The organism is Bacillus cereus group sp. BceL220, from assembly GCF_051776965.1.
GTDB classification, from domain to species: domain Bacteria; phylum Bacillota; class Bacilli; order Bacillales; family Bacillaceae_G; genus Bacillus_A; species Bacillus_A cereus.
In genome coordinates, this window is record NZ_JBPWBC010000003.1 from 1 (window position 1) to 57671 (window position 57671).

Below are 57671 nucleotides of genomic sequence, written 5' to 3' on the forward strand. Positions count from 1 at the left end.
TATTAGGCACGCCGCCAGCGTTCATCCTGAGCCAGGATCAAACTCTCCAATAAAGTTAGTTTGTCTAGCATCTAAAAATAAAAATTGACGTTTCACGTTGTTTGTTTCGTTTAGTTTTCAAAGTTCAATATCGCGTTTCAGCGACTTTTATAATATATCATAGTATATTATTTTCGTCAACAAGTTTTTCAAGATAATTTGTATCTCTCATTTACTGACTCTGCCTATTATATAGACTTTTCTATTACTATGCAAGTATTATTATAAAAAAATAAGAGGGGGAAAATCCCCCCTCTTATTCTTCAGAAGAAACCTCTTCATTAGATTCTTCTTCATCTTTCTGTGCTTTTGCTACTGTCGCTACCTCTTGCTCATCCTCTAAACGAATTAGACGAACACCTTGTGTATTACGTCCCATTTGAGAGATTTGATCAACTGGCATACGAATAATAACGCCTGCGGCTGTAATTAGCATGATGTCTTCTTCACCTGTTACAGACTTAACCGCTACTAACTTACCGTTTTTATCTGTAATGTTACAAGTCTTAAGACCTTTACCACCACGACTTTGTAGTCGATACTCTTCAACTGGAGTACGCTTACCATACCCGTTTTTCGTTACAATTAAAACATTCGTATCTTCTTCAACAATTTCCATACCTACTACTTGGTCCTCTTCGCCTAATGTAATAGCTTTTACACCAGCTGCATTACGGCCCATAGAACGTACATCTTGTTCATTGAAGCGAATTAACATACCGTTGCTTGTCCCTACGATAATATCTTTATCGCCAGATGTTAAACGTACAGAAATCACTTCATCTTCTTCACGAAGCGAAATTGCAATTAAACCGTTTGTACGTATATTTGCAAATGATGAAAGTGGCGTTCTCTTAGAAATACCTTGTTTCGTTGTAAAGAATAAGAACTGGTCGTCACCAAATTCACGAATTGGAATAATGGCATTGATCCACTCACCCTTATCTACCCCTAATAGGTTAATAATTGGTAGCCCTTTTGCAGTACGACTATACTCTGGGATTTCATATCCTTTCGTACGGTATACTTTACCCTTGTTTGTAAAGAATAAAATATGATCATGAGTAGACGTTGTTAATAAGTGTTCAACAAAGTCATCATCATTCGTACCCATTCCTTGTACACCACGTCCCCCACGGTTCTGTGTTTTGTACGTAGAAGCTGGTAACCTCTTAATATAACCGTTATGAGTTAACGTAATCGCAATGTTTTGCTCAGGAATTAAATCTTCATCTTCAATAAATTCCATACCGCCAATTGTAATTTCTGTTCGTCTCTTATCATTGAAACGCTCTTTTACTTCTGTTAATTCTTCACGAATAATCTCAAGAACTTTCTCTTCATCTGCTAAAATCGCTTTTAATTCAGCAATTAATTTCATTAAGTCTTGATATTCTTGCTCGATTTTTTCACGTTCTAATCCAGTTAAGCGTTGCAGACGCATATCTAAAATCGCTTGCGCTTGTTTCTCACTTAAACCGAAACGTTCCATTAAGCCTTGCTTTGCAATATCAGCCGTTTTTGAACTACGAATTAACGTAATAACTTCATCAAGATGATCTAAAGCAATTCGTAATCCTTCTAAAATATGGGCACGTGCCTCTGCTTTTTCTAATTCATAAGCAGTACGTCTACGGATTACTACCTTCTGGTGCTCCAAATAATGATATAAGTTTTGTTTTAAGTTTAGTACTTGAGGCTCTCCATTTACAAGAGACAACATATTAATACCGAAACTTGTTTGAAGTGCTGTATGTTTATATAGATTGTTTAATAGTACATTTGCATTAGCGTCACGACGTACTTCCATGACAATACGCATACCATTTCGGTCTGATTCATCACGTAAATCTGTAATACCTTCAATTTTCTTATCGCGAACCAATTCTGCGATTTTTTCAATTAATCGTGCCTTATTAACTTGATAAGGTAGTTCCGTTACGATAATAGATTGTTTACCATTTGATTTCTCTTCAATTTCAACTTTGGCACGAAGCATAATAGAACCTCGTCCTGTTTCATAAGCTCTACGGATGCCACTTCGCCCTAAGATTAAACCTGATGTCGGGAAGTCTGGACCAGGAATATATTCCATTAATTCCGCGATAGTGATATCTGGATTATGGCTTAATGCCAACACACCATCAATTACTTCGCCAAGTTGATGCGGCGGAATATTTGTTGCCATACCAACTGCAATACCTGTCGTACCGTTTACTAATAAATTAGGGAAACGCGCTGGTAATACAATCGGCTCTCTTTCCGAACCATCGTAGTTATCTTGGTAATCAATTGTATTTTTTGAAATATCACGTATTAATTCCATAGAAATCTTAGACATTCTTGCCTCTGTATAACGCATTGCCGCCGCTGAATCTCCATCTACAGAACCGAAGTTACCATGCCCATCTACAAGCATATAACGTTGACTGAAATCTTGCGCCATACGTACCATTGTTTCATAAACGGCTGAATCTCCATGAGGGTGATACTTACCGATTACTTCACCGACAATACGTGCTGATTTCTTATACGCTTTATCAGCTGTAATTCCTAAATCATTCATCGCATATAAAACCCTACGATGCACAGGTTTTAATCCATCACGAACATCTGGTAATGCACGAGATACGATAACACTCATTGCGTAATCTAAAAATGAGGTACGCATTTCATGACTAATATTAATTTCTCGAATTCGTGCTTGTTGTTGATTGTCTGACATCAACGAGCACCTCCTCTTACATTTCCGTTACACATACATTGATTTATATGTAGAAGACAGGAATACTTAGATTCCTGTCATTACTCATTTAAATATCAAGGTTTTTCACGTATTTTGCATTCTCTTGGATAAAGTTACGACGCGGTTCCACTTTATCACCCATTAAAATTTCAAATGTTTCATCTGCTTCTATTGCATCTTGAAGGGAAACTTGAAGTAACGAACGTACTTCTGGATCCATTGTCGTCTCCCATAGCTGAGTTGGATTCATCTCTCCAAGACCTTTATAACGTTGAATTCCTGGTTTCGGCTGGGCTGGTAACTCAGCTAATATTTTTTCAAGTTCTTTATCATTATAAGCATATTGAATTTTTTTACCTTGTTGCACTTTAAACAAAGGTGGCTGTGCGATATATATATATCCACACTCAATTATTTGACGCATATAACGATAGAAGAACGTTAATAATAGGGTACGAATATGCGCACCATCAACATCAGCATCGGTCATAATAATAACTTTATGATAGCGTGCTTTTTCGATATCGAAGTCCCCACCAATATTTGTACCAATCGCCGTAATAATTGTACGAACTTCATCATTTGATAAAATCTTATCTAAGCGTGCCTTTTCAACATTAATAATTTTACCCTTCAGCGGTAAAATTGCTTGAAAATGACGATCGCGTCCTTGTTTTGCAGATCCACCCGCAGAGTCACCCTCTACGATATAAATTTCACTAATTGCTGGATCTTTAGAAGAACAATCTGCCAATTTCCCTGGTAAACTTGAAACTTCTAAAGCACTCTTTCGGCGAGTTAGCTCACGAGCCTTTTTAGCTGCTACACGCGCACGTGCTGCCATCGTCCCTTTATCTACAACCTTACGTGCAACATTGGGATTTTCCAGTAAGAATTTTTCAAAAGCCTCAGAGAATACTGACTCCGTAATCGTTCTCGCTTCACTATTTCCAAGTTTCGTCTTCGTTTGCCCTTCAAATTGTGGATTTGGATGTTTAATTGACACGATTGCTGTTAAACCTTCACGAACATCTTCACCAGTCAAATTACTATCCGCATCTTTTAAAATGTTATTTTTACGACCATAATCGTTAATCACACGTGTTAAGGCAGTTTTAAATCCTACCTCATGTGTACCACCTTCATACGTATGAATATTATTTGTAAATGAGTAAATATGATTTGTATATCCTTCGTTATATTGAAGCGCAACTTCAACTTGAATACCATCTTTTGAACCTTCTACATATACAGGCTCTTCATGAATTGGTTGTTTTGAACGATTTAAATGTTCAACATATGATTTAATTCCACCTTCATAGTGGAACTCTTTCTTTTGCTTATGTTCACGTTTATCTTCAATTGTTAATTTAATATTACGATTTAAAAACGCCAACTCACGCATACGAGTCGCTAGCGTATCGAATTCATATTCTGTCGTCTCTTTAAAAATTTCTGGATCCGGTTTAAAGCGAGTTATTGTTCCAGTCTTATCTGTATCACCGATGACTTTTAAATCTGCAACCGGAATACCTCTTTCGTATTTTTGGTAATGGATTTTGCCATCACGATGTACAAATACTTCTAATTCTGTTGATAAGGCATTTACAACAGATGCACCAACACCGTGCAAACCACCAGAAACTTTATAACCGCCACCGCCAAATTTACCACCAGCGTGGAGGACAGTCATAATAACCTCTACTGCAGGACGTCCCATTTTTTCTTGTATACCAACTGGAATACCACGTCCATTATCCGTTACAAGAATACTATTATCTTCTTCGATACTAACGTTAATTTCATCGCAATATCCTGCTAACGCTTCATCGATACTATTATCGACAATCTCCCATACAAGGTGGTGAAGTCCCTTCCCACTCGTAGATCCAATATACATACCCGGACGTTTCCGAACTGCCTCTAGTCCTTCAAGTACCTGTATCTGACTTTCATCATATGCATTTTCTTGCATTTGCTTTTGTTCCATTGACACAAAGATCACCTACTTTTCCATTTAAACAGGGGTTTATGCCCTATCTATTTCACAATCTACCGTGCCGTTCGTTACATGAATTGTTTTCGCATCTTTTAATGTTTCGTGTTCAATTCCGTCGACACTCGTCGTTGTAACAAATGTTTGCACCTTTCCTTGAATTGTATTTAACAGATGTGATTGACGATAATCGTCTAATTCTGATAAAACATCATCCAGTAAAAGGATTGGATATTCTTTAACCTCTGAATAAATTAATTCAATTTCAGCTAATTTTAGGGATAGTGCGGTCGTTCGTTGTTGTCCTTGCGAACCAAAGACTTGAACATTTTTACTATTAACGAAGAATTGTAAATCATCACGATGAGGACCAATTAAAGTCGTACCACGGAAAATTTCACGTTGTTTCACAGATTGAAAACTTTCATAGTATACTTCTTTTATTTTCGACAAATCCATTGATTCTGATACATCTACACTTGGTTTATAGACAATTTCTAACTCTTCTAATCCACGGCTTATACCGCGATGAATTGGAGCTGCCCATTCCTGTAGCAAATGCAAAAATTCAAAACGTTTTTGCAGTATTTTTGCACCATGCTCAATTAGTTGAAGTGTAAATACATCCAACATCGTTTCCTCATTCTTACTATTCCCTTGCATTTTTTTCAACAAGTGATTTCGTTGCGTGAGCACCTTTTGATATTGACTTAATTCATACAAATATACAGGAGCTATTTGTCCTAATTCCATATCTAAAAAGCGTCTTCTTACTTGAGGGCTTCCTTTTACAAGATTTAAATCTTCTGGGGCAAACATGACAACGTTCATCACGCCAATATATTGACTTAACTTTTGTTGTTCAAGTTGATTTAATTTTGCCTTTTTACCTTTTTTCGAAATATTTAATTCCAAAGACAAAGAACTGTTTCTTTTTTGTAATTTACCTTTTATTTGACCAAACTCTTCATCCCAGCGGATAAGTTCGCGATCATTAGAGGTTCTATGAGATTTCGCCATCGCTAAAACATAAATAGCTTCCATCAAGTTTGTTTTCCCTTGTGCATTTTCGCCGATAATTACATTTACCTTATCTTCAAAGGAAAGCTCTAATTTTTCATAATTACGATAGTTTTTTAATTGTATTTCTGAAATAAACAAAGGGCTCCCCCTTTATGCTTGAACTTGGAAAGTTCCGCTTCCTGGAATTTCAATAACATCATTCGCATATAGTTTGCGACCTCTTCTATTTTCAAGTTCGTTGTTCACGTACACTTCATATTCTTGTAAAAACCATTTTACAGCGCCACCTGTATCAATTACATCAGCTAACTTTAAAAATTGTCCTAGTGTAATATACTCTGTTGAAATTTTAATATGTTTCATAAAATCGCTCACTTTCTGAAAGTGTTCATTCTTTCATTGTACTAAATAAACTAACATTAGGAAAGTAATACCCAAAAATCAAATAAGGGCCACTAGCATCTTTAAACTAGCAACCCTTATTCCTTACCTAGTAAGTACGAACTGGTAAAATTAATTGAATAATTGAATCATCATTTACTGTACGAATTAAGAACGGTCTCATCGCCCCAGTAAAACTAACTTTAATCTCTGTACTATCCAAGGCTTTCAATGCATCCATCATATATTTTGCACTAAAAGATATTTTTAACTCTTCTCCATCTACTTTTTCACATTGTACTTCTTCGACAACTTTTCCAATTTCTGGTGAATTCGAAGAAATCTCTAGCATTTCTTGCTCTAAAGTTGATAATTTGACAACGTTATTGCGGCCATCTCTCGCTAATAGTGAAGCACGATCAATTGCTTGTAGGAATTCTTTTGTATTCACAAAAATATCCGTTTTACTCTCTGCTGGAATTAAACGTGTTGTATCTGGATAATTTCCTTCTAACAATCTTGAGAAGAATAATAAATGTTTTGTACGGAATAATACTTGATACTCCGTAATAACGATATCCACCATTTCTTCAGACTCATCTAGAATCTTACTTAATTCATTTAAGCTCTTACCTGGGATAACAACATTAGCTTGAAATTCATCTGCAATATTATGTCCTTCGATTTTCGCTTTTCGAAGTGCTAGTCTATGACTATCTGTTGCAATACAAGTTAACTCGCTGTTATATACCTTCCAGTTTACACCTGTCAAGATTGGTCTTGTTTCAGAAGTAGAAACTGCAAATACAGTTTGTCTGATCATATGCTTAAGTAAATCTGTTGGTATCTTAAATACATGATGTTCTTCAATCTGTGGTAATAACGGATATTCTGCGGAATCTAAACCATTTAAGTTAAATTCTGATTTTCCAGATTTTATTTTTGTCATAAAATGATTTTCCACAGAAATTTCGACAGTATCTTTAGGTAGTTTTTTTACAATCTCACTAAAATATTTTGCTTGTAAAACAATGCTTCCTGATTGAGCTATTTCTACGATTTCTTTTCCATTTTCTTCGACTGGAATAAACGATTCAATAGAAATATCAGCATCGCTTCCTGTTAATGTAACCCCTTCTTCAGTAGCTACAACTTTAATTCCCGTAAGGATAGGGATTGTTGTACGAGAAGAAACTGCCTTCATTACATCTTGTACACCTCTTACAAGATAGTCTTTTTGTATTGTAAAACGCATAAAGAAAAACCTCCGGTAAGTATAAGATTTTATTTAATTAATAAAGATAAAAAAATAGTAGTAATAGTAATAGGGCCTGTGGATATGTGGATAACCCCTTTGAAGGATGTAAAAACAGTCTATCTACATGTGGATAGACTGTGCGTAAAACAAGGTAAGTTATTCACACTATTCAGCTACTACTTTAAAATACCATTAATTTCTTCAACTTGCTTTTGTAATTGCGTATCGGTTTTTAGTAGTTTAGAAATTTTTTCATGGGCATGGATAACTGTTGTATGATCACGTCCACCAAATTCTTCACCTATTTTTGGTAAAGAGGAATCCGTAAGTTCGCGTGATAAATACATTGCAATTTGGCGAGGAAACGCAACTGATTTTGTGCGTTTTTTCGCTTTAAAATCTTCTAATTTTACTTGATAAACGTCTCCGACAGCTTTTTGAATATCATAAATAGAGATAATTTTCGGCTTAGAATTTGGAATAATATCTTTAAGTGCTTCAGCTGCTAAATCAGCATTAATATCTTTATTAATTAAAGATGAATAAGCTACAACTCGAATAAGTGCACCTTCTAATTCACGAATATTTGAATCAATTTGATTTGCGATATAAAGCATAACTTCATTTGGTATATCAAGCCCTTCAGCTTTTGCCTTTTTGCGTAAAATTGCAATTCGTGTCTCTAAATCTGGCGGCGTAATATCTGTAATAAGTCCCCATTCAAAGCGAGAACGAAGACGATCTTCTAAAGTTGGAATTTCTTTTGGTGGTCGATCACTAGAAATTACAATTTGTTTACTTTCTTCGTGTAATGCATTAAATGTATGGAAAAACTCTTCTTGAGTTTGTTCTTTTCCAGCAAGAAATTGAATATCATCTATCAATAAAACATCTACGTTGCGATATTTATTACGAAAATCAACAGCTTTATTATCACGAATAGAGTTAATAAATTCATTCGTAAATTTTTCTGATGATAAATATACAACTTTTGCATTTGGATTATGTTCAATTACATAATGACCAATTGCGTGCATTAAATGCGTCTTTCCAAGCCCAACTCCCCCGTAAATAAAGAGTGGATTATACGCTTTAGCTGGCGCCTCGGCTACAGCTAATGAAGCTGCATGGGCAAAACGGTTACCAGAGCCGATAACAAATGTATCAAATGTATATTTTGGATTTAACATGCTCTGTGGTAAATGAGCTGAATCATCTTGTGCTGGATTCCGCTTAACTGGAGGAAGATCAATGTCCTCTTCCGATTGACTTTGGGGAATAATAAAGCGAATTGCTAATTTTGCCCCTGTTAAATCGTATAGTGTTTCCGAAATTAGTTCTGAGTAATGAGATTCTAGCCAGTCACGAGCAAATTCATTTGGAGCTGTAATCGTTAATACGTCTTTCTTCAAGTTATGAGCCGTTGTTGATTTTAACCATGTTTCATAACTAGGCTTGCTTACCTTTTTTTCTAATTCTTTTAAGGCACTATTCCATAAATCAGAGATATTTTCCAAAGGTGTCCCTCCTTTACTAAGATGGTAAAAGAATAAGGTTGCGCAACAAATGTACAACCTAATAAATATAAAATGTATATTTATACGAAACGTATTTTAAAACCTAAAAACGTCGTTTGTATATGAGATAGGGTTTTCGACAAAAAAAGCAAATGTGGACAACTATTTACCCACATGTGATTAAAACTGTCCACATGTTATACACAAATTGTGGATAAGATAAAGGTGTGGAAAACTTATTCAAAGTGAAAACACAACTATAATATCAAAAAAAAGTGGCTATAGCAATGAATTTAAGAAAGTTATCCACAAAATCAATACCTTGTGGAATAAACTTGTCCACAACACGATATACTGTGTAAAAGTGGGAAAAAAGTTTGTGGATATAAAAAACGTGAAAAAACATTTATCCACAATGAAATATAGATGCTGTGAAAAAGTATGTGAATAGGTTCAAAATGAATATTTGATGAAAATTTCTAGAACCATTGACATTTTCCTAGTTAATTAACTATAATTTATAGGACTGTCTTTAACAGATATTCCTCAGGGAGGTGTCATATAATGAAAAGAACTTACCAACCAAATAAACGTAAGCGCAGCAAAGTACATGGTTTCCGCAGCCGTATGAGCACAGCGAACGGACGTAAAGTGCTAGCAGCTCGTCGTCGTAAAGGAAGAAAAGTATTATCTGCGTAGACCACTGATCGTTCAGTGGTCTTTTTTTCTAATAATAGTGAATTTCCGCTGATGAAATACAGGAGTGTCAATTGATATGAAGAAAAAACATCGTATAAAGAAGAATGATGAATTCCAGGCGGTTTTTCAAAAAGGAAAATCAAATGCGAATCGTCAGTTTGTTGTATACCAATTAGATAAAGAAGAACAGCCAAACTTTCGCATCGGCCTTTCTGTTAGCAAGAAAATAGGAAATGCAGTAGTTCGTAATCGAATTAAGCGCATGGTCCGTCAGGCTATTACAGAGTTAAAAGATGAGATAGATTCTGGAAAAGATTTTGTTATAATAGCAAGGAAGCCTTGTGCAGAGATGACATATGAAGAAGTAAAGAAAAGCTTAATTCATGTCTTTAAACGCTCTGGTATGAAAAGAATAAAAAAGTAGCGTAAGGAAATGAATTACACTATATACATACCGATACAAGGAGGAGTAGGCTTTGAAAAAGAAATTAGGTTTACTAGCCATGGTCGTTGCATTAATGGCGATTGCCACCGGTTGTAGTGAAACGGGTCAGCCGATTACATCGAAAAGTACTGGGATTTGGAATGAATATTTCGTATATCCACTTTCTCAGTTAATCACGTATTTTGCCGACTTATTTAACAGTAATTACGGTTTAGCAATTGTTATTACAACTCTTATCATTCGTTTTGCATTATTACCATTAATGATTAAACAAACGAAGAGTACAAAGGCAATGCAAGCGTTACAACCAGAAATGGTGAAGTTAAAAGAGAAATATAGTTCTAAAGATCAAGCAACGCAGCAAAAACTACAACAAGAAATGATGCAGTTATATCAAAAGAATGGTGTAAATCCATTGGCAGGATGTTTACCGATATTTGTTCAGATGCCTATTTTATTCGCGTTTTATCATGCGATTATGAGAACAACAGCAATTAGTGAACATACATTTTTATGGTTTGATTTAGGACAGGCAGATCCGTTCTATATCTTACCAGTTGTTGCGGCAATTACGACATTTATTCAGCAAAAGCTTGCAATGGCAGGAACAGCTGGTCAAAATCCGCAAATGGCAATGATGCTTTGGCTTATGCCGATTATGATTTTAATCTTTGCAATTAACTTCCCAGCTGCATTATCACTTTACTGGGTTGTTGGTAATATCTTTGGTATTGCTCAAATGTACTTTATCAAAGGGCCAGAGATTAAGGCTAACAAAGCTGGAGGCTCAAGCAAGTGAGTATAATTACTGCTAAAGGACAAACAGTCGAGCTGGCAGTAGAGGATGCTTTAAGGCAATTAAACACATCAAAAGATCGAGTAGATATAAATATTGTCGATGAGGGTAAAAGAGGGTTCTTAGGTTTATTTGGGAATCGTCCTGCAGTAGTAGAAGTTGTATTGAAGAAAGATCCAATTCAGGAATGTGAAGAATATTTAAGAAATGTTATTCACAATATGGGTGCGGAAGTTGAAATTAGTAAAATTGTAAAAGGACGCGAGATCGAATTTACAATTTCTGGTAATGATGTAGGAGTTTTAATTGGAAAAAGAGGTAATACATTGAACTCCTTACAGTATTTAACAAAACTTGTCGCAAATCGTAACACGAAGCAGTATATCGGTATTACACTAGATGCTGAAAATTATCGTAGTAAAAGAAAAAGTACGTTAGAATCACTTTCTTATCGATTAGCGAAACAAGTATCTAATACGAAAAAAAGAGTTATTTTAGAACCGATGCCATCTTTTGAACGAAAAATTATTCATCAGGCATTATCAAATCATCAAGGTATCAAAACAACTTCTGAAGGAAATGAACCACATCGGCATGTTGTAATATCTCCTAAATGACCGGTTGCTCAAATGAGTGCCGGTTTTTTTGAGCGAAAAATAGATGTGGATAACTAAAAAACACTAAACTTATCCACTGTGAATAAGTTTAGTGTTTTTTACATGGGGATATAATAAAATGAGTTATTCTTCTTTTGTAGATAGGTTCGTTATGGTATCCTAATAATTTAGTGAAAGAAATAATCATGTTGAAATAGAGATAAATAAGCAAGTGAGGTGAAAGGACATGGAATTTGATACAATTGCTGCGATTTCCACAGCGCTTGGAGAGGGTGCAATTGCCATTGTTCGAGTAAGTGGGGATGATGCGGTTGAGAAAGTTGACCGTATTTTTAAAGGGAAGGATTTAACAGAGGTTTCTTCTCATACTATTCATTATGGTCATATCGTTGATTTAGATACAAATCAAGTTATTGAAGAAGTTATGGTGTCTATTATGCGCGCACCGAGGACTTTTACACGTGAAAATATAGTGGAAATTAACTGTCATGGCGGACTTGTTTCAGTAAATAAAGTATTGCAACTTATTCTAGCGCAAGGAGTACGATTGGCAGAACCGGGCGAATTTACAAAACGTGCTTTTTTAAATGGACGTATCGATTTATCACAAGCAGAAGCTGTTATGGATTTGATTCGAGCAAAAACAGATCGTGCGATGAATGTAGCAATTAATCAAATGGAAGGGCGATTATCTAAATTAATTGGTCGCTTACGTCAAGAAATATTAGAAACATTAGCTCATGTTGAGGTAAATATAGATTATCCAGAATACGATGATGTAGAAGAGATGACACATAATATTTTAATTGAGAAAGCAACGCATGTTCGTTCGGAAATCGAAAAAATATTAGAAACATCAAAACAAGGGAAAATCTTACGTGAAGGTATTGCTACAGCAATTATCGGTAGACCTAATGTTGGGAAATCATCGTTATTAAATAGCCTTGTTCAGGAGAAAAAAGCAATTGTAACTGATATTGCAGGAACAACTCGTGATGTTATTGAAGAGTACGTTAATGTGCGTGGCGTACCTCTTAAACTTATAGATACAGCCGGTATTCGTGAGACAGAAGATGTTGTTGAACGAATTGGTGTGGAGCGTTCAAAAGAAATGATGAGCCAAGCAGATTTAGTATTAGTTGTTGTCAACTATAGCGAGGCTTTAACAAATGAGGATGAAGATCTATTCCATGCGGTACAAGGAAAAGACTTTATTGTTATTGTGAATAAGACTGATTTACCGCAAGCGATTGATATGGAACGTGTTACAGAGTTAGCCGAGGGAAATCGTGTTATTACAACATCCTTAATTGAGGAACAAGGAATAGATGAACTCGAAAAGGCAATAGCTGATTTATTCTTTGAAGGAACAATCGATTCTGCAGATATGACATATGTTTCTAATGCGAGACATATTGGATTATTAACACAAGCGGGACAAACAATCGGTGATGCAATTGAGGCAATAGAAAATGGTGTACCAATTGATATGGTGCAAATTGATTTAACAAGAACGTGGGAAATACTTGGTGAAATTACTGGTGACACAGTCCATGAAAGCCTAATTGACCAGTTGTTCTCTCAATTTTGTTTAGGAAAATAATATAGTGATGTTTTAGAAAGATAGAGATTATTAGGAGGAATAAACAATGGGATACAATGCCGGTTCATACGATGTCATAGTAATCGGTGCAGGTCATGCAGGATGTGAAGCTGGTCTTGCGGCAGCACGAATGGGCTCAAAAACATTAATGTTAACAATTAACTTAGATATGGTAGCATTCATGCCATGTAACCCTTCTGTTGGTGGACCAGCAAAAGGGATTGTTGTTCGTGAAATTGATGCATTAGGCGGAGAAATGGGACGTAATATTGATAAAACTCATATTCAAATGCGTATGCTAAATACAGGTAAGGGGCCAGCTGTACGTGCGCTTCGAGCGCAAGCTGATAAGTTCTCTTACCAACATGAATTGAAGAAAACAATTGAAGAAACACCAAACTTAACGTTGTTCCAAGGAATGGTAGAGCGTTTAATCATTGAAGAAGGTATATGTAAAGGGGTAGTTACACAAGCCGGTGCAGAATATACAGCAAAAACCGTTGTAATTACGACTGGAACATTTTTACGTGGCGAGATTATCATGGGCGACTTAAAATATTCAAGCGGTCCAAATAATCAACAACCGTCTATTACATTATCTGAGCATTTAGAGGAGCTTGGATTTGATCTTGTTAGATTTAAAACAGGGACACCTCCGCGTGTAAACAGTAATACAATTGACTACAGTAAAACAGAAATTCAACCAGGTGATGATAAGCCACGTTCGTTCTCTTTTGAAACAACGAAATTTATTATGGATCAAATTCCATGTTGGTTGACATATACAAGTACAGAAACACACCGTTTAATAGATGAAAATTTACATCGTTCAGCTATGTATTCTGGTATGATTAAAGGAACAGGCCCTAGGTACTGTCCTTCTATTGAAGACAAAGTAGTAAGATTTAATGATAAACCACGTCATCAAATTTTCTTAGAGCCAGAAGGGCGTAATACACAAGAAGTATATGTACAAGGTTTATCCACAAGCCTACCAGAAGATGTACAACGTGACATGCTTAGAACAATTCCAGGCCTAGAAAATGTTGAAATGATGCGCACAGGTTATGCAATTGAATATGATGCAATTGTGCCAACACAACTATGGCCAACACTTGAAACGAAAAAGATTAAAAATTTATATACAGCAGGACAAATTAATGGAACTTCTGGTTACGAAGAGGCGGCAGGACAAGGGCTTATGGCTGGGATTAATGCAGCATGCCGTTCTTTAGGTAAAAAAGAAGTTGTTTTAGGCCGCGAGGATGCTTATATTGGTGTCTTAATTGATGATCTTGTAACGAAAGGTACAAATGAACCATATCGTTTATTAACGTCTCGTGCAGAATACCGTCTATTATTACGCCACGATAATGCTGATCTTCGTTTAACTGAAGTTGGTCGTGAAATAGGATTAATTAAAGAAGAGCGATATGAGCGATTTACAAATAAAAAATTACAAATTGAACAGGAAAAGGAACGTTTAAGCAGCATTATTATTAAACCACGTCCTGAAGTTCAAGAATTAATTCGCAATATTGGCGGAAGTGAATTGAAAGATGGAATACGTGCAAGTGACTTATTACGTCGTCCAGAGATGACATATGAGCATATTCATCTTTTAGTACCAAGTGAAGTAGAATTAAGTGATGAAGTTACAGAACAAGTTGAAATTCAGATTAAGTACGAAGGATATATTGAGAAATCTTTACAGCAAGTAGAGCGAATGAAGAAAATGGAGAGTAAAAAAATCCCTGTAGATATTGATTATGACGCGATTTCTAGCCTTGCTTCAGAAGCTAGACAGAAATTGAAAGATGTTCGTCCACTTTCAATGGGGCAGGCTTCACGTATTTCTGGCGTAAATCCAGCGGATATTTCCATTTTACTTGTGTATATAGAACAAGGAAAAATTGCGCGCGTATCGAACCAATAACATAGTAAGGAGATATTGCTAGATGAACATAGAACAATTTCAATCTATGCTAGAAGAGAAGGGAATCACCCTCTCTTCTAGACAATTAGAGCAGTTCAAAATCTACTTTGAAACATTAGTAGAGTGGAATGAAAAAATGAACTTAACGGCTATTACAGAAAAAGAAGAAGTATACTTAAAACACTTTTTTGATTCCATTACAGCTGCTTTTTATTATGATTTTTCAAAACCATTCTCAATTTGTGATGTTGGTGCAGGGGCTGGATTCCCAAGTATTCCTTTAAAAATCTGTTTCCCGCACTTAAAAGTAACAATTGTAGATTCATTGCAAAAACGTATTAATTTCTTAAATCACTTAGCACAAAAGTTAGAATTAAGTGATGTTGCATTTTGTCATGATCGTGCTGAAACATTTGGGAAAAAAGAAGGTGTACGTGAATCATACGATATTGTAATGGCACGTGCAGTTGCGCGTCTTTCTGTATTAAGTGAGCTATGTTTACCACTTGTAAAAGTTGGAGGAACATTCATTGCAATGAAAGGTGCAGCAGCAAACGAAGAAATCGAAAATGGCAAGTATGCTTTAGAGGTGCTAGGCGGAGAGTTAAAAGAGATGTCTACGTTCCAATTACCGTTTGAAGAGAGTGAACGTAATATTTTATTAATCGAGAAAAAGCGCAAGACACCAAAGAAATATCCACGCAAACCGGGAACACCCAATAAATTACCTATTGAAAAATAAATCTTATTAGACGTAAGATTAAATTATATAAATGAAAACGTAAATGTTTCATAGGAAACATTTTATGGAGAATAGTCAATAGGCCTAAAAGGTGGTGGAATATGTATGAAAAATACGTTTTCTCGTTTATTTGGCTTTGGAGATAAAGAGAGCGAATTCGAATTACAAGACGAAAGCCATGAAGAGATAGATAAAAAGGTATATGAGGAAATACAAGAAATTCCGATAGTAAATATTACCCCTAACCGTTATCAACCAAGAACAGTTTTTGATGATGCGCGTATTGATGAGCTAGCATTAACGATTCGTACACATGGACTTATTCAGCCGATTGTTGTAAGGCAATATGAGGACGATAAGTATGAGATTATTGCTGGAGAAAGACGTTTTCGCGCGGCAACAAAGTTAGGTTGGGAAAAGGTTCCTGCAATTATAAAGAACTTAAATGATACAGAGACAGCTTCTGTAGCTTTAATTGAAAACTTGCAACGTGAGGAACTAACGGCAATCGAGGAAGCTGTGGCATATCAAAAGCTGATTGAGTTACATAATTTAACACAAGAAGCATTGGCACAACGACTTGGAAAAGGACAATCTACAATCGCAAATAAGTTGCGATTGTTAAAGTTGCCTGAAGAAATAAAAAGTGCATTATTAGAAAAAAGCATTACAGAACGTCATGCCCGCGCTCTCATTCCTTTAAAAAATGAGGAATTACAACTGAAGGTTTTACAGGAAATTGTGGAGAAACAACTGAATGTAAAGCAAACAGAAGAACGAATTGCGAAGTTACTAGAGGAAGCAAAACCGAAGCGTAAGGCAAAGCAAAAAGCAGTAAGTCGAGATACGAGGATTGCTATGAATACAATTAGACAATCTTTACAAATGGTTACTGAAAGTGGTTTAAATGTTAATTCTGAGGAAGAAGAATTTGATGAGTACTATCAAATTACAATTAAAATTCCAAAGAAAAAATAATAATGACGTGTTAGAGACCTTATCCTATTGGAGAGGTCTCTTTTACTATATTTTCTTGTTAAATGAAGAAGGAGTTTAGAAATAAATTTTGAAGTTTAATAAAGGACGTAAAAGAAAAAGTTTTATTTCATGTTACAATAAACGTAATTGTTACTAGAATAAGATAGAAAGGTTGAAAGTAGGTGACATCATGGGAAAAATCATTGCTATTGCTAATCAAAAAGGCGGTGTTGGAAAAACCACAACATCTGTTAATTTAGGGGCTGGATTGGCGCAAGTAGGTAAAAAAGTCCTTCTTGTAGATATTGATGCTCAAGGAAATGCAACGACTGGTGTGGGAATTGAAAAATCTGAATTAGATCAATGTATTTACAACGTTCTTGTGGAAGATGCAGATGTTCAAGGGGTTATACAGAAAACCGCAACTGAAAACTTAGATGTTCTACCCGCTACAATTCAATTGGCTGGTGCTGAAATTGAATTGGTACCGACTATTTCCCGGGAAGTACGTTTGCAAAGAGCATTACAGCCAGTTCGTGATGAATATGATTATATTATTATCGACTGTCCCCCGTCTTTAGGGTTATTAACGATTAATGCATTAACAGCAGCAGATTCTGTTATTATTCCTGTACAGTGTGAATATTATGCACTAGAAGGATTAAGTCAGCTATTAAATACAGTTCGACTTGTACAAAAACATTTAAATAAAAATTTAGCAATTCAAGGCGTATTGTTAACAATGTTGGATGCTCGTACAAATTTAGGGATCCAAGTTATAGATGAAGTGAAAAAGTATTTTAGGGATAAAGTATATCGCTCGATTATTCCGCGTAATGTACGCTTGAGCGAGGCTCCAAGTCATGGGAAACCTATTATGCAGTATGACGCTAAATCAAGAGGAGCAGAAGTATATATAGATTTAGCAGAGGAAGTGATTGCAGGTGGCTAAAGGATTAGGAAGAGGAATTAATGTGTTTTTTCCTGATTTAGATGTGAAAGAAGAGGAAACAATTCAGGAGATTCTTGTAACTGAATTAAGGCCAAATCCATATCAACCGCGTAAACACTTTAATAAAGAGGCTATTCAGGAATTAGCAATTTCGATTAAGGAACACGGTATTCTACAACCATTAATTGCTAGAAAGAGTATTAAAGGATATGAAATCGTTGCAGGTGAAAGACGATTTCGTGCTGCAAAAGAGGCTGGTTTAGAAAAGGTACCTGCGGTTGTAAGACAATTAACTGAACAGCAAATGATGGAATTTGCTTTGTTAGAAAACTTACAACGAGAAGATTTAAATCCTATGGAAGAGGCAATGGCATACCAGATGTTAATGAATGAGCTAAATGTAACGCAAGAACAATTAGCGAAACGTCTTGGCAAAAGCAGACCTTACATTGCAAATTATACTCGGTTATTAAGCCTCCCTTCGTTCGTCCAAGATATGATTGCAAATGGTCAACTTTCAATGGCTCATGGGAGAACTTTACTTACGATAAAAGACGAAGAACAATTGAAGTCCTTATTGAAACGCATTGAAAAAGAAGGATTAAATGTTCGTCAATTAGAGAAAATCGTCCAAGAGATTAATCAACACGTTTCACGTGAAACAAAAAAAGTGAAAAAAGAGCGAAATATATTTTTCGTAGAACGTGAAACGTTCTTAAGAGAAAAGTTTGGCACAGATGTGAAAATTAAAGAGACGAAAAAAGAAAAAGGTAAAATCGAAATTGAATTTTTTAATAAAGAAGATTTAAATCGTATTTTAGAACTATTAGCACAGAAAAATTAAAAAGCAAACCATCTTATTATTTATAGATGGTTTGCTTTTTTTAATGCGGATAATTTTTGATCCGTCTCTTTTATACTTTGTGCGATTACATCAGCCATTTTCATGACTAAACTTAATCTTGTATTTTGAAGAACGAAAAACTCCATAAACCCATTTAGATTGACGATACCGTGTATATGCAGATCACCAACTGCAGGTAATTTCTTATTCATAGCAGCACCAGGTTTACTAGGTCCCTTTCCAGTAGTGATTGACCCAATATTTTGGGACTTTCCTAAACATGCATCAACAGCAATTATAAATGCAGTAGGATATTCTTTCTGTATATTCTGAATTTTTTCTTCTAAATTTAGTGCATGTACTGGCTCATCGAGTGTACCGAATATTTGGAGGTTTTTGATGTCTATTTGTTCAAGTTTTGTACCAACTAACGGGCCGAGTGCGTCACCTGTAGAACGATCTGTTCCGATACAAACGAGAATGAGTGGTATATTAGTTTTAATAGGAATATGGGTAAGTAAGAAATTACTGATTATCTCAGAGGCTTCTAGATCTTGGTGCATAACGTTTTGAGTTTCTTTCTCAAAAAATGGTAAGCGAAAAATTCCAATGTTCATGAAGCACCCATCCTTTTAATAAATTTTCAATATATGTTATATGGTGAGAAAAATGGAAAGCTATAAGTGCGTAATTTTTGCAAAATGTGAATGAAAACGGAAATAATAGTACTAGTATATATATATTCGTTCCATTTTATACCTGAATGGCGGGGATAAAATAGGATTAAAATCATAAAATTTTTTCAGCAATTAGAGGACTTCTGATACAATAATAAGGATAACTAAAAAGAAATTTTAGCTAGAGAGGTAGAGGTACATGGATTTATTAACGAAGTGGTTTAATTCTACGAAACAGTATTTATTAGATGCTGATCGTTGGGCTCATATTGGAGTTGCGACATTAAAAATATGTATTATTTTAACAATTGGTGCAGTTGTTGTGCGAATTGCAAGAGCGGTTGTACGAAATGCGTTTCGTATGGGGAGTCGTTCTCCAATTCAAATTTCAGAACGTCGTACAGTTACAGTGGCGAAATTACTTGAAAATATTGTAGCGTATGTTGTTATGTTCATTATGCTAATTGCGATTTTAGGTGTGTTTGATATTAATGCATCAGGTTTATTAGCGGGTGCTGGGGTAATTGGTTTAGCAGTCGGATTTGGTGCTCAAAGTTTAGTGAAAGACGTTATTACAGGTTTATTTATTTTGCTAGAAGATCAGTTTTCAGTTGGCGATTATGTTAAAATCGGTCAATTTGAAGGAGTCGTTTTAGAAATTGGACTTCGTACAACGAAAGTAAAGAGTTGGACAGGTGAAATTCATACTTTACCAAATGGAAGTATTATTCAAGTTACTAACTATTCAGTTAGTAATAGTGTAGCGTTTGTTGATGTATCTATTTCATATGAGGCTGATATTGCGAAAGCAGAACAGGTTATTGAAGATTTATTAGTAGAGTTACCTTTAAAGTATGAAAAAATGGTAACAACACCTCAATTATTAGGTGTGCAAACGTTAGCTGCATCAGAAGTTATATTACGCGTTATCGCTGAAGTAGAGCCGATGCAACATGCAGTTATTGCAAGGGCACTTCGTAAAGAGATTAAAAATCGTCTTGATTTACATGGGATTGAAATTCCATATCCACGTATGGTTTTATACAATCGTGAAGAATTGGTTAGTGGAAAAGCAATTTAGTATGGAGAGGAGTTTGAAGAGTGGAGCAAAAGGAATATAACTTGTACGATGTTGTGGAAATGAAGAAAGCACATCCATGTGGCGAGAATCGTTGGAAAATTATTCGTATGGGAATGGATATCCGCATTAAGTGCGAGGGATGTGACCATTCAGTAATGATTACTCGAAGAGAGTTTGATCGTAAGGTGAAAAAAATACTTGTGAAGCACGAAGAATAGAGGGAGAGTAACAGTTACAGTAGGTAACTGTTACTTTTTTTCGTTTGGCGGAAACTTGTCATTTTTTTCGTTACTATCTATAATGATGAAAGATTGAGACATAGGAGTGAAAAATATGGGATTAACGGCTGGGATTGTTGGATTACCTAACGTAGGTAAGTCCACTTTATTTAATGCAATTACACAAGCAGGAGCAGAATCTGCAAACTATCCATTCTGTACAATTGATCCAAACGTAGGGATTGTAGAAGTACCAGATGAGCGTTTAAATAAATTAACGGAATTAGTAGAACCGAAAAAGACTGTTCCGACTGTATTTGAGTTTACTGATATTGCAGGTATCGTAAAAGGTGCTAGTAAAGGTGAAGGTTTAGGAAATAAATTCTTATCTCACATTCGTCAAGTAGATGCAATTTGCCAAGTTGTTCGTTGTTTTGAAGACGAAAATATTACGCACGTTTCAGGGAAAGTAGATCCAATTGATGATATCGAAACAATCAACTTAGAGCTAATTTTAGCGGACTTAGAGTCTGTTGATAAGCGTATCGAGCGTGTTGCGAAATTAGCAAGACAAAAAGATAAAGAAGCTGTATATGAGCATGAAATTTTAGTTCGTTTAAAAGAGGCTTTTGAAGAGGGGAAACCGGCTCGTACTGTTGAATTTACAGAAGAGCAGATGAAGATTGTTAAAGGCCTTCATTTACTTACAACAAAAGAAATGTTATACGTAGCGAACGTAAGTGAAGACGATGTTATCGATCCTTCGGAAAATAAATACGTACAAATGGTAAAAGAATTTGCAGAAAATGAAAATTCTCAAGTAATCGTTGTATGTGCAAAAATCGAATCAGAAATCGCTGAATTAGACGAGGAAGAGAAAAAAGTATTCCTTGAAGAACTAGGTATTGAAGAGTCTGGTTTAGATCAATTAATTCGTGCAGCATATGACCTATTAGGACTTGCTACTTACTTTACAGCTGGCGTTCAAGAAGTACGTGCTTGGACATTTAAACAAGGTATGAAGGCACCACAATGTGCTGGTGTTATTCATACAGACTTTGAGCGTGGATTTATTCGTGCAGAAACAGTTTCTTACGATGACTTAATGACAAACGGTTCTATGACAGCTGCAAAAGAAGCTGGAAAAGTACGTTTAGAAGGAAAAGAGTATATCGTAAAAGACGGAGATGTTATGCACTTCCGTTTTAACGTTTAATCTAATATTTCCTAGGAAAAATAAAGATATGAGCTTGGCGAATATATTATATGTTTGCCAAGTTTTTTATGTATTGGTGAGTTGATTCATATAACTTACTATGATATAATCTAAACTCGTGAGTAATTACTATAAATTAATTGCTCCTTGCCCATTATGGGCCGTTTAGACCAAAAGGAGGTGAAAGTGTAATGAGAAAGTACGAAATTATGTACATCATTCGTCCTGGCGTTGAAGAAGAAGCTCAAAAAGCTTTAGTTGAACGTTTTGCAGGTGTTTTAACAAACAATGGTGCAGAAATCATTAACACGAAAGAGTGGGGTAAGCGTCGTTTAGCTTACGAAATCAACGACTTACGTGAAGGTTTCTACATGATCTTAAACGTGAACTCTAACGCAGAAGCGATTAACGAATTCGACCGTTTAGCTAAGATCAACGAAGACATCCTTCGTCATATCGTTGTTAAAGAAGAAGAAAAATAATTGATATATAAGGGAGAGTGGTTCGATTGATGAATCGTGTTATCCTCGTTGGTCGTTTAACTAAGGACCCTGACTTACGTTACACGCCCAATGGTGTTGCAGTAGCTACTTTTACGTTAGCTGTGAATCGCGCATTTGCGAATCAACAAGGTGAGCGTGAAGCTGACTTTATTAATTGTGTAATATGGCGTAAACAAGCAGAAAACGTAGCAAATTATTTGAAAAAAGGAAGCTTAGCAGGCGTAGATGGACGTCTTCAAACTCGTAATTACGATGGACAAGACGGTAAACGTGTATATGTAACAGAAGTTCTTGCGGAAAGCGTACAATTTTTAGAGCCGCGTAATGGCGGTGGGGAGCAACGTGGTTCATTCAATCAGCAACCATCAGGAGCTGGTTTCGGTAACCAAGGCTCTAACCCATTTGGTCAATCTAGTAATTCAGGTAACCAAGGTAATCAAGGGAACTCTGGATTTACGAAGAATGACGATCCATTTTCAAATGTAGGTCAACCGATCGACATTTCCGACGACGATTTACCGTTCTAATACAGTAAATTTGTTAGTTTTAACAAAGAATGGAGGGAAATAGACATGGCAGGACGCAAAGGTGGACGTGCGAAACGTCGTAAGGTGTGTTTCTTCACAGCTAACGGCATCACTCGCATTGACTATAAAGATGTTGATTTATTAAAACGTTTCGTTTCTGAGCGTGGTAAAATTTTACCTCGTCGTGTAACAGGGACAAGCGCAAAATACCAACGCAAACTTACAGTTGCAATTAAACGTGCTCGTCAAATGGCACTTTTACCATATGTTGGTGAATAATAGCGTATGAAATGCACAGTAGAGTCGGACTCTACTGTGCATTTTGCTATGCTTTTCTTTTTTGAAAGAGAGGTTAAAATGTGAAACAAACAAAGTTTATTACAGAAGGCGCAGCGTTATTAGCTATATATGCAATTTTATTGCTTATATCTATGTATGTTCCAATTTTAGGTACTGTTGTAACTTTTGCGTTGCCGTTACCATTTATACTATTAACGATAAGACATAAACTATCTAATGTGCTTGTGATTTTTGTAGTGGCACTTTTTGTTACTGTTATTGTGAGTCAACCTATGAATTTAGTGAAGACAATTATGTTTGGATTGATAGGGATTGTTTTAGGGTATACGTATAAAACAAGAAAAAAGCCAGTGGAAATCTTAATAGCGGGGATGCTTGCGTACTTAATTGGTTTTGTACTTATTTATGTTGCGAGTATAAAGTTTTTCAACCTAGATATAATGAAGCAGATGCAAAGTATGTTTAGTGAAAGTATGGTGCAAAGTGAAAAGATAGTAAGTGCTATAGGTATGCCGATTAGTAAGGAACAAAAAGAGTTACTTACACAAATGAATGATATATTACAATTGTTATTTCCAAGTATACTTGTTCTAGTTTCGGTATGTTTTTCTTGGATTACAGTGATAATATCAGGTAGTGTTTTGAAAAAGTTAAAACACGACATTATACCTTGGCCTAAATTTAAAGATCTACAATTACCAAAGAGTATTGTTTGGTATTACGTTATATTTATTTTGTTAGCAACTTTTATAAAAGTAGATCCAACATCATATTTACATATGGTATTTTCTAACCTATATGTCATATTTGCACTATTGCTTGTACTGCAAGGGCTGACATTCATTTCCTTTTTAGCGTATAGAAAAGGTTTTACAAAAGGGGTTCCTATTATTAGTTTTATTGTATGCATGTTTATTCCGATGCTGTTTCCTCTTGTGACAATCTTAGGTATAATTGACTTAGGGATTTCGTTGCGTTCTAAAATAGGGGAATAAAATAATATTCCTTATACTATTTTAATCTGTTTAACTAACTGGAAGGTGAGTTAGTTTTACTTTATAGGAGTTGTATACATGCCTGAATTTGATAAGAAACAGTGGTTTTTATATCCTGTTTATGTATTGGCATTTTTTGTGTTTGTGCTCATTTCAATTCTCTGTTATTTTCATTTAATTATGGGGATAGCTGCTTTTATCATTTTTTGTATCGTGTTCTTTATCGTTATACGATTTGAACTTAATTTTCAAAGGAATTTCGAAAAGCATACGACAGATATGATTACGAGGGTAAAGAAAGTCAGTAATGAAGCATTTAACCAAATGCCGATTGGTATTTTGTTATACAATAAGGATTACGGGATTGATTGGGCAAATCCTTATTTATCTTCATGCCTGGGACAGCATGCGTTAGCTGGATGGCACCTTTACGATGTATCAGAAACATTACTTCTTTTCATTAAAGGAGAAACTTCTGATGATATAGTCTCTTTAAATAATCGAAAGTTTCGTGTTTTTGTAAGGAAAGAAGAAAAGTTAATTTATTTCTTTGATGTAACGGAACAAACGGAAATCGAAAAGATGTATGAGGATCAACGCACTGTTTTAGCTGTAATTTATTTGGATAATTATGATGAAGTTACACAAGGATTAGATGATCAATTACGTACGAATATAACAAGTCTTGTGACATCGCGACTAAATGAATGGGCACTTAAGTATGGTGCGTATTTAAAACGTGCATCTTCAGAAAGATTCTTCGTTGTGCTAAATGAAAGTATTCTGACGCAGATGGAGAAAGGGAAATTTAGTATTTTAGATCAGGTGCGTGAAGAAACGTCTAAAAGGAATATACCACTTACATTAAGTGTAGGTGTCGGATCAGGTGATTTACCTTTGTCAGAGCTTGGGGCAATGGCTCAATCTGGTTTAGACCTTGCGCTTGGGCGCGGGGGAGACCAAGTAGCTATTAAACAAGCGACAGGTAAAGTTAAGTTCTATGGAGGTAAGACAAATCCGGTTGAAAAGCGTACCCGTGTACGTGCTAGGGTCATTTCGCATGCGTTAAAGGATTTAGTATTAGAAAGTAGTAATGTCATTATCATGGGGCATAGGGCTCCTGATATGGACGCAATTGGTGCTGCGATTGGTATTTTAAAAGTGGCTCAATTAAACGAGCGTAAAGGATATATTGTATTAGATGAAAATGATTCTGATAAGGGAATTAAACGCTTGATGGACAAAGTGAAACAAAATGAGGAGTTATGGTCTCATTTTATTACTCCAGAGCAAGCGATGGAATTTGCAAATGATGAGTCGTTACTTGTTGTTGTTGATACGCATAAACCTTCTATGGTGATGGAGCAAAAACTGTTACATAAAATTGAAAATGTAGTAGTTATTGATCATCATCGTCGTGGGGAAGATTTTATTGAAGACCCATTGCTAGTTTATATGGAACCATATGCTTCTTCAACGGCAGAATTGGTTACAGAATTACTTGAGTATCAACCTAAAAATTTAAAGATGACAATGCTAGAAGCGACGGCATTGTTAGCAGGTATTATTGTCGACACGAAAAGTTTCACATTCCGGACAGGGGCTCGTACATTTGATGCTGCTTCTTATTTACGCTCACATGGTGCAGATACTGTGCTTGTACAAGAACTTTTAAAGGAAGATATGGATCAGTATTTACGGGTTGCAAAAGCTATAAAAAATGCGTACATTTATAAAAATGGAATTGCGATTGCTAAAGTTGATAGTGATGATTACTACGATCAAGTGCTTATTGCGCAATCGGCAGACACGTTATTAACGATGACAGGGATTATTGCATCATTTGTTGTTGCGAAACGTGGTGAGAATCTCATTGGAATTAGCAGCAGGTCTTTAGGTGAAGTGAATGTGCAGCTAATTATGGAAAACTTAGGCGGTGGCGGGCATTTGACTAATGCAGCCACACAAATGAAAAATGTTACAGTAGATGAAGCTGAGGAGAAGCTTCGATTTGTTATTGATGACTATTTACAGGGAGGCACACAATCATGAAAGTAATTTTTCTAAAAGACGTAAAAGGTAAAGGTAAAAAAGGAGAAATAAAAAACGTACCGGATGGCTATGCAAATAACTTCTTACTAAAACAAGGATTAGCTGCTGAAGCAACAAATAGCAGTATGAAAACTTTAGAAGCTCAAAAGCGTAAAGAAGAAAAAGATGCAGCAGCAGAGCTTGAAAATGCAAAAGAGTTAAAAGAGACTTTAGAGAAATTAACTGTAGAATTAAAGGCGAAATCTGGAGAAGGTGGCCGTTTATTCGGTTCTATTACGAGCAAACAAATCGTAGATGCGATGCAAAAATCACATAAAATTAAACTTGATAAACGTAAATTTGAAATGGATGATGCAATTCGTGCATTAGGCTACACAAATGTAACAGTGAAATTGCATCCGCAAGTAACAGCGACAGTAAAAGTTCATGTTAGTGAACAATAAAAATAAATTAAGCAAGGAGGATTGCGTATGAGTGATGTACTTGCTGATCGTACCCCTCCGCATAATATAGAGGCCGAGCAGGCGGTTTTAGGTGCCATATTAATTGATCAAGATGCGTTAACGTCAGCATCGGAGTTATTGGTACCTGATTCATTCTATCGAACGAAACATCAAAAGATTTTTGAGGTCATGCTTGGATTATCTGATAAAGGAGAACCGATCGACTTAGTAATAATGACATCAGCGATGGCTGATCAAGGATTACTAGAAGAAGTTGGTGGAGTGTCTTATCTAGCAGAGTTAGCAGAAGTTGTTCCAACAGCTGCTAACGTTGAATATTATGCACGTATCATTGCTGAAAAGGCACTTTTACGCCGTTTAATTCGAACAGCGACTCATATAGTGTCGGATGGATACGAGAGAGAAGATGACGTGGACGGCCTTTTAAATGAGGCCGAGAAAAAAATATTAGAAGTATCCCATCAAACGAATGCAAAAGCATTTCAAAATATTAAAGATGTTCTTGTGGATGCTTATGATAAAATTGAACTTTTGCATAATCAAAAAGGTGAAGTTACTGGGATACCAACTGGATTTACTGAATTAGATAAGATGACGGCAGGTTTCCAGCGAAATGATTTAATCATTGTAGCAGCACGTCCGTCAGTAGGGAAAACTGCATTTTCATTAAATATCGCACAAAACGTAGCGACGAAAACGGATGAAAATGTAGCGATTTTTAGCTTGGAGATGGGCTCCGATCAGCTTGTTATGCGTATGCTTTGTGCAGAAGGAAATATCGATGCGCAAAGACTTCGTACCGGGTCACTAACTTCTGATGATTGGGCGAAATTAACAATGGCGATGGGGAGTCTTTCAAATGCCGGTATATATATTGATGATACACCGGGAATTAAGGTAAATGAGATTCGAGCAAAATGTCGTAGACTAAAGCAAGAACAAGGTCTTGGAATGGTTTTAATTGACTACTTACAGCTTATTCAAGGAAGTGGGAAATCAGGTGAGAACCGTCAGCAGGAAGTATCTGAGATTTCTCGTACTTTAAAAGGGATTGCACGTGAATTGCAAGTGCCTGTTATTGCCTTATCACAGTTATCTCGTGGTGTAGAATCTCGTCAGGATAAACGCCCGATGATGTCTGATATTCGTGAATCTGGAAGTATTGAGCAGGATGCTGATATTGTAGCTTTCCTATATCGTGAAGATTACTATGACCGTGAAACGGAAAATAAAAATACGATTGAAATTATCATTGCAAAGCAACGTAACGGTCCAGTAGGTTCAGTGGAACTTGCATTCGTCAAAGAGTTCAATAAGTTCGTTAACTTAGAACGACGCTTTGAGGATGGGGCATAAAGGCAGTATAAAAAAGAAACACATTTCTTATAATAAGATGTGTTTCTTTTTTTATGGTGTAAAGATAAGGCTTTCATAAGGTGAAAACATAATTCTTACGAACGAAAATGATTTTTAATAAAAAAATGTTCGCTTTTTGGTTGACTTCTTTTTCGGTTTTGGTACAATTATATTGTTTGAATAGATCGTTTGAAAATTGCGGAGGTGCTTTAATAATGTCTTCAGTAGTAGTTGTAGGAACACAATGGGGCGACGAAGGAAAAGGTAAAATCACTGATTTTCTTTCTGAGCATGCGGAAGTAGTTGCAAGATATCAAGGTGGAAATAACGCGGGACATACAATTGTTTTCGGCGGAGTTAAATATAAGTTACACTTAATTCCATCTGGTATTTTCTATAAAGAGAAAATTTGTGTAATCGGAAATGGCTTAGTAGTAGATCCGAAAGCATTACTTGAAGAGTTAAAATACTTACACGACCGTGGTGTAAGTACTGATAATTTACGTGTAAGTAACCGTGCACACGTTATTTTACCTTATCACTTAAAACAAGATGAGTTAGAAGAGGCTAGTAAAGGTGATAACAAAATCGGTACAACGAAAAAAGGTATCGGTCCTGCATATATGGATAAAGCTGCTCGTATTGGTATCCGTATGGCTGATCTTTTAGATCGTGAAGCATTTAAAGAGAAGCTTGAGCGCAATTTAGTAGAGAAAAATCGTTTGTTTGAAAAAATGTACGATACAGAAGGTTTCAGTGTAGAAGAAATCTTTGAAGAGTACTTCGAATATGGACAACAAATCGCACAATATGTATGCGACACATCTGTTGTATTAAATGATGCACTAGATAACAATCACCGTGTATTATTTGAAGGTGCACAAGGTGTTATGCTTGATATTGACCACGGTACGTACCCATTCGTTACATCTTCTAACCCGATTGCGGGTGGTGTAACAGTTGGAACTGGAGTTGGTCCTGCGAAAGTTACTCGCGTTGTAGGTGTATGTAAAGCATATACAAGCCGTGTTGGTGACGGTCCATTCCCTACTGAACTTAATGATGAAATTGGTCATCAAATTCGTGAAGTTGGTCGTGAGTACGGAACAACAACTGGTCGTCCGCGCCGCGTAGGTTGGTTCGATAGCGTTGTTGTAAGACATGCGCGTCGTGTTAGTGGTTTAACGGATCTATCATTAAATTCTATCGACGTTTTAACAGATATTCCAACTCTTAAAATTTGTGTTGCTTACAAATACAATGGCGAAGTTATCGATGAAGTTCCAGCAAACTTAAACATTTTAGCGAAATGTGAGCCTGTATATGAAGAGCTTCCAGGTTGGACAGAAGATATTACTGGTGTAAAATCATTAGACGAGCTTCCTGAAAATGCACGAAAATACGTAGAACGTGTTTCTGAGTTAACAGGAATTCAATTATCTATGTTCTCAGTTGGACCAGATCGTAACCAAACGAATATTGTTCGTAATGTATACGAAGCTTAATTGATATTTTAAGAAAAAACTCATGTCCGCATGAGTTTTTTCTTATCTTTTATAAAAAAATGAAAAAAAGTATTGCGAAGAATACAGAATACATGTTATGATACATCTTGTCGTCACGAAAATATGACGTTGGTGAGTATGAGCCATTAGCTCAGTTGGTAGAGCATCTGACTTTTAATCAGAGGGTCGAAGGTTCGAATCCTTCATGGCTCACCATTTTATTTTTCGTGGCCCGTTGGTCAAGTGGTTAAGACACCGCCCTTTCACGGCGGTAACACGGGTTCGAATCCCGTACGGGTCATGTTTTTTTATGCTTATTTTTGGTCCCGTGGTGTAGTGGTTAACATGCCTGCCTGTCACGCAGGAGATCGCCGGTTCGACCCCGGTCGGGACCGCCACTTTTGTTTATACCACCATTAGTGGTTTTATATATAGTTTTGGCTCGGTAGCTCAGTCGGTAGAGCAGAGGACTGAAAATCCTCGTGTCGGCGGTTCGATTCCGTCCCGAGCCACTCTCAGGATATTAAGTGGGCCCACTTAATATCCTTTTTATTTATGTAATTTTACAAAACTGAGTAGTTATTTTAAAATAGAACGAGGAGCCTCTAGCAGTTGAAGCTAGAGGTTTTTCTATAGATCGTATAGGATTCCGTGTAAAAGTGGATCATACATGAGTCTATGAGAATAGAGGAGAAAATACTTAAACAAAGGATGCGGTCATATAGGACATACTATGTAAACATCAATATGTTTAGGGATTATTGACCATATTTTTATAAGGAGGAAATAGACGATGATGGGAAAGAAAATTTTAGTAGTTGATGATGAAAAGCCGATTGCAGATATTTTGAAGTTTAACCTAGAAAAAGAAGGTTTTGAAATAGTAATGGCGCATGATGGTGATGAAGCAATTGAAAAAGCTAATGAAGAACAACCAGATATGGTTTTATTAGATATTATGCTACCAGGTAAAGATGGCTTAGAGGTTTGTCGTGAAATACGTAAAAGTTCAGAAATGCCGATTATTATGCTTACAGCAAAGGACTCTGAGATTGATAAAGTATTAGGGCTTGAGCTTGGGGCAGATGATTATGTAACGAAGCCATTTAGCACGAGAGAATTACTTGCTCGTGTGAAGGCGAATTTACGCCGTCACCAACAAGGTGGTGCTGCAGAAAAAGAAGAAAATACAGAAATGGTTATTGGACCAATTGTTATTAATCCAAATGCATATAGTGTAACGAAGCGCGAGGAAAATATCGAGCTTACACATCGTGAATTTGAGTTGCTACATTATTTAGCGAAACACTTAGGACAAGTTATGACACGCGAACATTTATTACAAACAGTTTGGGGTTATGACTATTTTGGAGATGTGCGCACAGTAGACGTAACAGTACGTCGTTTGCGTGAAAAAATTGAAGATAATCCAAGCCATCCTACTTTAATTGTAACTAGACGTGGAGTAGGGTATTACTTGCGTGACCCAGAGCAGGAATAGTATATGAAGAAAGTTGGTTTTTTTCAATCTATTCATTTAAAATTTGTGCTTATATATATGCTATTAATATTAATAGCGATGCAAGTTATTGGGGTATATTTTGTAAGGGAATTAGAGAAGAGCCTAGTACAAGGTTTTAGGGATTCTTTAACGCAGCAAACAAACTTATTATCATATAACTTGAAACAAGAATTTAAAAAAAGTTATACAAAAGCAGAAACAGAGTCAACAGATGAAACGATTAAAACTTCTATTCGAAAGTTTGCCTCTGATCAAAAAAAAGTTATACAAGAGGTAAGTGTATTTGATTCGCATAGAAAGTTACTGGCTATTTCAGATGAATCAAAGCAGAATAAGGTGAATAGAACATCAACTGATATAGCTGTTCAGCGAGTGTTGGTGCAAAAAAAGCCAGAAGTGAAAATTGAGAAGGATGGTAGTACAGGCCATCGTGTTCAAGTTATGCTTACTCCGATTCTAGATGATAATGGCAAGGATGCGCTTGGTGTTATATACATCGTTGCATCTATGGAAGATGTATATAAACAAATGAAGGATATAAATCAAATTTTTGCTACGGGAACAGTAATTGCCTTATTAGTAACGGCCGTACTTGGGATTTTATTGGCTCAAACAATTACAAGACCAATTTCAGATATGCGGAGACAAGCAATCGAAATGGCAAAAGGAAATTATTCGAGAAAAGTAAAGGTGCATAGCCATGATGAAATTGGACAACTGGCATTATCCTTCAATAATTTATCAAAAAAATTACAACAAGCTCGTTCTTCTACAGAAAGTGAAAGGCGTAAACTATCATCTGTTTTATCTCATATGACAGATGGAGTAATTGCTACTGACCGAAAAGGGGATATTATTTTACTAAATGACCCTGCGGAAAAAATGTTAAATGTTTCTCGTGAAACAGCGCTCGATCAATCTGTTTTAGAGGTATTAGGGATACAGGAAGAATTTACGCTCGATCATTTATATGAAGAGCCAGATTCTGTTTTATTAGATTTTAGTACGAGAAATGAACCATATATTTTACGTGCTAGTTTCTCTGTTATTCAAAAAGAAACAGGGAAGGCAAATGGTTTAATTGCCGTATTATATGATGTAACAGAGCAGGAGCGTATAGAAAGGGAACGCCGTGAGTTTGTGGCGAATGTCTCTCATGAATTAAGGACGCCATTAACGACAATGCGCAGTTATTTAGAGGCACTTACAGATGGAGCATGGCAGGATCCGAATATTGCACCACAATTTTTAACGGTTACACAAGAAGAAACAGAAAGAATGATTAGACTTGTAAATGCGTTGTTACAGCTATCTAAACTTGATAGTACAGAGCACCGTTTAATGAAAGAATGGGTCGACTTTACTGATTTCTTTAATAATATTATTGATCGCTTTGAAATGTCTAAAGAACAAAATGTAAGTTTCAAACGATCTTTCTCTAAGAAGTCTAGGTTTATTGATATGGATACTGACAAAATTACTCAAGTGCTGTATAACATTATTTCTAACGCATTAAAGTATTCACCAGAAGGTGGAACAGTAACATATCGCTTACGTGATCGCGGTGATTTATTAGAAATTAGCGTAAGTGACCAAGGAATGGGTATTCCAAAAGAAAACGTTGATAAAATCTTTGAACGTTTTTATCGCGTAGATAAAGCTCGTTCAAGACAAATGGGTGGTACGGGACTTGGATTAGCAATTGCAAAAGAAATGATCGAGGCACATGGTGGCTCTATTTGGGCGAAGAGTGAAGAAGGAAAAGGGACAACTATTTATTTCACGTTACCAATGGCAGCAGATGAAGAGGACGATTGGGAATGAGTATGGAAAACTTTAAAACAATAGTTTTAATTAACCTAGTTGTAATTAGCCTGTTTCTTACTTTTAACCTATGGACGTATGTGCCAGATTCTACATCCATGCAAAATGCAAAATTTGTACAGGGCAATGAAGGAACGAATCAAACTAAAATTTCCGATGTTGTCCGTCCTACTTCTATCATCGTGCATAAAGATAAAAATCATTATGGGAGCAGAAGAGAGGCAGATATAGAATCAATCTATAAGCCTTTGGAAGTAGGGGAACTACATGAGTTTAGAGAGATATCAATCACTAAGGGTGATTTCCTATCCTATGTGCATGGTGAAGGGAAAATTGAATTTGTTTTCCCTACTGATATCCCATTTGATGCAGTTAAATCTATGTTTAACATGAAAGAGAAAAGTACAGATAAGCCTAAACATTTTAATCGTATTCTCCTTGATCCTTCTGGGAGTAAGGATCAAGAAATTAAAATTAACTTTGTTTCTGATGGTGATAACTTTAAAATATATGAGGCAAAATTAAGTGGTGTGTATTTAAAAGATATTGTAAATGCTCAAAATCAATTTATAGTATCAGCAAAGCCCTATTTTGATTATCAAATCAATGATATGAAAAAGTTATTTTTACCAGATGGCACGACAGAGTTAAACAATATAACATATATTTCATCTAATTTAGCAGTTGATACGTTTAAGAATGCTCTGTTTAGTGATCCTCGTTATTTAAGTCCGATTACTGAGATATCGAAAGAAACATTTACAGATGGTATTAGATCCATGGAAATTGAAAACGATCGTCACATGCTAAAGTATAAAAACTCTTCTGTCTTAACTGAGAAAACGATAGATAATTTAATGCTGTTACAAAAAAGCTTTGAATTTGTAAGTGGTCACAGTGGAAGTTTGGATTCATATCGTTTGGACTATATGAATAAAGGAGAGACAGTATTTCGCTTACATGAAGATGGATATTCCGTATTCAATACAGATGGATTAGCTGAATTGAGACAAAAATGGGGATCAGAAGAAGTAATGGAATATGAAAGACCGTTGCTGTCTTTAAATACTAAAGGCATAGAACAGAAAGTTACTCTTCCGTCAGGGCATGTTGTAATAGCATCCCTAGAAAATAATCCAGAGATAAAGAAACAAGTAATTAAGGATATTGGTATTGGATACAAGTTATCACTAGATGGGCAAGTAGTTCGACTACAACCAATTTGGTATGTAAAGCTTGTTGAAGGTGAAACGGGTAAACAGCAAATCTATGAGTGGAGTGAGGGAGGACTAAATGGATTGGGATCGAATTAAAACCATATTTATTGTGACCTTTTTTGTTTTGGACCTCTTTCTCATTTTTCAATTCATTCAAAAGCAAGATAGTAATCAATTGGAGCTTATTGCAGAAACAAAGATAGATCAAGAATTAAAAGCAAATAAAATTACTATAGGGAATATCCCTAAGGAACCGAAGAAAGAGTCATTTATTAGAGCGGAAAATAAAGCCTTTAAAGAAGATGATATACAGTCTTTGAAAAATCAAACGGCGCATATACAAAATATGTACACGATAGAAAGTAAGCTAAAAGAGCCTTTTTTAAATACGAAATCATTATCAAAAGATAAGTATAATGAATTTTTGAAGAACTATGTATTGGATGGACAAAAGTATGAATTTGGAGCGGTGAAAGACTCTAAAATTTATTTCTTCCAAAAATATAAAGATAAGCCTATTTTCTATAATAATCAGGCGATGATTGTTGTGGAATTAAATGAAAAAAATGAACTTGTTTCATATACGCAGACAATGCTAACTGATTTAAAAGAAATGGGCGAAGGTGAAAAAACGAAAGAGCAAGAAATTATTACGGCTCAAACAGCTTTAGAAAATTTGTATTTAAAAAATAAAATTCATGGAAATACACATGTTAAAGAAGCGCAAATTGGTTATGCCACTCTTACCGCATCTACTTCTAATAACCAAGTACTTGCTCCAACGTGGAATTTAAAAACGGAGCAAAAGCAGGACTTCTTTGTGAATGCAATTGAAGGACAAGTTATGGAATTAGGGGAAAAGGAAAATCAAGTGGTTGATGAACATACTGGAGTGAGAAATAATGGGGTTGCATTTTAGCGTACTTGCAAGTGGAAGTACAGGAAATATGCTATACGTAGGAACCGATGAAAAAAAATTACTAGTCGATGCAGGTTTAAGTGGTAAAGCGACAGAGGCTTTATTTAAACAAGCAGAACTGAATATAAATGATGTATCAGGTATTCTTGTAACACATGAGCATAGTGATCATATTAAAGGGTTAGGTGTATTGGCGCGAAAATATGATTTACCCGTTTATGCGAATGAGAAAACATGGAATGCAATGGAACATTTAATAGGAAATATCCCAACTGAGCAAAAATTCATTTTCTCAGTTGGGGATTTGAAAACATTTGGTGATATTGAAGTCGAATCATTTGGAGTTTCTCATGATGCGGCTGAACCGATGTTTTATGCTTTCCATAATAATAATAGGAAATTAGCGCTTATTACAGATACGGGATACGTAAGTGACCGTATGAAGGGCGTTATTAAGGGAGCTAATGCTTTCGTATTTGAAAGTAATCATGATGTGGAAATGCTTCGTATGGGACGTTACCCATGGAGCATTAAACGACGCATTTTAAGCGACGTTGGGCATGTTTGTAATGAGGATGCTGCATTAGCGATGGCAGATGTAATTACAGATGAGACAAAGCATATTTATTTAGCCCATTTAAGCTTAGATAATAACATGAAAGAACTAGCTCGTATGTCAGTATCACAAGTACTAGAGGAAAAAGGATTTGGAGTGGGTGAATCCTTTGAAATTCACGATACAGATCCAAAAATGCCTACAAAAATTCAATACGTATAATTCTTCATTTTAGTAAACAATAAAGGTGAATATAGTTGTTTTCAGGAAGATGGGTGAACAAATATGTCCTTTATTGATGAAGAAAATTATCGTATGAAACGTGCAGGAAAAAAGAAGCATAAAGGTATAGTTCTTTCTAGTATAGCGGGAACAATTGTAGGAGCTTCTTTATTTGCGTTTGGAGCTCCTTTATTTTCAAATTCTGCTGATACGCTTCCGCAAGCTGAAGCAAGCGGAAGTAATATGGCCGAAGCTCAAGGAATTAAACAGATTAGCTTTGTAGATGCTGTTGATCGTGCATCTGAAGCTGTTGTGGGTGTTATTAACATTCAACGAGATAACTTTTCAGAGGCAGATTCAGAGGCTGGTACAGGATCAGGAGTAATTTATAAAAAGACAGATGGTCAAGCTTATATTGTAACGAATAATCATGTTGTAGCTGGAGCGAATCGTATTGAAGTAAGTCTAAGTGACGGTAAGAAGGTTCCTGGAAAAGTATTAGGAACCGATGTAGTCACAGATTTAGCTGTATTAGAAATAGATGCAAAGCATGTGAAAAAAATAATTGAAATTGGCGATTCTAATACTGTTCGCAGAGGAGAGCCAGTTATTGCGATTGGAAATCCACTTGGACTGCAATTCTCTGGAACTGTTACGCAAGGTATTATTTCAGCTAATGAACGTATTGTCCCTGTAGATTTAGATCAAGATGGACATTATGATTGGCAAGTAGAAGTGTTACAAACAGATGCGGCGATTAACCCAGGGAATAGTGGCGGTGCGCTTGTAAATGCAGCAGGACAATTAATTGGTATTAATTCAATGAAAATTGCTGCAAAAGAAGTAGAAGGAATCGGACTGGCTATTCCAGTGACTAGGGCTGTTCCGATTATGAATGAACTTGAGAAGTATGGAAAAGTAAGAAGACCGTATGTTGGGATTGAACTTAGGTCATTAAATGAAATTCCAAACTATTATTGGTCAAAAACATTACATTTACCAGGTACTGTAACAGAAGGAGTTTGTATTTTGGATGTGAAAAGTCCTTCGCCAGGCGCGGATGCTGGTTTAAGAGAACATGATGTTATTGTGGCAGTAGATGGAAAACCGATTCGCGATATTATTGGATTCCGCACGGCCTTATATGATAAGGAAATTAATGATAAAATGACTCTTACGTTTTATCGTGGTACAAAAAGAGTAACAACAACAGTGAAATTAGGCATTCAAAAGTATTAAAAACAGGAGGGCCTACCTCCTGTTTTCTATTGTAGAAAAGTGAGGTGAAGAAAATGAATTTACCTTGTTGTTTAGAACATGTTGAATTAGCGTTAGATATTATTGTGGATGAGTGTGAAGTTGCACCGGTTATCAACAGTGTGGATAACTCAGAAAAAGAGAAAAAAACATGTGAATTTTGTCAAAATGAGGCGACATATGTTGTATCGAACACAGATTCTCACACAATATGTGGGTAGTGTTTGTGGATATGTGGATAAGTTTTGTGGATAACATGTTTGTAAGGTGGAGGATACGTGTGAATATCTCGATTATTTCAATTGGGAAATTAAAAGAAAAATATTTGAAACAAGGTATAGCAGAATACTTAAAACGATTATCAGCATACGCAAAAGTAGAAGTAATTGAATTGCCAGATGAAAAGGCACCAGAAAATTTAAGTGAAGCAGAAATGTTAATTGTAAAGGAAAAAGAAGGTATACGTATACTGGATAAGATTTCTGATGACACGCATGTGATTGCATTAGCTATAGAAGGAAAGCAAAAGTCATCAGAAGAATTTGCGGTCAGTCTAGATCGCCTTGCTACATATGGAAAGAGTAAAGTCGCATTTGTAATTGGTGGATCACTCGGACTAAGTTCAGAAGTAATGAAGCGTTCAAACGAATCACTTTCTTTTTCAAAGATGACGTTACCACACCAATTAATGCGATTAGTGTTGCTTGAGCAAGTGTATAGAGCGTTTCGGATTAATCGTGGGGAACCGTATCATAAGTAAAATATTCTATGTAAAACAAAGGTAAGACGCTGATATTATCATATTTATTTTATTATGCCTATAACTGGAGGCTATGTGAATGGTAAGTGATCAGACGAGATATTCTAGGCTCGCGAATATAACAAAAATAATAAATACGAAATTAGAACTACGTGAAGTATTGCAGCGTGTGACAATGGCGATATCAGAGGAGATTGTTAGGTGCGATGCTGTTGGAATTTATTTACCCCAGGAAGATGGAACATTTAGAGGATTTGCAGGAAAACCAGAGACCATAAATGGCGTAACACTCGATACTCAGGTAGTGGATCCTGAAATAGACTTACTGGCAAAAGAAGTTATTGAAACGAAAAAAACCATCTATATTCCTGATACCTCAAAGGATCATCGACCAGATCCGAGACCAGTTGATGCGTTTAAAATTAAGTCCTTATTAGCTCTGCCTATCTCATTTAGGCAAGAGTTATTTGGTCTGGTTTTTTTATTTGATTATGGGATTCCGATGAACTTAACAGATTCAGAAATTCAAAGTGTTGAAGCTTATGTAAATATGGCCGCGGTCGCAATTCAAAACGCAAATAATTTAACACAAAAGGAAGACCTTATTGTTGAGAAGCAGCTGTTATTAAATGTTACCCGTGATTTATCAATGTGTTCCTCGATACAGGAGAGTTTTGATAAATGCTTTTTTTACTTAGAACAGATTTTAGAGAGTAAAAATATGACTGCCCATCTTCTAGATCCGCTAGACAAAACAACGATTAAAACAACGAAATTAAGTAAGGGCTGTGATTGGACAGAAGCTGATTGGACAGAGAAAAGCTATGAAGCCAAGATCCAAGAAGTTATTCAAACAAAAAATATAGATAGTAAGGATTTATTGATGATCCCATTGATTTCAATGGGAGAAGTATTAGGGGTAATCGTCGTTCGGAAAGAAGGAAAAGCTCACAATTACGATAATTCTCAAATTCAACTAGCAAAATCTATCGTTGATGCCACAGCCCCTACGTTTTCAAATTTGTTATATATGGATAAACTAGAAAGTATAGTGGAAGAGCGAACGGGAGAGCTAGCTGCTGCTAATGAAAAAGTTACAAGTGTGATTGAATGTATTACGGATGGATTCTTTACTTTAAATAATAAATGGGAATTTACGTACGTAAATAAGCACCAATATTTTCCGCAAAGAAAAACAGCAAAAGATGTATTAGGAAAGAATATATGGGATGTTTTCCCGAGTGATATCGACACAGTTATGTATAAGGAATTTCATCGTGCGATGTCAGAACGAACTACAGTTCATTTCGAATTTCTTTCTACTGCAGATGAATATTGGCACGAAGTTATTGCATACCCGTATGATGATGGTATTTGTTGTATTTTTAAAAACATAACGGAAAAAAAGAAATATGAACAGGAATTGAAAAGATTATCTAACATTGATTTAATAGGGCAAATGGCAGCAGGTATCAGCCATGAAATTAGAAATCCAATGACAACGGTACTAGGATTTTTGCAGTTATTAAAAGAAGAGAATACCTATGAGAAACATAATAAGTACTTTCATTTAATGATTGAAGAACTTAACCGTGCCAATTCTATTATTACTGAATTTCTCTCAATGGGTAATACAAGGAAATTGGATTTGCAGATGTTAGATTTAAATTCAATTATCCGCGATATTATTCCGTTAATAAAGATTGATACGTATAATCAAAATAAATATATTCAAGTCGATACAAATGACATTCCGGAATTACTTTTAAATCGTAATGAGATACGGCAATTATTAATGAATCTATATCGTAATGGCTTAGAAGCGATGAGTACAGGGAAAGTTCTAACCATTAGCACCTACAAGGAAGGTCAAAATTGTGTGGTGCTTGCAGTGCGGGATCAAGGAAAAGGTATCAGGCCTGAAGTATTAGAGAAACTGGGTACGCCATTTTACACGACCAAACATAATGGAACTGGATTGGGGTTAGGTGTATGTTATGCCATTGCTGCCCGCCATAATGCAAAAATAGAAATTCAAACAGGATCGGAAGGCACTACCTTTTTTGTTAAATTTAATTATGAAAATAATAAAAAATAAGCTTATTTAGAATAGTTATGATGAACCGTATCATAAATAAATTTATTCTTTGCATATAAAAAGGATAAAAAGACCATTGGACAAAAATTACCGATGGTCTTTTAAATATTATTAGATGGTATATAGATTTCCTAAAATAAGTATGTTTCTATTTCCATAAAAATATGCTGTAATATGAAGAGGAAAAAGTATAAGTAGTTAGAGAAGTGAGGAATTAAAGGTGAAGAAGTTTAAGAAGTTTTACTTGGAGATTACGAGTGTGTGTAATCTTGCGTGTAGCTTTTGTCCGCCGACGGAAAGGCAGAAGCAATTCATTTCTGTAGAGGATTTTGCTAAAAGATTAGACCAAATTAAACCTCACACAGACTACATTTATTTGCACGTGAAGGGTGAGCCGTTGCTCCATCCGAAAATAGATCAACTATTAGACTTAAGTCATGAAAAAGGGTTTAAAGTTAATATTACAACGAACGGAACGTTAATTAATAAGAGAAGGCATAGGCTGTTAAATAAGCCCGCGTTAAGACAAATGAATTTTTCACTGCATAGTTTTGATGGACACCCAGGTTCGCAAGATAAAGAGGGCTATGTAAGGAGTATACTTTCCTTCATTAGGGAAGCGACAAGTCAATCAGATTTAATTGTATCGTTAAGGTTATGGAATTTAACTCAGGATAATAAAACAAATGCTGAAATTCAGAAAAATAGGGAGTTATTATCCATAATTGAAAATGAATTTGATCTATCTTATCAGATTGAAGAGAAACTTACACCAGGAAAAGGTATAAAAATTGCAGAACGTGTCTTTATTAATCAAGACTATGAATTCCAGTGGCCAGCATTACATGAAGAAGAGGATGATGGGAAAGGATTCTGTCATGGACTTCGTAATCAAGCAGGGATTTTAGCGAATGGGACGGTTATTCCTTGTTGTTTAGATGGTGAAGGGATTATTAACCTTGGAAATATTAATAATGATTCATTTTCTAACATTATAGAAGGTGAAAGAGCAACAAACATTGTCGATGGATTTTCAAAAAGAGTTGCGGTTGAAGAGCTTTGTAGGAAATGTGGATATCGTAAAAGGTTTGGGAAGTAAATATGAAATAAGCCCTCATAAAGCGAGGGCTTATTTTTTATTCTTGATAAGAATGCTCTAATTCATCAATTAATGAACCAACGTAAGAAACAGCTTGACGGATTGCATCTGGTTTTGACATATCTACTCCGGCATGTTTCATTAGTTCAAGTGGTTTCATTGTACCACCAGCGCGAAGCACATCTAACCAGCGATCAATAGCAGGTTGTCCTTCATCTTTAATCATTTGAGCTACTGCAGTTGATGCAGTGAGGCCTGCGGAATATGTGTAAGAATATAGACCCATATAATAATGAGGCTGACGCATCCAAGTTAAGCCCGCACCTTCATCGATTTCTACAGAATCTCCCCAGAATGTGGAAAGGACATTTGTTTTAATTTCAGTTAAAGTTGTAGCTGTAAGGGCCTGTCCTTCTTCTGCTAGAGCATATACTCTACGTTGGTATTCACCCTCAAGTAAATGAGTAACAAAGTTGTGATAATATGTGCCGAGTAGTTGTAGAATGACCCATCTGCGCATCCTCTTATCGTCAGTAGTCGCTAGTAAATGCTGAGCTAATAGTAATTCATTCATAGTTGATGGTGCTTCAACAAAGTACATAGATGGGCGTACGTTCATGATACGTTGGTTTTTATTTGCTAAATAGAAATGACCAGCATGTCCAAATTCATGTGCTAATGTGAAGCATCCACGCATCGTATTTTGCCATGTAATTAAAATATAGGGATGAGAGCCGTATGGACTTGAGCAAAATGCCCCTGTTGATTTGCCTACGTTATCTGCAAGATCTACCCATCTTTCTTTGAATCCTTTTTGGATTATGGAACTATATTCATCGCCTAATACTTTTAAAGAATCTTGAATGAGCGTGGCTGCTTCTTCATAAGTAATCGTCGGATTAAATTCGGGATCTAAAGGTGCGTGTAAGTCGCAGAAAAGCATTTGATCGAGTCCTAATACTTTCTTTTTTAAATCTGCAAAACGGCGCATATGAGGTGCTAATTCTTTATAAATAATATCAAGTTGGTTGTTATACATTTCAAGTGGAACCTTTTGTGGTTCTAATAGCATATGGGTAACGGATTCATATTTACGTAAACGAGAAAGTGTTACTTGTTTTTTTACTTCGGTAGCATATGTTGTCGCAACTGTATTTTTATATCGTTTTAGTGTGGAAACAAATGATGAATATGCTTTTCGACGTATATATGTGCTTGGAGAAAATTCATATTTGCTTTCAAATAATGAGAATGAAACAGGGAGTTCGTTTCCTTGTTCGTCTTGTATAGAAGTGAAATCCATATCTGCCAATTTAGTCATGCCGTAAATTTTGTATGGAGAACTATGAACTTCGCCAAGTGCAGCAAGTGCTTCTTCTGTTTCGGGAGAGAGTGTGTGCTGCCTTTTTTTGAGTATTTCTAGTAACGACTTACGGAAAGGTTCGAGTTTTGTTTCTTCAGTTAAATATTTTTCAATTGTTCCTTCGTCGAATGAGAGGATTTCATTATGAATAAAGGATAGTGCAGTATGTACTTTCGTCCATAAAGCAGAAATTTTGGAAGAGTTCGCTTGAATAACTGGATTTGTACGATCAGTAGATTCTTTTAAATTTGCATATGAGTACAGTTTTGTTAACTTCATTAAAAGCTCTTCTTCTAAAAGTAGGCAATTTAATAAAGTTGTGGAGTTAGTATGTAAACGTCCTTTAAATGCATCAAGTTTCTGTATATCATTTTCTAATATGTTTAATGCGGTATGCCACTCATCATTGGACTTATACAAATCAGACAAATCCCATTTTAGTTCGTTAGGTACTTCCGCACGAACAAGACGATTCTCAATTATAGTTTTCATGTCTTATATCCTCCTTATTAAAAGCATCTAAAAATATGATACTAGAAAATTCAGTAAAATAAAAATATTTCACATTTTTATATATGAAAAAGAAGGAGAAGCATAGAAATGCTTCTCCTTCTTTTTAAATTTAAGAATTAATATACTTTGTCACCATTGAAAATCGAGTTTTTCACGACAACATAATCTACAGTACGAATAGCATCTAGTTTTGTTCCACCAGCGTAAGAGATAGAAGATTGAAGATCTTGTTCCATTTCGATTAACGTATCTTCTAAAGAACCTTTATGCTCAACGAACATTTTCTTACCTTCAACGTTTTTCTTCTCACCCTTTTGGAATTCAGAAGCAGAACCGAAGTATTCTTTATAAAGTTTGCCATCTCTTTCAATTGTTTCCCCTGGAGACTCTTCGTGACCAGCGAATAGAGAACCGATCATGACCATAGTTGCCCCAAATCGAATAGATTTAGCTACGTCGCCGTGTGTACGAATACCACCATCAGCGATAATTGGCTTACTTGCAGCTTTTGCACACCAACGAAGTGCAGCTAGCTGCCAACCACCAGTTCCGAAGCCTGTTTTAATTTTAGTAATACAAACTTTACCAGGTCCAATACCAACTTTTGTTGCATCGGCACCAGCATTTTCTAATTCTCTTACCGCTTCGGGAGTTCCAACGTTTCCAGCGATAACGAAGCTCTCTGGTAAATGTTTTTTAATATGTTGAATCATGTTAATCACAGCATTAGAATGACCGTGTGCGATATCAATCGTGATATATTCAGGTGTAAGTTGCTCAGCAGCTAATTGTTGTACGAATTCATATTCGTCCTCTTTTACACCAACGCTGATAGAAGCGATTAATCCACGTGATTGCATATCTCTAATGAATGAGATTCGTTTCTCTGGTTGGAAACGATGCATGATATAGAAGTAATTGTTTTCAGCTAAATAAGTTGCGATTCTTTCATCAATAATCGTTTGCATATTTGCAGGCACGACAGGTAATTTAAATTTATGTTTTCCTAAAGTGACAGTTGTATCACATTCAGAGCGGCTATTTACAATGCATTTTGCAGGAATTAATTGAATATCTTCATAGTCGAATACGTTTTCCATCATTTACACCCCTAAAATACGAATATTTTATTTTTATTAATCAAAAATGTTCGTCCATAGGATAATTTACATTATTTTTATTAAGAAGTCAAAGGATTTCTTAACATTTTTTTAAAAAGTAGATTTTATATCTGAAAAAAAACGTTAAAAACGAATTTAAAACGTTTTTTCAATTGTATTGTTCGTTTATGAAAAAAAGTTGAAAAATTGAGATAATTATACAAGGTTGTATGTATTCTTTTTATTTTTTGGTAGGGTGAGGGTACTATGAAAGGGTTAATGCTAACAATACGAGCAAAAGATGTTATCAATTAGTTGAACAATATATGAAATGATAAGGTTTATTTCTATATAAAAAGATGAATCTGATATGATCCACCTTTTTATGTGAGGTTTCAAGTATAATAAGTAGGGTGATAGTAACGTATACAAAAGATAAAAAAGAAAATAATACAGAATAAAATGAGGTTAATATATGAGTAAAAAAAGTTTTTCTGATTATAAATTAAGTAAGGAAATTGTAAGGGCGCTTACTGGGTTAGGATATGATCATCCAACAGAAGTACAAGGTGAGGTTATTCCAGTCGCATTACAAAAGAAGGATCTTGTTGTGAAGTCCCAGACTGGAAGTGGAAAAACAGCTTCGTTTGGTATTCCGCTTTGTGAAATGGTGGAGTGGGAAGAGAATAAACCACAAGCATTAGTTTTAACACCAACGAGAGAGCTTGCGGTACAGGTAAAAGAAGATATTACAAATATAGGTCGATTCAAAAGGATTAAGGCTGCGGCAGTTTATGGGAAATCTCCATTTGCACGTCAAAAATTAGAATTAAAGCAAAAGACACATATTGTAGTTGGGACTCCTGGTCGTGTGTTGGATCATATTGAAAAGGGTACCCTTTCTTTAGAGTGTTTGAAGTATTTAGTTATTGATGAAGCAGATGAGATGCTAAATATGGGCTTTATCGATCAAGTAGAGGCAATTATTGATGAATTACCTATAAAAAGAATGACAATGCTATTCTCAGCAACACTTCCAGAAGATGTTGAAAAATTGTCTCGTACATATATGAATTCACCAACTCATATCGAAATTAAAGCAGCTGGGATTACAACGGATAAAATTGAACATACTCTTTTTGAGGTAATAGAAGACGAGAAGCTTTCACTACTTAAAGATGTAACAACGATTGAGAATCCAGATAGTTGTATTATTTTCTGCCGTACACAAGAAAACGTAGATCATGTATATAGACAGCTAAAACGAGTTAATTATCCTTGTGACAAAATACACGGTGGTATGGTACAGGAAGATCGTTTTGAAGTTATGGATGATTTTAGAAAAGGAAAGTTCCGTTATTTAGTAGCAACTGATGTAGCTGCGAGAGGAATTGATATTGATAATATTACACATGTTATTAATTACGATATTCCATTAGAAAAAGAAAGCTATGTACATCGTACGGGAAGAACGGGACGAGCTGGTAATAGTGGAAAAGCTATTACATTTATAACGCCTTATGAAAATAGATTTTTAGAAGAGATTGAGGAATATATCGGATTTGTAATTCCAAAGGAACTGGCACCTTCAAAAGAAGAAGTTATAAAAGGGAAAGCAGTATTTGAAGAAAAGATATATGCTAAACCAATTATAAAGAAAGATAAAAATGCAGACCTAAACAAAGGAATTATGAAATTGTACTTTAATGGCGGAAAGAAAAAGAAAATTAGGGCGGTAGATTTCGTTGGAACAATTGCTAAAATTCAAGGTGTTTCTGCTGATGATATAGGTATTATTACAATACAAGACAATGTTTCTTATGTTGAAATATTAAATGGAAAAGGGCCACTTGTCTTGAAAGTCATGAAGACTACAACGATTAAAGGGAAACAATTAAAAGTGCATGAGGCAATTAAGTAAATAAAAAACTATCCACTTTAATAGGTGGATAGTTTTTTATTTATGATTTTTTCAAATCATCAACTAGTTGCTCTGCTAAACGTCTATACATATTACTCATAGTCACAAAGGATGTTAGTAGTAGAAATTTTTCTAGCTTTGTATCTTCTAAGGAAGAAATCTCATTTACTTCTGTAACACGTTTATTTACGTCTTGTTTAAAGCTTTCGACATTGCTTTCAGTAAGAGCAAGATAATTTTTATATACCGCATTTAATTCGAATGAATCATCGTTTAATAAGGAGTCATTTATATTTTCTAATGAACTTTTTATATCGTTAATGGAGAGTGCGCCCTTTAATTGGTAAATTAGGCTAATTAAAATCATATGCTCTTTTGAATACTTTTTATTTTTGATAGGGATAAATAGTTTCCCTTTTGCGTAATTATTAATCATCGTTTTTGTTAATACTTTTTCATCGTCAGTTCTTGTTGTATCTGCATAAGTATTCTCAAATAGTTGGACAACTTGGTCTACATATAAGTCAACATTTGGAATATCCTCAAGTTTAATATTTTTTTCTAAATGTAATGTCTCAAGTAATTCATTTATATTTTCCACGTAAAATCCCTCACTTTTATAACTTAGTGGAACTTAATGTTTAATATATCTTTAAATATGGTATTACGAAACAAATGAATTGTAAATGTTGACCTTAAAAAGAAATATGTATATAATTACATGTAGTTATTAAAACTATATGTAATTATATGAGGGGTGTTATTATGAATACTTATGTAAGGGAACCAGTTAACGCATTTACTCACTTAGGTGGAGCGATATTATCATTTATTGCCTTATTAGCTATGCTTGTGAAAGTTTCTATTAAGATGCCATCATTTGCTGCAATTACAGCTGTTATTTTGTTTGGTATTGGAATGATGGTCCTTTATACGGCATCAGCTGTGTATCATAGTGTTGTGGCCAATGAACGTGTTATTTACTTCTTTAGGAAGCTAGATCATTCTATGATTTTTATATTAATTGCAGGTACATATGCACCCTTTTGCTTAATTACATTAAATTCAGCAAGTGGTTTACTATTATTTTGTTTAGTTTATGCAACTGCGATTTGTGGCATTGTATTTAAGATGTTTTGGTTTAATTGTCCAAGATGGTTATCGACAGCAATTTATATTACGATGGGTTGGTTAATTGTTTTATTCTTTGCACCGTTAGCTGAGAATTTAAGTACAGGAGGCATTATTTTCTTAGTACTTGGAGGCATTTTTTATACAATTGGTGGATTTATTTATGGAACAAAGCCAAAATGGTTAGAGTTTAAATATATGGGGCATCATGAAATTTTTCATGTTTTTGTATTATTAGGTAGTCTTGCGCATTTTCTAAGTGTATATTGTTACGTAATTTAATAAAAAAACGCCACATAATAAAAATTATGTGGCGTTTTTTTATTACCTGATTAGAATCATATATGTTATAAAATTATTATGGGATAAAATGTAAGTTTCTGTGTTCGCATGTTAAACATAGGATAAGAAATATGTGATATACTTTGAGAAGTTTATAATGAATGAAATATGGAGGACTATAATTATGGCAATACTTGTAACAGGTGGAGCAGGATATATTGGTAGTCATACATGTGTAGAATTACTAAATAGCGGTTACGAAGTTATAGTAGTGGATAACCTTTCGAATAGCTCGGTAGAATCTATAAATCGAGTGAAAGAAATAACAGGAAAACAATTTAAGTTTTATAAAGAAGATGTTTTAAATCGCGAAGCGCTTGACGCAATTTTTGAAGAAAATGCAATTGAAGCAGTTATTCACTTTGCAGGATTTAAAGCTGTAGGGGAGTCAGTAGCGATTCCATTAACATATTATCATAACAACATTACAAGCACGTTAGTGCTATGTGAAGTAATGCAGAAACATAATGTAAAGAAGATGATCTTTAGTTCATCTGCAACGGTATATGGTATCCCGGAAACGTCACCGATTACGGAGGAGTTTCCATTAAGTGCAACAAATCCATACGGTCAAACGAAATTAATGATTGAGCAAATTATGCGTGATGTAGCATTTGCAGATGCAGAATGGAGTATCGCATTACTTCGCTATTTCAATCCATTTGGTGCACACGAAAGTGGGCGTATCGGAGAAGATCCGAATGGAATTCCAAATAACTTAATGCCATATGTAACGCAAGTAGCAGTAGGTAAGTTAAAAGAGTTAAGCGTATTTGGAAATGACTATCCAACGAAAGATGGAACGGGAGTCCGTGATTACATTCATGTTGTAGACTTAGCAAGTGGTCACGTCAAGGCGCTTGAGAAAGTACTGAGTACAACAGGAGTAGATGCTTATAATTTAGGCACAGGTACGGGTTATAGTGTACTAGAGATGGTTGAAGCATTTGAAAAAGTTTCGGGCAAGAAAGTCCCTTATAAGATCACAGAACGTCGCCCAGGTGATGTGGCAGTATGTTTTGCTGATGCATCGAAAGCAAAGCGTGAATTAGGCTGGGAGGCAACACGTGGATTAGAAGAAATGTGTGCAGATTCTTGGAAATGGCAATCAAATAATAAAAATGGCTATTTAGAAGTTTAATGATGAATAAAAAAATGACCTTTGCATAAAAGCGATAGGTCATTTTTTTTTATTCATTTTCCATTAAGTTTATTAGCTAATTTAGAAAAGAACGTTTGCTGTTTTAAATGATATGATTTTACAATATCTTATGCTAGAAGCTAGTAGAATGAGATAGAGGAATGTATTATTTTGTTAATTTTTCATGGGAATTGAAAGCGTATTATTGAAAAGTATTCCAACACTTGTATCATTGCTAGAGTCCGTTTATAATCAAGGAATCCTATTTCATGTTTTGATAGGATTATTTATTATTGAAAGCGTTTTAAGTTTCTTCTTTTTTGAGGTAGGAGGTCTGACTTATTCAGATGAAAAATTATGTATGTAGTTTTAAATGGGAAGAAAAATAATATCAGTATCACTTTATAGTGTGGGGAGGTTAAAAGTGTGAAAGGTAAAGATTTTCACACGAATATATATGGGTTATATAGGATTATTACTTTCAGGGGCAGCTTTATTTTTAAATAGTCTTGTTATATTAGGGAAAGCAGAGATGAAAAGTGCGGGTGTTTTTAATTTATTTGTGGGTGCACTACAAATTATTATTCCGTTTTATTTGATCATGATTTCTGACCAAAGCAATTGGACAGTGTATTCATATGCGGCTACTTTCTTATTTGGATTAACTTATTTATATGTAGGTGTTACTTTTATAAAAGGAATGGATAGTAGTGGTCTAGGATGGTTTTGTATTTGGGTAGCAATTATTGCTTTATTCTATATGGTTGTTTCATTTGTTCAATTCCATGATGTTGTTAATGCATTAACGTGGTTTATGTGGGCATTACTTTGGTATTTATTCTTTGTATTAAATACACAAAAGAAGAACATCAATCAATATCTTGGAAGGATTGCCTTCGTACAATCATGGGTAACATTGACTTTACCTTCACTATTTTATTTTATGGGAGTATGGGGAGAGGGATTCGTATATGAACTATGGGTTTATGTATCAGTAATTTCTATTTTGTACTTCTGTTATTGTATTTATAAATATCGAGTACGTTAATATATGATCTGCATAAAAGCATGGAATCGTTAAACTGATTTCATGCTTTTTTATATATTAGCGTTTTATAATAAAAGAGGTGGTATCTCATAAATCATGAAAATGGGGATGATGAAATTGAAGAAAGTGTTGGTGCTAGGAGGAACAAGGTTTTTTGGTAAACATTTAGTAGAGTACCTTTTGCAAGCTGGACACGATGTAACAATTGCCACAAGGGGAGTTACTGAAGATTCTTTTGGTAGCGCAGTAAAAAGAATAATTGTCGATAGAAAAGATAGAAAGCTACTAGAAGAGCGTCTAGAAGGAAAAAGTTATGATATTGTATACGATAATTTATGCTATAGTTCAAATGCAGCGAAAATGGTATGTGAAGTTTTGAAAGGAAAAACGAAGAAGTATATTATGACATCTTCAATGGCTGTCTATGAACCTGCATTAAGTTTGTTAGAAGAGGACTTCAATCCATACGAATATGCAATTACATATGGAGATAGAAATGATTTTAATTATAGTGAAGGAAAGCGATTAGCCGAAGCGGTTTTATTTCAATATGCAACATTCCCAGTCGTTGCAGTGCGTTTTCCAATTGTTATTGGAGAAAATGACTATACGAAAAGGTTACAATTTTACGTTGAATGTGTTGTGAACCAAAAACCTATCGTTGTGGATCATGTAGATGGAACTTTGTCATTTATACATGAAAAAGAGGCAGGAGAGTTTCTAGCTTGGTGCGGAATGGAAAATGTGAAAGGACCAATTAACGCCTGTAGTAACGGGGTAGTTTCTACGGAAGAAATTATTCATTTCATAGAAGAGAAGACGGGAATAAAAGCACTCATCCAGGAAGCTGGAGAAAATATAGCTCCTTATAATGAGGTAACTAACTGTACGTTACATAATGGAAAGGCTCGTAAATTTGGATTTTTGTTCCGAGAGCTGAAACTAGAAATAAAAAATGTTTTAAAACATTATATAAATACAATGAAGTAATCATAAATCCCCCGGTGGCAATCCGGGGGATTCTGGAGGATTTCGACAATACTGATTTTACATTACCAAATTTACCTTATACATACGACTAATGTTTTTGTGATTGAATTGCTTGTAAATACTTCTCGTTTACTTGGTCCCAGTTTACTGTATGCCACCAATTGGTAACAAACTCTGGGCGCCGATTTTGATACTTTAAATAATAAGCATGTTCCCATACATCAATTACGAGTAAGGGGATTTTCCCTTCTTGCAAAGGCGTATCTTGATTTGGTGTACTCATAACAGAGAGTTCCTCACCGTCAAGAACAAGCCATCCATAGCCACTTCCAAAACGACTAATAGCTGCTTTGGAAAGTTGATCTTTTAAGTTGTCAAAGGTATTGAAATAATAATCAATTACTTTTGCAACGTCTCCATTAGGCTCACCGCCACCTCGTGGGCTCATCACTTCCCAAAAAAGACTATGACAATAGTGACCACCACCGTTATTTCTTACAGCTGTAACAATTTCCTTCGGTAAAGCATCTAAATTACATAGCAATTCTTCTAAAGATTTATTATGTAATTCAGTATAATTTTCTAAAGTAGCATTTAAATTGTTTACGTATGTCGCATGGTGCTTTCCATGATGAATGGAAAGTGTATTGCTATCGATATGTGGCTCTAGTTCATCATAGTCATATGAAAGCTTTGGCAATTGAAATGAAGACATAACATTACCTCCTTTCTATTTAAAAAAGTTGGTCTAGGTAAAAATACTTTACCTGAGTCAAAAATACACCCATTTTCCATATAAGTCAATAGTAAGTCTGTTAATTTTCTGAAAAATATTACAATAAAAGTAACACTCTCAATTTCATTTGTGACTCCTATCCTTTTTGCTTATACTGTAAAGTAGCAAGGTTTTGTTGAAATAGAAGGAGATTGTTTATGAGTAAAACGAAACAATTAATAGAGGAAGCAAGTAATTTTATTACGATTTGTTATAAGGAGCTTCATAAAGAACAATTGATAGAAGAACGTATAAAAGAAATTCAAATTGAGATAGAGAAGACAGGGACATATGAGCATACATTTGAAGAACTTGTTCATGGTTCACGAATGGCATGGCGTAACAGTAATAGATGTATTGGAAGACTATTTTGGAGTAAGATGCACATATTAGATGCGCGCGAAGTAAATGATGAAGAGGGTGTTTATAATGCATTAATTCATCATATTAAATATGCAACGAACGATGGAAAAATTAAACCAACCATTACGATTTTTAAGCAATATCAAGGTGAGGAAAATAATATACGAATTTATAATCACCAATTGATTCGATATGCAGGATATAAAACAGAAATGGGAGTGATCGGTGACTCGCATTCCGCTACATTTACGGACTTTTGTCAGGAGCTTGGCTGGCAAGGAGAAGGTACGAATTTCGATGTATTGCCACTTGTATTTTCTATAAACGGGAAGGCGCCTACATATAAAGAAATTCCGAGGAAAGAAGTAAAAGAAGTGCCAATTGAACACCCAGAATACCCTATTTCATCACTTGGAGCAAAATGGTATGGGGTTCCAATGATTTCAGATATGCGCTTAGAAATTGGCGGTATTTCTTATACAGCCGCTCCGTTCAATGGATGGTATATGGGAACAGAAATTGGGGCGCGCAACTTAGCGGATCATGATCGTTATAATTTACTTCCGGCTGTTGCGGAGATGATGGATTTAGATACATCGAGAAACGGTACGTTATGGAAGGATAAGGCGCTAATTGAGTTGAATATTGCCGTACTACACTCTTTTAAAAAACAAGGAGTTAGTATTGTTGATCATCATACTGCTGCACAACAATTTCAGCAATTTGAGAAGCAAGAAGCTGCTTGTGGTCGTGTTGTAACAGGTAATTGGGTGTGGCTTATTCCACCGCTATCTCCAGCTACCACTCATATTTATCATAAACCGTATCCGAATGAAATTTTGAAGCCAAATTTCTTTCATAAATAATATTTAGTGCAGTTTTTTTCTGCAAAATATATTTTTTTTAATTACTGTTATGTAGCAAATGGAAGCCTTTACTCTCGGTTATTTTTGGAAGAGGATTTTTGAACCAAGGAGTTCCTTATGTTATAATCAAATTTCTGTTTCGAAGACCTTATAGAAATATAAGGTCTTTTGTTTTGCTTTTTTATGTAAGAGAAAGAGAATTTTTCTTTTTAATAAGGGATTTGGCATATTTTTAGGGACAACATAAGTATGTGGGAAGTCGATAAAATGTTATGCATATATAATTATTGTGTTTTGGGTTTAAACAATAAAACATAATAAAGTTGTTTTTTTAGATTGCTGAGGAAGGAGGAAGTGTAAATGAGGATGAAGAGTCGAAAAACTGATTGGCCTGTGTTTATTATTAGCGGTGGTTCACTTTTATTATTTGTAATTGCAGTTTTTTTGAACAAGGATTATGTAGAGAGTGCGATTAATAACAGTTTCGCTTTTTCAATTAAATATTTTGGTGCCTTCTGGCAAGTTTTATTATTAGGTACATTTATTGTTGCGATGTGTATGGCGTTCTCCAAATATGGGAGAGTTAAACTTGGGGGATTAGAAAAACCTGAGATTAGTACGGCAAAATGGCTTGCTATTATTATGTCTACATTACTTGCCGGAGGTGGCGTTTTTTGGGCAGCAGCAGAGCCAATGTACCATTTGATGACGGTGCCACCAATACATGATGGTATATCTGCTGGAACGAAAGAAGCAGTTATGCCTGCTTTAGCACAAAGTTATATGCATTGGGGATTTTTAGCATGGACGATTTTAGGTACAATTAGTGCGGTAGTTATGATGTATGGACATTATCATAAAGGTATGCCGCTAAAACCTCGAACGCTTTTATATCCTATTTTTGGGGAAAAATTAAGAAAGAGCCTGCTTGGAACGATAATTGATGCAGCTGCAATTATTGCAGTAGCTGCAGGTACAATTGGCCCAATTGGATTTTTAGGTTTACAAGCAAGTTATGGGTTACAAGAATTATTTGGAATTTCTGATGTATTTACTACTCAATTAGCAATTATTGTTTGTGTAGTGGCCGTGTCTACCATATCGGCAGTAACAGGTATTGATAAAGGGATTCAAATTATAAGTAATTTAAATGTTAGATTAGCAATTTTGTTAATGGCATTCATATTACTATTTGGGCCAGGTGGATTTATTATTGATTCGTTTGTTTCTTCGTTTGGATTTTATGTAAGTGAGTTTATACCGATGAGCACATACCGTGGTGATACAAGTTGGTTAGGATCTTGGACAATCTTTTTCTGGGGATGGTTTATTGGATACGGACCAATGATGGCAATTTTAGTGAGTCGAATTTCAAGAGGGAGAACGATTCGAGAAATCATTGTTGCAATTGGAATTATCGCACCTATTATTACAACGTTTTGGTTTACTATATTAGGTGGATCAGGTGTGTTTTATGAGTTAATGAATCCTGGTTCTATCTCGGATGCATTAAGTGAATCTGGTATGCCGGCAGCTATGATTGCAATTACAGGACAATTGCCACTTTCTAATATTATTGGACCAGCATTTCTTTTATTAACAATTTTATTTGTAGTGACAACAGGAGATTCAATGGCGTATTCCATTTCAATGGCAGTGACTGGAGACGGAGATCCTAGAATTAGTTTGCGAATTTTTTGGTCGCTTATTATGGGAGCAGTTGCAGCAATTCTTTTATATATGGGTGAAGGAAGTATTAATGCGCTACAATCGTTTATCGTAGTGACGGCAGTTCCGGTATCAATTTTGTTATTCCCGATGCTATGGTTAGCGCCTAAAGTTGCGGGAGAATTAGCATTAAAACAAGGTATTGTAAAAGAAGAAGATAAAACTGCATTCTTATTTCAGAAGGCTAGTAAATCAAAATAAATAAAAACGTAAAAGAGGAAGCATCTTAAATGAGATGCTTCCTCTTTTACGTTTAATCTAATACTTTTCCCTTTGTTTCTGGTACACATAGTAGCATTGTAATTAACCCGATTGGATAGATGATAAAAATCAGGGACAATGCTCCAAGTAGGTTGCCACCTGTAGCGAGTAAGCCGATGATAACAGGCCCAAATCCAGCTAATCCACGTCCTGTACCGAAAATAAAGTTTTCTGCGGTAGAGCGAGCTTCAGCAGGATAGTTTTCAGCTAAAATTGCCCCAAATCCTCCCATCATTCCATTTGCAAAGAATCCAAGCAATGCACTTCCCCATAATAATAATGTTGAATCTGTGAATAAGAAGAAGTAAATGAGGCAGTATACTGTACCGCCAATATAATAAATTGCAAAAGTTTTACGACGACCAATTTTATCAGCTAGAATACCAAAGGTTGCAATTCCAATTAGCATACCGATGGTAGAAATGAACATCCAGCCACTTGCTTTTGCTAATGTATAGTTATATTTATTTGCTAAAATAGTTGGCATCCATGTGAAGATTCCGTAATATCCGAAGTTCTGGATAAATGACATAATAATAAGACCGATTGTTGTGATTGTTACTTTTTTACTGGCAAATAACTTTCGAAGTGGGAATTTTTTTATATGTTTTAGTTGTTCTGCTTCAGTAGGTGTTAATTTACCTGCAGCTTCTTTTTGCAATAGTTCTTTTTTGTAGCGTTGTTTTTGCTCCCATATTTTCGGTTCACTTAAACTTTTACGGACATAGACAGCTAGTAAAGCTGGAATTAATCCAAATAAGAAAACGGCTCTCCATCCAAAATGCGGGACAATAAATGCTGGAAGGAGTGAAGCAACCAGTACACCAAATTGCCATCCAAGTGCAACAACAGATGTCGCTTTAGCGCGCATTTCTTTAGACCATGTTTCTGTTACAATGGCCATTCCGATTCCGAATTCACCACCAACTCCCATTCCAACTAAAAAGCGAAGAATTAATAATTGCCAGTAGTCTGTTGCGAAATAAATGAGTGCGGTTGCTAGTGAAAACAGTAAGATTGTGAAGGCCATTGTACGAATACGTCCAAATAAATCAGCAATAAATCCAAATAAATAAGAACCAATTAACATCCCTATTGTGGTAGCTAATGTTAAGTTTCCACCTTCAACAGGACTTAAGTGAAACTCTTTTAAAATATAGACAAGTACGAAAGATAATAGCAACATATCTAAACCTTCTGCTGCATATCCTAGCGCAGAACCAAATAATGTTTTATATCTTTTCGCTTTCGTCTCCTCTGTTATTTGTTGTACATCAGTAGTGACGTTCATTATTACTCCTCCTTATTTTCTACAGTCGCTATGGAAGAATAACAAAAGGCCTTCTCACCTGATATGATGAGAAGGCCAAAAAAGCATACGTATCCCCAAAGAAGAACATACGTATATTGTATTCCGACTTCCTTCTCAACCTCACGGGGTTGGGTTAAAGGACTGTATTATATTACTTTATTTTTAGCACTCTTCTATTGTATTGTCAAATAAAGAGGAAGTTATTATGTGTAAAATATTTCAAAAAATATTTCGTTCTTCTTGACGCCGACTTCATTATTTTCCCATAATAAAACTAACTAAATAAAAAGGAATGAATCAAAGATGCTAAATTTAGTACTCATGATGATTGAACGAGTCGGACTTATAGTTATTTTAGGATTTTTACTCTCTCATATTAAAACTTTCAGACGTCTCCTTCATAAACAGGATGGCTATGTAGATAAGCTTAAGCTTATTTGTATTTTTTCGGTATTTACAATTGTAAGCAATTACACTGGGATTGAAATAGCAGGAAATACGATTATGAATGAAAATTGGTTACAAGGTGTTTCTTCGTCAAGTACAATTGCGAATACGCGTATTATGGGTGTTGGTATTAGTGGCTTACTTGGTGGCCCTATCGTAGGGGTTGGAGTAGGGTTTATTGCTGGTATTCATCGTTATATGCTTGGTGGTACGACAGCGCTAAGCTGCGCAATCTCTTCTATTTTAGCGGGGATTATAACTGGTTATATCGGATATATTTTCAAAAAATATAATCGTACAATTACTCCTAAGTTTTCAGCAGTTTTAAGTGTTTTTATCGTATCTTTAGAAATGGTTATGATTTTATTAATTATAGAGGATGGAATTAGCGTTGTGAAAACAATAGCGATACCGATGATTCTTGTAAATAGTTTTGGAAGTTTTATTTTACTTTCTATGATACAAGCTATTTTGCGTCAGGAGGAGAATGCAAAAGCACTTCAGACTCATAAAGTATTGCGTATTGCTGATAAAACGTTACCGTATTTTCGTCAAGGTTTAACAGAAGAATCGTGTAAGCATGTGGCACAAATTATTCACCGCTTTACAGGAACGGATGCGGTATCTTTAACAGATACAGAGAAAATATTAGCGCACGTTGGATTAGCATCAGATCACCATATTCCTTCACATAGTTTAATAACTGGTTTATCAAAAGAGGTTTTACATACAGGGCAAATAATGAAGGCGAAATCACGTGAGGTTATTAATTGCCAACATGAAAGCTGTCCCTTACAAGCCGCTATTGTTATTCCACTAACTTCACATGGAAATACGATAGGTACATTAAAACTGTATTTCAAAAATTCTAACCAGTTAAGTCGCGTTGAAGAAGAATTAGCAGAAGGGTTAGCAAAGATATTCTCCACGCAGTTAGAGTTAGGAGAAGCTGAGTTGCAAAGTAAATTACTTCAAGATGCGGAGATAAAAGCATTACAAGCGCAAATTAACCCGCACTTTTTATTTAATGCGATTAATACAGTATCAGCTTTATGCCGAACAGATGTAGAAAAAGCAAGGAAGTTACTATTACAGCTGAGCGTGTATTTTCGTTGTAATTTGCAAGGGGCACGTCAGTTATTGATTCCACTAGAGCAAGAATTAAACCACGTACAGGCATACTTATCACTAGAACAAGCAAGGTTCCCAAATAAGTATGAGGTAAAGATGTATATTGAGGATGAGCTAAAGACAACTTTAGTACCACCATTTGTTCTTCAACTATTGGTTGAAAATGCACTGCGACATGCTTTTCCGAAGAAGCAACCAATATGCGAAGTGGAAGTGCATGTTTTTGAAAAAGAGGGTATGGTTCACTTTGAAGTAAAAGATAATGGACAGGGAATTGAGGAAGAACGTTTAGAACAATT

The 57671-nt window shown here is 35.3% G+C and carries 51 protein-coding genes and 4 tRNA genes (1 of these 55 running past the window's edge); 43 read left to right on the plus strand and 12 right to left on the minus strand.

The features are described 5' to 3' along the window. Nucleotides 1-295: 295 nt before the first annotated feature. The 6 genes from gyrA to dnaA form a co-directional block, all read right to left on the minus strand. The gene (gene gyrA / locus ACS2FK_RS09130; RefSeq protein ID WP_063546178.1) at nt 296-2764 is read right to left on the minus strand and encodes a DNA gyrase subunit A; all 2469 of its coding nucleotides are present in this window, start codon (nt 2762-2764) and stop codon (nt 296-298) included. An 88-nt stretch (nt 2765-2852) separates the two neighbouring features. Beyond that, nucleotides 2853-4775: a DNA topoisomerase (ATP-hydrolyzing) subunit B gene (gene gyrB / locus ACS2FK_RS09135; protein WP_000435980.1), complete on the minus strand. Its 1923-nt coding sequence runs from the start codon at nt 4773-4775 to the stop codon at nt 2853-2855. Between the two features lie 39 nt (nt 4776-4814). Next, nucleotides 4815-5942, minus strand: a complete 1128-nt coding sequence (gene recF / locus ACS2FK_RS09140; RefSeq protein ID WP_000470755.1) for a DNA replication/repair protein RecF — start codon at nt 5940-5942, stop codon at nt 4815-4817. Between the two features lie 12 nt (nt 5943-5954). Next, nucleotides 5955-6167 (minus strand): S4 domain-containing protein YaaA, encoded by a 213-nt coding sequence (gene yaaA, locus ACS2FK_RS09145; protein WP_000680510.1) that lies wholly within the window; start codon nt 6165-6167, stop codon nt 5955-5957. A gap of 127 nt (nt 6168-6294) precedes the next feature. After that, complete coding sequence (gene dnaN / locus ACS2FK_RS09150; RefSeq protein ID WP_001212886.1) at nt 6295-7440, minus strand: DNA polymerase III subunit beta; 1146 nt, start codon at nt 7438-7440, stop codon at nt 6295-6297. A 179-nt stretch (nt 7441-7619) separates the two neighbouring features. Beyond that, a complete protein-coding gene (dnaA, locus tag ACS2FK_RS09155) occupies nt 7620-8960 on the minus strand; it encodes a chromosomal replication initiator protein DnaA (RefSeq protein WP_000428028.1) in 1341 nt (446 codons plus the stop codon). 564 nt (nt 8961-9524) lie between these two features. Here dnaA and rpmH point away from each other — a divergent pair. The 10 genes from rpmH to spo0J all read left to right on the plus strand — a co-directional run bounded on the left by rpmH (nt 9525) and on the right by spo0J (nt 18572). Continuing rightward, nucleotides 9525-9659, plus strand: a complete 135-nt coding sequence (gene rpmH / locus ACS2FK_RS09160; RefSeq protein WP_000831901.1) for a 50S ribosomal protein L34 — start codon at nt 9525-9527, stop codon at nt 9657-9659. A gap of 76 nt (nt 9660-9735) precedes the next feature. Beyond that, entirely contained in the window at nt 9736-10083 is a 348-nt protein-coding gene (gene rnpA / locus ACS2FK_RS09165) for a ribonuclease P protein component (RefSeq protein ID WP_000726621.1), read from the plus strand. Nucleotides 10084-10135: 52 nt separating this feature from the next. Continuing rightward, on the plus strand, nt 10136-10903 hold the full coding sequence (gene spoIIIJ, locus ACS2FK_RS09170) for a YidC family membrane integrase SpoIIIJ (RefSeq protein WP_000727740.1): 768 nt from the start codon (nt 10136-10138) through the stop codon (nt 10901-10903). After that, on the plus strand, nt 10900-11517 hold the full coding sequence (gene jag / locus ACS2FK_RS09175; RefSeq protein ID WP_063549247.1) for an RNA-binding cell elongation regulator Jag/EloR: 618 nt from the start codon (nt 10900-10902) through the stop codon (nt 11515-11517). Before spoIIIJ ends, jag begins: the two co-directional genes overlap by 4 nt. Nucleotides 11518-11743: 226 nt before the next feature. After that, complete coding sequence (gene mnmE / locus ACS2FK_RS09180; protein ID WP_063549245.1) at nt 11744-13120, plus strand: tRNA uridine-5-carboxymethylaminomethyl(34) synthesis GTPase MnmE; 1377 nt, start codon at nt 11744-11746, stop codon at nt 13118-13120. Nucleotides 13121-13166: 46 nt separating this feature from the next. After that, the gene (gene mnmG, locus ACS2FK_RS09185; protein WP_063549243.1) at nt 13167-15056 is read left to right on the plus strand and encodes a tRNA uridine-5-carboxymethylaminomethyl(34) synthesis enzyme MnmG; all 1890 of its coding nucleotides are present in this window, start codon (nt 13167-13169) and stop codon (nt 15054-15056) included. Between the two features lie 22 nt (nt 15057-15078). Continuing rightward, a complete protein-coding gene (rsmG, locus tag ACS2FK_RS09190; RefSeq protein WP_001019628.1) occupies nt 15079-15798 on the plus strand; it encodes a 16S rRNA (guanine(527)-N(7))-methyltransferase RsmG in 720 nt (239 codons plus the stop codon). A 105-nt stretch (nt 15799-15903) separates the two neighbouring features. Further along, nucleotides 15904-16776, plus strand: coding sequence for a nucleoid occlusion protein (noc, locus tag ACS2FK_RS09195; RefSeq protein WP_000799016.1), 873 nt, complete (start codon nt 15904-15906; stop codon nt 16774-16776). A 190-nt stretch (nt 16777-16966) separates the two neighbouring features. Continuing rightward, nucleotides 16967-17728, plus strand: coding sequence for a sporulation initiation inhibitor protein Soj (gene soj / locus ACS2FK_RS09200; protein WP_000516114.1), 762 nt, complete (start codon nt 16967-16969; stop codon nt 17726-17728). Beyond that, on the plus strand, nt 17721-18572 hold the full coding sequence (gene spo0J / locus ACS2FK_RS09205; RefSeq protein WP_001051832.1) for a stage 0 sporulation protein Spo0J: 852 nt from the start codon (nt 17721-17723) through the stop codon (nt 18570-18572). Before soj ends, spo0J begins: the two co-directional genes overlap by 8 nt. Before the next feature lie 20 nt (nt 18573-18592). Here spo0J and yyaC read toward each other — a convergent pair whose 3' ends face one another. Beyond that, a complete protein-coding gene (gene yyaC / locus ACS2FK_RS09210; protein WP_063549241.1) occupies nt 18593-19189 on the minus strand; it encodes a spore protease YyaC in 597 nt (198 codons plus the stop codon). A gap of 259 nt (nt 19190-19448) precedes the next feature. On the opposite strand from yyaC, the gene ACS2FK_RS09215 reads away from it, so the two are divergent. From ACS2FK_RS09215 to ACS2FK_RS09335, 25 genes are all read left to right on the plus strand, one after another. Beyond that, nucleotides 19449-20330 carry a mechanosensitive ion channel family protein gene (locus ACS2FK_RS09215; protein ID WP_063549239.1) on the plus strand — a complete coding sequence of 294 codons (882 nt, stop codon included), beginning with the start codon at nt 19449-19451 and terminating at the stop codon, nt 20328-20330. 20 nt (nt 20331-20350) lie between these two features. Continuing rightward, entirely contained in the window at nt 20351-20548 is a 198-nt protein-coding gene (locus tag ACS2FK_RS09220) for a DUF951 domain-containing protein (RefSeq protein ID WP_000435486.1), read from the plus strand. Between the two features lie 115 nt (nt 20549-20663). Further along, the gene (gene ychF, locus ACS2FK_RS09225) at nt 20664-21764 is read left to right on the plus strand and encodes a redox-regulated ATPase YchF (RefSeq protein ID WP_000524670.1); all 1101 of its coding nucleotides are present in this window, start codon (nt 20664-20666) and stop codon (nt 21762-21764) included. 191 nt (nt 21765-21955) lie between these two features. Then, complete coding sequence (rpsF, locus tag ACS2FK_RS09230; protein WP_001233781.1) at nt 21956-22246, plus strand: 30S ribosomal protein S6; 291 nt, start codon at nt 21956-21958, stop codon at nt 22244-22246. A gap of 26 nt (nt 22247-22272) precedes the next feature. After that, nucleotides 22273-22794 carry a single-stranded DNA-binding protein gene (gene ssb / locus ACS2FK_RS09235; RefSeq protein ID WP_002094213.1) on the plus strand — a complete coding sequence of 174 codons (522 nt, stop codon included), beginning with the start codon at nt 22273-22275 and terminating at the stop codon, nt 22792-22794. A gap of 45 nt (nt 22795-22839) precedes the next feature. After that, complete coding sequence (gene rpsR / locus ACS2FK_RS09240; protein ID WP_000918873.1) at nt 22840-23073, plus strand: 30S ribosomal protein S18; 234 nt, start codon at nt 22840-22842, stop codon at nt 23071-23073. Nucleotides 23074-23153: 80 nt separating this feature from the next. Next, entirely contained in the window at nt 23154-24089 is a 936-nt protein-coding gene (locus tag ACS2FK_RS09245; protein WP_063549237.1) for a YybS family protein, read from the plus strand. Between the two features lie 78 nt (nt 24090-24167). Beyond that, entirely contained in the window at nt 24168-26141 is a 1974-nt protein-coding gene (locus ACS2FK_RS09250) for a DHH family phosphoesterase (RefSeq protein WP_001113779.1), read from the plus strand. Further along, nucleotides 26138-26584, plus strand: coding sequence for a 50S ribosomal protein L9 (gene rplI, locus ACS2FK_RS09255; protein ID WP_000864223.1), 447 nt, complete (start codon nt 26138-26140; stop codon nt 26582-26584). Before ACS2FK_RS09250 ends, rplI begins: the two co-directional genes overlap by 4 nt. 27 nt (nt 26585-26611) lie before the next feature. Beyond that, a complete protein-coding gene (dnaB, locus tag ACS2FK_RS09260) occupies nt 26612-27961 on the plus strand; it encodes a replicative DNA helicase (RefSeq protein WP_001286147.1) in 1350 nt (449 codons plus the stop codon). Between the two features lie 215 nt (nt 27962-28176). After that, nucleotides 28177-29466, plus strand: coding sequence for an adenylosuccinate synthase (locus tag ACS2FK_RS09265; protein ID WP_000100230.1), 1290 nt, complete (start codon nt 28177-28179; stop codon nt 29464-29466). Nucleotides 29467-29606: 140 nt separating this feature from the next. Continuing rightward, nucleotides 29607-29682, plus strand: a tRNA-Lys gene (locus ACS2FK_RS09270). 13 nt (nt 29683-29695) lie between these two features. Next, a tRNA-Glu gene (locus ACS2FK_RS09275) sits at nt 29696-29767 on the plus strand. 21 nt (nt 29768-29788) lie between these two features. After that, nucleotides 29789-29864: transfer RNA gene (locus tag ACS2FK_RS09280), tRNA-Asp, on the plus strand. 41 nt (nt 29865-29905) lie between these two features. After that, nucleotides 29906-29978 (plus strand) — tRNA-Phe (locus ACS2FK_RS09285). Nucleotides 29979-30259: 281 nt separating this feature from the next. Beyond that, nucleotides 30260-30967, plus strand: coding sequence for a cell wall metabolism DNA-binding response regulator WalR (gene walR / locus ACS2FK_RS09290; protein WP_000971865.1), 708 nt, complete (start codon nt 30260-30262; stop codon nt 30965-30967). Nucleotides 30968-30970: 3 nt separating this feature from the next. Beyond that, the gene (gene walK / locus ACS2FK_RS09295; RefSeq protein WP_000755367.1) at nt 30971-32812 is read left to right on the plus strand and encodes a cell wall metabolism sensor histidine kinase WalK; all 1842 of its coding nucleotides are present in this window, start codon (nt 30971-30973) and stop codon (nt 32810-32812) included. Continuing rightward, nucleotides 32809-34125: a YycH family regulatory protein gene (locus ACS2FK_RS09300; RefSeq protein WP_063549235.1), complete on the plus strand. Its 1317-nt coding sequence runs from the start codon at nt 32809-32811 to the stop codon at nt 34123-34125. The genes walK and ACS2FK_RS09300 overlap by 4 nt, the downstream gene beginning before the upstream one ends. Beyond that, a complete protein-coding gene (locus tag ACS2FK_RS09305; RefSeq protein ID WP_000383720.1) occupies nt 34106-34948 on the plus strand; it encodes a two-component system regulatory protein YycI in 843 nt (280 codons plus the stop codon). Before ACS2FK_RS09300 ends, ACS2FK_RS09305 begins: the two co-directional genes overlap by 20 nt. Continuing rightward, nucleotides 34932-35726 carry an MBL fold metallo-hydrolase gene (locus ACS2FK_RS09310; protein WP_000522834.1) on the plus strand — a complete coding sequence of 265 codons (795 nt, stop codon included), beginning with the start codon at nt 34932-34934 and terminating at the stop codon, nt 35724-35726. The genes ACS2FK_RS09305 and ACS2FK_RS09310 overlap by 17 nt, the downstream gene beginning before the upstream one ends. A 63-nt stretch (nt 35727-35789) precedes the next feature. Beyond that, entirely contained in the window at nt 35790-36965 is a 1176-nt protein-coding gene (locus ACS2FK_RS09315; protein ID WP_000008031.1) for a S1C family serine protease, read from the plus strand. A 53-nt stretch (nt 36966-37018) separates the two neighbouring features. Beyond that, a complete protein-coding gene (locus tag ACS2FK_RS09320) occupies nt 37019-37204 on the plus strand; it encodes a CxxH/CxxC protein (RefSeq protein WP_001052833.1) in 186 nt (61 codons plus the stop codon). A 59-nt stretch (nt 37205-37263) separates the two neighbouring features. Further along, nucleotides 37264-37743 (plus strand): 23S rRNA (pseudouridine(1915)-N(3))-methyltransferase RlmH, encoded by a 480-nt coding sequence (rlmH, locus tag ACS2FK_RS09325; RefSeq protein WP_001027003.1) that lies wholly within the window; start codon nt 37264-37266, stop codon nt 37741-37743. A 79-nt stretch (nt 37744-37822) separates the two neighbouring features. After that, a complete protein-coding gene (locus tag ACS2FK_RS09330) occupies nt 37823-39841 on the plus strand; it encodes a GAF domain-containing sensor histidine kinase (RefSeq protein ID WP_063549233.1) in 2019 nt (672 codons plus the stop codon). Nucleotides 39842-40061: 220 nt separating this feature from the next. Then, on the plus strand, nt 40062-40940 hold the full coding sequence (locus ACS2FK_RS09335) for a radical SAM/SPASM domain-containing protein (RefSeq protein WP_000713633.1): 879 nt from the start codon (nt 40062-40064) through the stop codon (nt 40938-40940). A 37-nt stretch (nt 40941-40977) separates the two neighbouring features. Here the strand turns inward: ACS2FK_RS09335 and pepF are convergent, their stop codons facing one another. Both pepF and guaC read right to left on the minus strand, forming a co-directional pair. Then, a complete protein-coding gene (gene pepF / locus ACS2FK_RS09340) occupies nt 40978-42795 on the minus strand; it encodes an oligoendopeptidase F (protein WP_063549231.1) in 1818 nt (605 codons plus the stop codon). 137 nt (nt 42796-42932) lie between these two features. Next, nucleotides 42933-43916, minus strand: coding sequence for a GMP reductase (guaC, locus tag ACS2FK_RS09345; protein WP_000432447.1), 984 nt, complete (start codon nt 43914-43916; stop codon nt 42933-42935). 475 nt (nt 43917-44391) lie between these two features. Here guaC and ACS2FK_RS09350 point away from each other — a divergent pair, with 475 nt between their 5' ends. Continuing rightward, nucleotides 44392-45837, plus strand: coding sequence for a DEAD/DEAH box helicase (locus ACS2FK_RS09350; protein WP_063549229.1), 1446 nt, complete (start codon nt 44392-44394; stop codon nt 45835-45837). 40 nt (nt 45838-45877) lie between these two features. On the opposite strand, the gene ACS2FK_RS09355 is transcribed toward ACS2FK_RS09350, so the two are convergent. After that, nucleotides 45878-46438 carry a DUF1836 domain-containing protein gene (locus ACS2FK_RS09355; protein WP_000427876.1) on the minus strand — a complete coding sequence of 187 codons (561 nt, stop codon included), beginning with the start codon at nt 46436-46438 and terminating at the stop codon, nt 45878-45880. A 164-nt stretch (nt 46439-46602) separates the two neighbouring features. Between ACS2FK_RS09355 and trhA the strand changes: the two genes are divergently transcribed. From trhA to ACS2FK_RS09375, 4 genes are all read left to right on the plus strand, one after another. Next, nucleotides 46603-47250 carry a PAQR family membrane homeostasis protein TrhA gene (gene trhA / locus ACS2FK_RS09360; RefSeq protein WP_001099728.1) on the plus strand — a complete coding sequence of 216 codons (648 nt, stop codon included), beginning with the start codon at nt 46603-46605 and terminating at the stop codon, nt 47248-47250. Between the two features lie 184 nt (nt 47251-47434). Continuing rightward, on the plus strand, nt 47435-48451 hold the full coding sequence (galE, locus tag ACS2FK_RS09365) for a UDP-glucose 4-epimerase GalE (RefSeq protein WP_063549227.1): 1017 nt from the start codon (nt 47435-47437) through the stop codon (nt 48449-48451). A gap of 457 nt (nt 48452-48908) precedes the next feature. Next, on the plus strand, nt 48909-49499 hold the full coding sequence (locus ACS2FK_RS09370; RefSeq protein ID WP_000540540.1) for an AmiS/UreI family transporter: 591 nt from the start codon (nt 48909-48911) through the stop codon (nt 49497-49499). 96 nt (nt 49500-49595) lie between these two features. Beyond that, nucleotides 49596-50489 (plus strand): NAD-dependent epimerase/dehydratase family protein, encoded by an 894-nt coding sequence (locus tag ACS2FK_RS09375; protein ID WP_140157170.1) that lies wholly within the window; start codon nt 49596-49598, stop codon nt 50487-50489. A gap of 88 nt (nt 50490-50577) precedes the next feature. Here ACS2FK_RS09375 and sodA read toward each other — a convergent pair whose 3' ends face one another. Then, nucleotides 50578-51204, minus strand: coding sequence for a superoxide dismutase [Mn] (sodA, locus tag ACS2FK_RS09380; RefSeq protein WP_000094037.1), 627 nt, complete (start codon nt 51202-51204; stop codon nt 50578-50580). A 218-nt stretch (nt 51205-51422) separates the two neighbouring features. Between sodA and ACS2FK_RS09385 the strand changes: the two genes are divergently transcribed. Together ACS2FK_RS09385 and ACS2FK_RS09390 are read left to right on the plus strand one after the other, a co-directional pair. Then, entirely contained in the window at nt 51423-52493 is a 1071-nt protein-coding gene (locus ACS2FK_RS09385) for a nitric oxide synthase oxygenase (RefSeq protein WP_063549225.1), read from the plus strand. Between the two features lie 360 nt (nt 52494-52853). Then, on the plus strand, nt 52854-54422 hold the full coding sequence (locus ACS2FK_RS09390) for a BCCT family transporter (RefSeq protein ID WP_001242450.1): 1569 nt from the start codon (nt 52854-52856) through the stop codon (nt 54420-54422). A gap of 52 nt (nt 54423-54474) precedes the next feature. Here ACS2FK_RS09390 and ACS2FK_RS09395 read toward each other — a convergent pair whose 3' ends face one another. Beyond that, nucleotides 54475-55773 (minus strand): MFS transporter, encoded by a 1299-nt coding sequence (locus ACS2FK_RS09395; RefSeq protein ID WP_016513283.1) that lies wholly within the window; start codon nt 55771-55773, stop codon nt 54475-54477. 324 nt (nt 55774-56097) lie between these two features. On the opposite strand from ACS2FK_RS09395, the gene lytS reads away from it, so the two are divergent. Then, nucleotides 56098-57671: the 5' portion of a two-component system sensor histidine kinase LytS gene (gene lytS, locus ACS2FK_RS09400; protein ID WP_000933592.1), read on the plus strand. The gene runs 196 nt beyond the window's last position; the window shows 1574 of its 1770 coding nt (coding positions 1-1574); the start codon lies at nt 56098-56100; its stop codon lies beyond the right edge, outside the window.

Excerpts from the sequence above, each read along its gene's own strand:
- yaaA (WP_000680510.1), bottom strand. The coding sequence starts at position 6,167 with ATGAAACATATTAAAATTTCAACAGAGTATATTACACTAGGACAATTT.
- soj (WP_000516114.1), top strand. The coding sequence starts at position 16,967 with ATGGGAAAAATCATTGCTATTGCTAATCAAAAAGGCGGTGTTGGAAAA.
- dnaN (WP_001212886.1), bottom strand. The coding sequence starts at position 7,440 with ATGCGTTTTACAATACAAAAAGACTATCTTGTAAGAGGTGTACAAGAT.
- ACS2FK_RS09370 (WP_000540540.1), top strand. The coding sequence starts at position 48,909 with ATGGGTTATATAGGATTATTACTTTCAGGGGCAGCTTTATTTTTAAAT.
- ACS2FK_RS09305 (WP_000383720.1), top strand. The coding sequence starts at position 34,106 with ATGGATTGGGATCGAATTAAAACCATATTTATTGTGACCTTTTTTGTT.
- rsmG (WP_001019628.1), top strand. The coding sequence starts at position 15,079 with ATGAACATAGAACAATTTCAATCTATGCTAGAAGAGAAGGGAATCACC.
- mnmG (WP_063549243.1), top strand. The coding sequence starts at position 13,167 with ATGGGATACAATGCCGGTTCATACGATGTCATAGTAATCGGTGCAGGT.
- ACS2FK_RS09315 (WP_000008031.1), top strand. The coding sequence starts at position 35,790 with ATGTCCTTTATTGATGAAGAAAATTATCGTATGAAACGTGCAGGAAAA.
- noc (WP_000799016.1), top strand. The coding sequence starts at position 15,904 with ATGAAAAATACGTTTTCTCGTTTATTTGGCTTTGGAGATAAAGAGAGC.
- sodA (WP_000094037.1), bottom strand. The coding sequence starts at position 51,204 with ATGTCTTCATTTCAATTGCCAAAGCTTTCATATGACTATGATGAACTA.
- dnaB (WP_001286147.1), top strand. The coding sequence starts at position 26,612 with ATGAGTGATGTACTTGCTGATCGTACCCCTCCGCATAATATAGAGGCC.
- ACS2FK_RS09215 (WP_063549239.1), top strand. The coding sequence starts at position 19,449 with ATGGATTTATTAACGAAGTGGTTTAATTCTACGAAACAGTATTTATTA.
- yyaC (WP_063549241.1), bottom strand. The coding sequence starts at position 19,189 with ATGAACATTGGAATTTTTCGCTTACCATTTTTTGAGAAAGAAACTCAA.
- rnpA (WP_000726621.1), top strand. The coding sequence starts at position 9,736 with ATGAAGAAAAAACATCGTATAAAGAAGAATGATGAATTCCAGGCGGTT.
- pepF (WP_063549231.1), bottom strand. The coding sequence starts at position 42,795 with ATGAAAACTATAATTGAGAATCGTCTTGTTCGTGCGGAAGTACCTAAC.
- ACS2FK_RS09250 (WP_001113779.1), top strand. The coding sequence starts at position 24,168 with ATGCCTGAATTTGATAAGAAACAGTGGTTTTTATATCCTGTTTATGTA.
- ACS2FK_RS09350 (WP_063549229.1), top strand. The coding sequence starts at position 44,392 with ATGAGTAAAAAAAGTTTTTCTGATTATAAATTAAGTAAGGAAATTGTA.
- ACS2FK_RS09390 (WP_001242450.1), top strand. The coding sequence starts at position 52,854 with ATGAGGATGAAGAGTCGAAAAACTGATTGGCCTGTGTTTATTATTAGC.
- ACS2FK_RS09300 (WP_063549235.1), top strand. The coding sequence starts at position 32,809 with ATGAGTATGGAAAACTTTAAAACAATAGTTTTAATTAACCTAGTTGTA.
- walR (WP_000971865.1), top strand. The coding sequence starts at position 30,260 with ATGATGGGAAAGAAAATTTTAGTAGTTGATGATGAAAAGCCGATTGCA.
- rplI (WP_000864223.1), top strand. The coding sequence starts at position 26,138 with ATGAAAGTAATTTTTCTAAAAGACGTAAAAGGTAAAGGTAAAAAAGGA.
- rpmH (WP_000831901.1), top strand. The coding sequence starts at position 9,525 with ATGAAAAGAACTTACCAACCAAATAAACGTAAGCGCAGCAAAGTACAT.
- gyrA (WP_063546178.1), bottom strand. The coding sequence starts at position 2,764 with ATGTCAGACAATCAACAACAAGCACGAATTCGAGAAATTAATATTAGT.
- trhA (WP_001099728.1), top strand. The coding sequence starts at position 46,603 with ATGAATACTTATGTAAGGGAACCAGTTAACGCATTTACTCACTTAGGT.
- guaC (WP_000432447.1), bottom strand. The coding sequence starts at position 43,916 with ATGGAAAACGTATTCGACTATGAAGATATTCAATTAATTCCTGCAAAA.
- ACS2FK_RS09310 (WP_000522834.1), top strand. The coding sequence starts at position 34,932 with ATGGGGTTGCATTTTAGCGTACTTGCAAGTGGAAGTACAGGAAATATG.
- ACS2FK_RS09265 (WP_000100230.1), top strand. The coding sequence starts at position 28,177 with ATGTCTTCAGTAGTAGTTGTAGGAACACAATGGGGCGACGAAGGAAAA.
- ACS2FK_RS09330 (WP_063549233.1), top strand. The coding sequence starts at position 37,823 with ATGGTAAGTGATCAGACGAGATATTCTAGGCTCGCGAATATAACAAAA.
- ychF (WP_000524670.1), top strand. The coding sequence starts at position 20,664 with ATGGGATTAACGGCTGGGATTGTTGGATTACCTAACGTAGGTAAGTCC.
- ACS2FK_RS09385 (WP_063549225.1), top strand. The coding sequence starts at position 51,423 with ATGAGTAAAACGAAACAATTAATAGAGGAAGCAAGTAATTTTATTACG.
- rpsR (WP_000918873.1), top strand. The coding sequence starts at position 22,840 with ATGGCAGGACGCAAAGGTGGACGTGCGAAACGTCGTAAGGTGTGTTTC.
- ACS2FK_RS09395 (WP_016513283.1), bottom strand. The coding sequence starts at position 55,773 with ATGAACGTCACTACTGATGTACAACAAATAACAGAGGAGACGAAAGCG.
- ACS2FK_RS09320 (WP_001052833.1), top strand. The coding sequence starts at position 37,019 with ATGAATTTACCTTGTTGTTTAGAACATGTTGAATTAGCGTTAGATATT.
- ACS2FK_RS09375 (WP_140157170.1), top strand. The coding sequence starts at position 49,596 with ATGAAAATGGGGATGATGAAATTGAAGAAAGTGTTGGTGCTAGGAGGA.
- gyrB (WP_000435980.1), bottom strand. The coding sequence starts at position 4,775 with ATGGAACAAAAGCAAATGCAAGAAAATGCATATGATGAAAGTCAGATA.
- galE (WP_063549227.1), top strand. The coding sequence starts at position 47,435 with ATGGCAATACTTGTAACAGGTGGAGCAGGATATATTGGTAGTCATACA.
- walK (WP_000755367.1), top strand. The coding sequence starts at position 30,971 with ATGAAGAAAGTTGGTTTTTTTCAATCTATTCATTTAAAATTTGTGCTT.
- mnmE (WP_063549245.1), top strand. The coding sequence starts at position 11,744 with ATGGAATTTGATACAATTGCTGCGATTTCCACAGCGCTTGGAGAGGGT.
- rpsF (WP_001233781.1), top strand. The coding sequence starts at position 21,956 with ATGAGAAAGTACGAAATTATGTACATCATTCGTCCTGGCGTTGAAGAA.